The organism is Pseudomonas sp. P5_B3, assembly GCF_056400405.1.
In genome coordinates, this window is the sequence record NZ_JBFULI010000044.1 from 1 (window position 1) to 51,691 (window position 51,691).

The following is a 51,691-nucleotide window of genomic DNA, read 5'->3' on the forward strand; positions in this document are numbered from 1 at the left end:
GTGAGTGCTGGGATAACGCCCCGATGGAGCGTTTCTTTGGGAGCCTTAAATCAGAGTGGGTGCCAGAAGATGGCTACAACTCTGAGCATGAAGCCCGCATAGACGTGCAACGCTACGTGATGCGTTACAACAACGTCAGGCTCCATAGCTACAACGGCTATCGTTCACCGGTAGCTATGGAAAAACTGGCGGCATGAAAACCGTAACTGGTGTCCAAAATTAGTTGACCAGTTCAAGCTCGCTCCCACAATGTCCGGGGCTTAACTGACTGGCATTAGGGCAAGCCCGCTCCCACAGGGGGAATGTGTTGTTTTTGATAGACAAAAAAAAGCCCCGCGACCGAATGAGACGCAGGGCTAAGGAACGGGTTGGCTGCGGCCAACCAAAGGAGCATTTCAAAACATCGGGTCAGTTGCTGGCGACCGTCTCCGGCTGCCAGCCACCGCCAAGGGCCTTGTAGATCGCGACGATGCCGCGATACAGATCGACTTCAGCCTGGGCCTGGGTGTCTTCGGCGGCCAGGCGTTCCCGTTGGGCGTCGAGCAGCACAAGGAAATCGGCCGTGCCTTCGCGGTAGCGGATCTCGGCGAGATCGGCTGCGGAACGGCTGGACTCACTCTGACGAATCAGCGAAATCAGACGCTGCTGGCGTTTGCCGTAGTCGCTGAAAGCGTTTTCCGATTCTTCCAGGGCCAGCAACACTTGCTGCTCATAGGTCGCCAGGGCGCCTTCGGCATCGGCGTCGGCACCGCGCAAACGGGCCTTCACACTGCCCAGGTCAAACGCCGCCCAGGTGATGCTCGGGCCGAGCGCCCAGGCGTTGGCCGCCGAGGAGCCGATCTGCGAACCGCGCCCGGCGGTAAAACCGAGGAAGCCGCTGAGGCTGACCCGCGGGAACAGATCGGCCTTGGCCACGCCGATACGCGCCGTGGCCGAGGCCAGTTGGCGTTCGGCACTGCGAATGTCCGGACGGCGTTGCAGCAGTTCCCCCGGATCACCGATCGGCAGGGCCTTGGCAATCGCCGGCAGGTCTTTCGGGCTCAGGTCCACGGTCAGCTTGTCCGGACGTTCACCCAGCAGGGTGGCGATACGGTTTTTCTGCCGAATCTGTTCGGCCTGCAATTGCGGCACGCTGGCTTCGACCGACGCCAGTCGCGCATCGGCCCGTTCCACATCAAGCTGATCGCCGACGCCGGCATCCCGCAGGCTGACGGTGATCTTGCGCGACTCCTGCTGGTTCTCCAGGTTGGCCAGGGCGATTTTCTCCCGCAGTTGCGCACCGCGCAGTTGACCGTAGGAATCCACCAGTTCGGCAATCATGGTGACTTGCAGTTGGTACAGATCGGCCTCGAACGCCTGCTGTTCGGCGTTGGCCGACTCCAGGTTGCGCTGGATGCGGCCGAACAGATCGACCTCCCACGCCATGTCCAGGCCCAGGTCGTAGCGTTCGCTGTTGACCCGGTCGGTGGTCTGGCCGGGAATCTGGCCTTTGCCCAAATCACTGCTGACGCGGCTGGTGATGGTCGGCATGGCGTCGTTGCTGACGTCATCGCGGATCGCCCGTGCGGCTTTCCAGCGGGCGAAAGCGACGCGTAAATCGCGGTTGCCTTGCAGGGATTGCGTCACCAACTGGTTGAGGGTCGGGTCTTCGAACTGTTGCCACCAGATGCCTTCGAAACGGGAACGGTCAAAATTCTTCTGGCCGGCGGCGCCATCGGTGGCGGCCGTGATGTTGGCCGCCTCGGTGGTTGGCGTCTTGTAGTCCGGGCCCACGGCACAGGCACTCAGGGCCAGTACCAGCAGGCTCGGCAGGAAGGCTTTCAAACTCATCAGTGCGACTCCAGCTTCAGGGCGGCCTTGGCGGCTTTGCGCGCTTGGCCACGCTCGACAAAGTTACGAATCAGTACGTAGAACACCGGCGTCAACAACAGTCCGAAGAAGGTCACCCCAAGCATCCCGGAGAACACAGCTACACCCATGGCATGACGCATCTCGGCACCGGCACCGCTGGAGAACACCAGAGGCACGACACCCATGATGAACGCGAAGGAGGTCATCAGGATCGGCCGCAGACGCAGGCGGCAAGCCTCCAGGACCGCAGCCAGCGGGTTGAGGCCTTCCAGCTGTTTGTCCTTGGCGAACTCGACGATCAGGATCGCGTTCTTACAGGCAAGCCCCACCAATACGATCAAACCGATCTGGGTAAAGATGTTGTTGTCACCGCCAGAGGCGATCACACCGGTAATGGCCGACAGCAGGGTCATCGGTACGATCAGGATCACCGCCAGTGGCAGGCTCCAGCTTTCGTACTGAGCTGCCAGCACCAGGAACGCCAGCAGTACGCAGAGCGGGAACACGAACAGCGCGGTGTTGCCGGACAAGATCTGCTGGTAAGTCAGGTCGGTCCACTCGTAAGTCATGCCGTTGGGCAGTTCTTCCTTGAGCAGTTTCTCGATGGCTTTTTCCGCTTGGCCGGAGCTGTAGCCGGGGGCTGCCGCACCGTTGATTTCGGCGGTGATGAAGCCGTTGTAGTGCATCACGCGATCCGGGCCCGAGGTGTCGCTGACCTTGATGAAGGTCGCCAGCGGGATCATCTCGCCTTTGTTGTTGCGCACTTTCAGCTGACCGATCTGGTCCGACTCGAGGCGGAACTGTTGTTCGGCCTGAACGTTGACCTGATAGGTGCGCCCGAAGCGGTTGAAGTCGTTGGCATACAGCGAACCCAGGTAAATCTGCAGGGTGTCGAAGATGTCGCTGACGGCCACGCCGTGGGTCTTGGCTTTTTCCCGGTCGATGGCAGCATCGACCTGCGGCACGTTCACCGTATAGCTGGTGAACAGGCCGGCCAGTTCCGGCACGTTGTGGCTCTTGGCGATGATGTTCATGGTTTCCTTGTACAGCTCTTCGTAGCCCAGGTTGCCCCGGTCTTCGATCTGCAGGCGGAAACCACCGATGGTGCCCAGGCCTTGTACCGGCGGCGGCGGGAAGATCGCCATGTAGGCTTCCTGGATGTTCGCGTACTGGCCGTTCAAGGCCCCGGCAATTGCTCCGGCGGACATGCTCGGGTCTTTACGCTCGTCGAACGGTTTGAGGGTCACGAACACGATGCCGGCGTTCGGGCTGTTGGTGAAACCGTTGATCGACAGGCCAGGGAAGGCCACCGCACTTTCCACGCCAGGCTGTTTCAGCGCCAGCTCGGACATGCGTTTGATCACGTCTTCGGTACGGTCCAGGCTCGACGCATCCGGCAATTGCGCGAAGGCCACCAGGTATTGCTTGTCCTGGCCGGGTACGAAACCGGTCGGGGTGCTGGAGAAACCGAAGAAGGTCAGGACCATCAGGCCGGCGTACAGCAGCAGGGCGATGCCACTGGAGCGGATCACGCGGGCAACGGTGCCGACATAACCATGGCTGGCTTTCTCGAAGAAGCGGTTGAACGGACGGAACAACCAACCACCGAAAATCTTGTCCAGCACCTTGGAGAACCGGTCTTTCGGTGCGTCGTGGCCTTTGAGCAACACGGCGGCCAGCGCCGGCGACAGGGTCAGGGAGTTGAAGGCCGAGATCACCGTCGAAATCGCAATGGTCAGGGCGAACTGCTTGTAGAACTGGCCCGTCAGACCGGAGATGAACGCCGCCGGAACGAACACCGCACACAGCACCAGTGCCGTGGCAATGATCGGGCCGGTCACTTCACGCATGGCGCGTTTGGTGGCTTCGATCGGGGTCAATCCGAGTTCGATGTTACGTTCGACGTTCTCCACCACCACGATCGCATCGTCCACCACGATACCGATCGCCAGTACCAGGCCGAACAGCGACAAGGCGTTGAGCGAGAAGCCGAACAGATGCATCACGGCAAAGGTACCGATCAGCGATACCGGCACAGCGACCAATGGAATGATCGAGGCGCGCCAGGTCTGCAGGAACAGGATCACCACCAGCACCACGAGGATCAGCGCTTCGAAGAGGGTGTGAACCACCGCCTCGATGGAGCCGCGCACGAAGATCGTCGGGTCATAGACGATGCTGAAGTCCATGCCTTCGGGGAAGCTCTTCTTCAGCTCGGCCATCTTGGCCCGCACTTCGTTGGAGATTTCGATGGCATTGGAGCCAGGGCGCTGGAAGATCGGGATCGCCACCGCCGGCTGGTTGTTCAGCAGCGAACGCAGGGCGTACTGGCTGGAGCCCAGTTCGACGCGGGCGATGTCCTTGAGGCGAGTGATTTCACCGTTGTCGCCAGAGCGAATGACGATGTTCTCGAACTCTTCCTCATTGACCAGACGACCCTGAGTATTGACCGACAACTGGAAGCTTTGGGCATTCGGGGCAGGGGGCGCGCCCAAGGCACCGGCAGCCACTTGACGGTTCTGTTCGCGGATGGCCGTCACAACGTCGGTAGCGGTCAGGTTGCGCGAAGCGGTCTTGTTCGGATCGAGCCAGACGCGCAGCGAGTAATCGCCCATGCCGAACAGTTGCACGTCACCGACACCGCCCAGCCGCGCCAGTTCATCCTTGATGTTCAGGATCGCGTAGTTGGACAGATAGAGCATGTCGTAGCGTTTGTCCGGCGAGGTCAAGTGCACAACCATGGTCAGGTCGGGCGACGCCTTGTCCACGGTGATACCGATGCGCGTCACTTCCTCGGGAAGTTTTGGCTCGGTCCGGGTCACGCGGTTCTGCACCTGCACCTGGGCGTTGTCCAGGTCAGTACCCAGGGCGAAGGTGATGGTCAGGGTGATCTTGCCGTCGGCGGTCGACTGCGAGGACATGTACAGCATGTTCTCGACGCCGGTGATGGCTTGCTCCAGCGGCGCGGCCACGGTTTCACCGATGACCTTGGGGTTGGCCCCCGGGAAGTTGGCGCGGACCACCACGGTCGGCGGCACCACTTCCGGGTATTCGCTGATCGGCAGCTGGAACAGCGAGATCGCACCGGCGATCAGGATCAGCAGCGACAGCACCGCTGCGAAGATCGGCCGCGAAATGAAGAATTGGGAAAAATTCATCGTAAAAATCCCTTAACCGCGTGGGGTCGTGGCAGCCAGTTTCACAGCCGTGCCCGGCGCAACCCTGGCAGGCGCGACTTGGGGCAGGTTGCTGGCTTCCAGCGCTTGACGTTGTTGTGCGAGTGCCGCGAGGGTTTGTTCGCTGGCCATCGGAATCACTTCAGGGGTGACCGGTGAACCAGGACGCACCCGTTGCAGGCCCTTGACGATAATCGTGTCGTCCTTGTTCAGGCCGTTGCGCACGATGCGCAGACCTTCGATCTTCGGACCCAGCTCCACCGCGCGGTAGGCGGTCTTGTTGTCGGCATCCATCACCAGCACGAACTTCTTGCCCAGGTCGGTGCCGACCGCTTCGTCGTTGATCAGCATGGCGCTGTAGGTGCCGCTGCCCACCAGTTTCAGGCGTGCATACAGGCCTGGGGTGTAGCTGCCATCGCTGTTGTCGAACACGGCGCGACCACGGATGGTGCCGGTTTTCGGGTTGACCTGGTTGTCGACGAAGTTCATCACGCCCTGGTGCGGGTTACCGTCCTCGTTGGACAGGCCCATGTAAACCGGGGTGGTGGCGCCGCGCTTGCCCTGGCGAGCGAGCTCGGTGTACTTGAGGAACACACGCTCGTCTGCATCGAAGTAGGCGTACACCTTGTCGGTGGAGACCACGCTGGTCAGCGGGGTGGTGTCGGCGGTCACCAGGTTGCCGGCGGTGATTTCCGCACGGCTGACGCGGCCGCTGATGGGGGCGGTGACGCGGGTGAAGCTCAGGTTCAGCTTGGCCAGGTCCAGTTGCGCTTGCAGGGCGCCGACGGCGGCGCGGGCTTCCTGGGCGGCGCTGGTACGCGAATCGGCCAGTTCGGCGGAAATGGCGTTACTGGTGCGCAGGCGTTCACCGCGCTGGGCTTCGTTTTCGCTGCGGGTAGCATTGGCGCGCGATTGTGCAACCAGGGCTTCGAGGCGGCGGACCTCAGCCTGGAACGGACGCGGGTCGATCTGGAACAGCAGGTCGCCTTTCTTGACCAGGGCGCCTTCTGTGAACGCCACTTCATCGATCTGGCCGGAGACCCGCGGACGGATCTCCACGGTTTCCGGCGCTTCGAGGCGCCCGGTGAATTCGTCCCACTCGTTGACCGGTTGCTCCAGCACCTTGGCCACGCTGACCTTGGCCGCTGGCATGCTGGCGGCGGTCTCCGGGGCCTTGCCGCAAGCGCTGATCACCACTACGGCCAACAAAGCCAACGGGAAGCGCAAATGTTTGAATGACTGTTCCATGGATGCATCCGCCAATGTGTTGAGATTGGCGAATGATGCGCGGCGGGCTTGTATCTCACGAATCGAATGGGGCGAAGGTAACTATCATTCGGAATGATATGAGAGGCCAAATCAGCTCTCTAGCCTGCGCCTTACGCAGAGGTCTATCAATCAGGTCGATGGCAATTCTGTGTTGCCGAAAAAGCATCAATCAGTCTTGAAACAGAGGTGTGGCCTTCGCGAGCAGGCTCGCTCCCACACTGGATCTCATCAGCCATTGGTTTAACGGGGTCCAACGGCCTGCGCTGTGCCAATTTCGTCACCGCCAATGCCCAAACCCGTCAAGCCATAACGCCTCGGATAGACCACTCTGACCGGTCTGTCCAAGGAGATGACCATGATCCGACTGACCCTGATCGAAGCCCGTGAGTTGGCCGAATCGATCTTGTTGCACAACGGTTTTAATCTGGCCCATGCACAAGCGGTGGCGGCGACGGTGCTTGTTGGCGAACGTGATGGCTGTGCCTCCCACGGTTTGTACCGGATTCTGGGGTGTGTCAATTCCCTGCGGGCCGGCAAGGTGTCAGCCGATGCCGAGCCACAGGTGATCGACCAGGCGCCGTCGATCGTGCGGGTGGATGCTGGCGGTGGGTTTTCGCAGTTGGCGTTTCAGGCGGGGTTGCCGTTGCTGGCGCAGAAAACCCGGGCCAACGGCATTGCGGCGTTGGCAATCAACCGCTGTGTACATTTCTCGGCGCTGTGGGTGGAGATCGAGCAACTGACTGCTACCGGTCTGGTGGCACTGGCGTGTAATCCGAGCCACGCCTGGGTGGCGCCGGCTGGAGGACGACTGCCGGTGTTCGGCACCAATCCCATTGCCTTCGGTTGGCCGCGTGCGGGACAAGATCCGTTTGTGTTCGACTTCGCCACCAGCGCGATTGCCCGTGGTGATATCGAACTGCACCGGCGTGCCGGCAAGGCGATTCCCGAAGGTTGGGGCGTCGACGCCCAAGGCCAGCCGAGCACCGACGCCAACGTGGTGCTCGACAGCGGCGCGATGCTGACGTTCGGCGGGCACAAGGGTTCGGCGCTGGCGGCGATGGTGGAGTTGATTGCCGGGCCGCTGATCGGTGACCTGACCAGTGCCGAGTCGTTGGCTTACGACGGGGGCAGCAAGTCGTCGCCGTACCATGGCGAGTTGATCATCGCCCTGGACCCTCGGCGCTTTCTGGGGGACGCCACTGAAGAACATTTGGCCCGGGCCGAAACGTTGTTCCAGGGCATTGAGGGGCAGGGCGCACGCTTGCCGTCGCAACGACGTTACGCGGCGCGGGTACGCAGCCTGGTGGAAGGCGTGCAAATTCCCGAGGCGCTGTACAACGACCTCAAGGCCTTGCTCGCCTGATTGAATCAAAGTGCTCAATCCTGTGGGAGCGAGCCTGCTCGCGATAGCGGTGTGTCAGTCGACGAAAATGTTGAATCTGATGCCCTCATCGCGAGCAGGCTCGCTCCCACAGGAGGTTGTGTTGTTAAACCGGCTCGCGTTGGCTGCTGCCATCCACCAGCCGTGCAATCCCCAGCGGGTTGGCGTTTTTCAAGGCGTCGGGTAGCAAGGCGTCCGGGCAGTTCTGGTAGCACACCGGACGCAGGAAGCGTTCGATGGCCAGGCTGCCGACTGACGTGCCACGGGCGTCGGAGGTTGCAGGGTAAGGCCCGCCATGGACCATGGCATCGCAGACTTCGACCCCGGTGGGGTAACCGTTGAACAGTACCCGGCCGACTTTTTGTTCCAGCAGTATCAGCAGGTCCGCATGGGTCTGAAGATCCGATGCTTCGCCAATCAATGTCGCAGTCAGTTGCCCGTGCAAGCTGTTCAACGCCTGGCGCAGCTCAACCTTGTCCGCCACTTCAACGACAATGGTGGTCGGCCCGAACACTTCTTCCTGTAGCAGCGGATCCCCATTGAGCAGCAGGCTGACGTCGGCCTTGAACAGTTGCGGCCGCGCCTGATTGCCCTGCTGGTCGCGGCCCGCCAGGTGCGTCACGCCCGGATGCTCGAGCAAGGCCCGCAGCCCTTTTTCATAGCTGCCGAGGGTGCTGGCATTGAGCATGGTTTGCGCCGGTTGTGCGGCCATCAGGTGGCTTAGTCGCGCAATGAACGCAGTCCATTCAGGGGCGCGAATACCAATGACCAACCCCGGATTGGTGCAGAACTGCCCGCAACCCTGGACCACCGATGCCACCAGTTCACCGGCGATCTTCTCGCCGCGCGCACGCAAGGCTTCGGGCAATACCAACACTGGATTGATGCTGCTCATCTCGGCGAACACCGGGATGGGTTGTTGGCGTGCGGCGGCCATGTCGCAAAGGGCACGGCCACCTTTGAGCGAGCCGGTGAAACCGACGGCCTGAATCGCCGGGTGCTTGACCAGCGCTTCACCGACACCCGCGCCGTAGATCATGTTGAACACACCCTTGGGCATGTCGGTCTGCTCGGCGGCGCGCAGGATCGCATCGGCCACGCATTCGGCGGTTGCCATGTGCCCGCTGTGGGCCTTGAACACCACCGGGCAACCGGCGGCCAGGGCCGCTGCGGTATCGCCGCCAGCCGTCGAAAAGGCCAACGGAAAATTGCTGGCGCCGAACACTGCCACCGGGCCGACGCCGATCCGGTACTGGCGCAGGTCAACCCGTGGTAGCGGCTGACGCTCCGGCAGGGCACGGTCGATGCGCGCGCTGTAGAAATCGCCCCGACGCAGGACCTCAGCGAACAGACGCATCTGGCCGCTGGTGCGGCCGCGCTCGCCCTGAATCCGGGCGCTGGGCAGGGCGGTCTCACGGGTCACCAGGGCAACGAACTCGTCATCCAGGGCATCCAGTTGCGCGGCGATGGCTTCAAGGAATTGCGCCCGGCGCGTCGCCGGCAAATTACGAAAGGCTGGATAGGCGGCCGCAGCGGCCTGGGCGGCCGCGTCGACTTCTTGCGCGGTGGCTTGCACGAAAGAGTAGGGCAGTGCTTCGCCGGTGCTGGCGTCATGGCTGTTCAGGATGATGCCGCCGACGGCGCTGCGTGTACCGCCGATGTAGTTGTGGCCAAGGATCTCAGACATCAAAAAAGCTCCTGTCGAAAAATGGGGTAGCAACACAAAACCTCTGTGGGATTTACTCAGGCCAGAGAATCGGCCCGGCGTGGGCTGGTCGGGGCTGGGTCCAGCGCAGCAACCCGCGCCGCCGACTCGGCATCCACCTGGCGCAATGACTTGCCACGGGTCTCGCGGGTCAGGCCGACAGCCACCACGGAAATCAGCGCGGCGCCCACCAGATACCAGGCGATCGGAGTCGAGCTGTGGTACTTGTTGAGCAAGGTGATGGCGATCAGCGGTGCAAGGGAGCCGGCGAAGATCGGCGCCACCTGGTAGCACAGGGACAGAGCCGTGTAGCGTACGTGGGTCGGGAACAGTTCAGCCATCAGCGCCGAGTAAGGCGCATAAGTCATCGACTCGATGGCCAGGCCCAGGGTGATGGCGGCCATGATCAGCCAGTTGTTGCCGGTGTCCATCATCGGGAAACCGATAAAACCCCAGAACGCTGTGAGCACCGCGCCGGTCAGGTACACCGGCTTGCGCCCGACGATGTCCGACAGATAGCCCATCAGCGGGATCAGGAAAAAGTGCACCAGGTGCGCGCCGAACATCAGCAGCAGAATTTGCGAAGTGTCCTTGTGCACCACCAGTTTCAGATAGGTAATCGAGAACGTCACCACGGTGTAGTAGAGGATGTTCTCGGCAAAGCGTGCGCCGATTCCCACCAGCACCGAACGCCAGTGATGACGCAGCACTTGCACCACACCGAGCTGTTGCTGTTTGGTCTGTGCCTGACGGGCCTGGGCTTCCTTGAAGATCGGCGCGTCATCGACGCTGGTGCGAATCCAGTAACCGATCAACACGACTACCGCCGAGAACCAGAACGCCACGCGCCAGCCCCAGGCAAGGAACTGTTGCTCTGACAGGTTCGACGACAACAGCAGCAGGGCGACCGTGGCCACCAGGTTGCCGGCCGGCACCCCGGCTTGCGGCCAACTGGCCCAGAAGCCCCGACGATTGTCCGGGCAGTGTTCGGACACCAGCAGAATCGCGCCGCCCCATTCGCCACCGAAAGCGAAGCCCTGGATCAACCGCAACAGCACCAGTAGCACCGGCGCTGCGTAACCGATCTGCTCGAAGCCAGGCAGGCAACCCATCAGGAAGGTGGTGATGCCGACCACTACCAGGCTCAGTTGCAGCAGGCGTTTGCGGCCGAATTTGTCACCGTAGTGACCGAATACCAAACCGCCCAACGGCCGGGCGAGAAAGCCGACCGCGTACAAGGCGAAGGCGGCGATGATGCCGTCGATGGGGCTGTCGGTCTGGCGGAAGAACAGCTTGCCGAAAACTAATGCCGAGGCGGTGCCGTAGAGAAAGAACTCATACCATTCGGCGACGGTGCCAGCCATGGCGGCAGCCACTACGCGTTTGAGTCCCGAGGGTGTGGTTGCGCTTTGCGTGTGTTGAGGATTGGACATGCTGACGTTCCTTGTTGAGGCGCAAAAAACGGGCAGCCGGGCCGGGTCCGCATAGACCCGCCCGGCAATCACTCAGAGACCGACGTCCGGCAGTTCCGGGCGGTTGGCCAAGGCCTTGGCCATGATCTGCTCGACGAACACGCGATCCGCTTCCGGAAGGGCCAGGCGTGGCGGACGGGTCAAGGCGCTGCCGCGACCGGCGATGGCTTCGCACAGCTTGATGCATTGCACCAGGTCGGCGCGGGCATCGAGGTGCAGGATCGGCATCAGCCATTCGTAGATCGGCATGGCTTCGGCGAAACGACCGGCCTTGGCCAGACGGAAGATGGTTTCGCCTTCTTTGGGGAACACGTTGGACATGCCCGAGACCCAACCTTCGGCACCCACGGCAATGCTTTCCAGCACCACGTCGTCGAGACCGGCGAACAGCACGAAACGGTCACCGACTTCGTTGCGCACGTCGATGAAACGACGGGTGTCGCCGGAAGAATCCTTGAAGCACACMACGTTGTCGCAGTCGGCCAGGGAAATCAGGATGTCCGGGGTGACGTCGTTCTTATAGATAGGCGGGTTGTTGTAGACCATCAGCGGCACGTCGGCGTTTTTCGCCACGTAGCGGTAATGCTCGGCGGTCTCGAACGGCTTGGAACCGTAGACCAGCGCCGGCATCAGCATCACGCCATCGACGCCGACCCGGCGTACGGCATTGGCGACCTTGGCCGCTTGTATGCTGGTGAACTCGGCCACGCCGCAAATCACTGGTACGCGACCACGGGCGGCATCGACAGCGACCTCGGTCACGGCGATTTTCTCTTCGGCGGTCAGCGAGGTGTTTTCACCCACCGAGCCGCAGACCACCAGGCCCGACACGCCGTCGCGGATCACGTTGGAAATCACCTGATGGGTTTTTTCCAGGTTGATGGAGAAGTCATCGTTGAATTGAGTGGTCACCGCTGGGAAGACGCCACTCCAGTTAATGCGCTTGCTCATTGTTGCCTCCGGTTCGTTTATTGTATTTCGTATACGATATAAAAAATGACAATGCTCGGCTAGTGCTTTTTTTGGTTTTCAGGGGTTTTTACTGGCCGTTGGTCTGGGGGTTCAGGGGTTGCGTGATCAAGCGCCGGGCCAAGTGTCGGACAGGCGATAGCCTTGTGGCCACGGATCGCTTGGGTCGAGCAGCAATTGATGGGTGCCGGTGATCCACGCCCGGCCGGAAATGCACGGGTAAATCGCGGCGCGGCCGGCGACTTCGGTCAACGAATCAATGCGGCAGTGGAACTCGGAGCCGATAATCGAACGGCCGACAAAGCGCTCGCCAACCTGCATCAAGCCTTTGGCCTGCAACACCGCCATGCGCGCCGAGCAACCAGTGCCGGTGGGGGAGCGGTCGATCTTGCCCGGTTGAATCACTACCGCATTGGCGCCGGTGGCGATGCCGTTCTCATGGACGATGGGCGCGGCGATCTGGCAGAAGGAAATGTGTGACCACTCGGGATTCAGCGGATGCACGAAGCCCAGTTGTTCGTTGGCCGCTCGAGTGATTTTCAGCCCGACCGCCACCAGATCGGCCGCTTCATCCGGGCGGATGGAGAAACCCAGGCCTTTGGCATCGGCAATCACAAAACTGTCGCCACCATAAGCGGTGTCAACCTTCAGCGAGCCGATGCCTTCGACTTCAATCCATGCATCCAGGCGATCAGCGAAGGACGGCACGTTTTTCACTTCCACCCGTTGCACCTTGCCATCCCGGCAGTCGGCCACGGCTTCGATCAGGCCGCCGGGCGCTTCCAGCACCAGGCGGGTTTGCGGCTCGGTCATGGGCAGGATGCCGCTGTCGAGCAATACGGTGGCGACGCACAACGAGTTGGAGCCGGACATCGGCGGGGTGTCCGCCGGTTCCATGATGATCCAGGCCATCTGCGCCCGTGGGTCCTTGGCCGGGACCAGCAGGTTGACGTGACGGAACACGCCGCCGCGGGGTTCGTTGAGGACGAAGTTGCGCAGGGTTTCGTCCCGGGCGATCCAGCGCGACTGTTCCCACACGGTGGCGCCGGGCGGCGGGGCGACACCGCCGACGATCACGTCGCCGACTTCGCCTTCGGCGTGGCAGCTGACTACATGAATGACTTTTGATGAACGCATGGTTTGATCCTTGTTTTGTCTGTGCGGGCCTCATCGCGAGCAGGCTCRCTCCTACACTCTTCGATATGCACCGCTAACCCTGTAGGAGTGAGCCTGCTCGCGATTGGGCCGTTAGTTATTTCACCGATTTGAGAAACGCCGCTGTTTCCGCATGCACCGGATTGCCAATCACCTGATCCGGCGAACCAATCTCATGCACCAGGCCATTGCGGAAGAACGCCACACGGTCGGACACGTCCCGGGCAAAGCGGATTTCGTGGGTCACCAACACCATGGTCATGCCGTCTTCGGCGAGCATGCGCATGGTGTCCAGCACTTCACCGACCAACTGCGGGTCGAGGGCCGAGGTGGCTTCGTCAAACAGCATGTAGTCCGGTGACATGGCCAGGGCGCGGGCGATGGCCATGCGTTGTTGCTGCCCACCGGACAGCTTGCCAGGGAAAGTCTTGAGCTTGTCGCCCAGACCGACGTGGGTCAGTTGCTTCACCGCCAGCTCTTCAGCTTCAACCTTGCTTTTGCCCAGGACCTTGCGCGGCGCGAGCATGACGTTTTCCAGCACCGTCAGGTGCGGGAAGGCATTCCATTGCTGGAACACGATGCCGATTTTCTGCCGCAGGCGATTGAGGTCGGTGGCGCTGTGATGGACCTCGACGCCGTCAACGCGGATGTTGCCTTTCTGGATCGGTTCCAGGCCGTTGATGCACATCAGCAAGGTCGATTTGCCGGAGCCGGAGCCGCCGATGATCGACACCACTTCGCCCTTGTTCACCGTCAGGTTGACGCCCTTGACCACTTCGAGGTTGCCGAAGGATTTATGTACGTTGTCGATCTCAATCATTTTCTTGCCACCTTCTTTCCAGACGAGCGCCCAGGCGTGCGACCACCAGGCTCATGACGTAGTAGATAAGGCCCGCGACGCACAGCACCAGCAACGGTTCCTGGATGCGGGTGACGATGGTTTGCGAGGCGCGCAGCAGTTCGACGATGCCGATCCACATCACCAGCGCGGTGTCTTTCATTACACCGAGCACCAGGTTCAGCCAGCCGGGGAACGCTACTCGGGTGGCCATCGGCAGGACGATCCAGCGCAAGTCCTGCAAGAAGCTCAGCCCCAACGAACGACTGGCCCGACGCACGGTGAACGGTACCGCCAACACGCCGGCGCGCACGATTTCGGTGAAGTACGCCGCGGCATACACCCCCAGCACAATGCAGCCGACGCTGAAGGCACTGATGTTCAAACCGACGATGCTTTTGAGCGAGTTGAACAGCACGAACTGGATCAGCAACGGCACGCTGCGAAACACGTCCAGCACCCACGCCAGCGGCAGGCTGGCCCGAGGCAACAAGGCCCGCAGCAGGCCGAAGAACAACCCGGCCAAGGAGCCGAGAATGATCGACCAGAACGTCAGTTGCATCGTGACCCACGCACCGTTGAGCAGGAACATCAGGTCATTGGAGGAAAAATCGGTGGAAAACATGGACAGCTCCTCAGTAACGGAACAACCGCCAGGCCATCAGCCGGGCTGCCGCAACGATCGCCTTGGCAATCAGGTAATACAGCCCCGCTGCGATGGCGAAGTATTCGAAGGTGCGGAAGGTTTTGACGTTGTATTCCTGGGTCACACCGGTCAGGTCATTGTTTAGCCCGACGATCACCCCCAGCGACGTCATCAATACCGCCCAGACCATCTGATTGGTCAGCGGGTAGAACACGATCCGCAGCAGTTGCGGGACGATGATCATGCGATAGGCCTGGAAGGCACTCATGCCGAGGGAACGCGCCGCACGCACTTGTGTGTGGGGAACCGCTTTGAGGCCGCCGCGAAAGTTCTCCGCCAGATACCCTGCATTGTTGAAGGTGATCCCGGCCAGCAGGGCGAACCATGAACTGACGTGCAGGTTCAGCGAGCCGAGGCCGAAGTAGAGGATGTAGATCTGGAACAGCGACGGGGTGTTGCGGGCAATCGATACCCAACCGTTGCCGAACCCGCGCAGTAATGGGTGTCTGGCCTCACGCATCACCGTCAGGGCCAGGGCGATCAGCACGCCGAAGATCATCGACAGCGCGGCGGTTTCGAAGGTGACGATGGCACCGGCAAGCATGTCCGGCAGGGCGCGCAGGGCGGAACGCCATTGGAAGCTGTAGTCAAACATGCGCAGGGCTCTCCAGTAGGGCAGCAGGTTGTAACCAGGCCGGCAAACGTCCGCTGGCCGTTGCGGTGCAGGCCGCGTCGACGCATTCGGCAAGGCTGGCGAAGTGCACCTTGCGGCCGACCAGGCCCGGTGCGTAGTGGGCGTATTTGCCCGAGTTGGTCATCAGGGTTTTAGCCGCCAGGGGGATGACGGGTTCGCCGAGCATGCACCAGCAAGTATCGGTGACCAGGGTCGCGCCAAACGCCTGGATCACGGCGATGTGCCCGGCCTTGCGGGCCTGCTCCAGCACGGCACGGCCGCAGGTGATGGCAAGCACCACATCCGGGTGTCTTTGTCGTCCCCGGCACAGTCGCGCCAGGTGAGCGAACTCGCTGAGGGAGAAGTGCGGGTTACCCAGCGACACCACATCCACCCGGTTATCGCCAGCACTGTTGAGTTCGCGCCAACTCGACAGCAGGTCCTTCAGGCGGATTTTTTCCACGGCAATGGAAGTGTCCGCATCCAGCACCTGCGCCGGGTCAATGGCCTCCGGGGTGACCCCGGCGATGTGGAACAGTGGCGCCGCGGAGGTGGTGGCGAAGGCCGCGCCAAAGGCTTTGAGGTCGTCCAGGCTCGGCTTGCGTTTTTCCAGCCCCAGCACCAGCGGCACGCGACTGCCGGCCAGGGCACCAATGTGGTAACCCAGCAGCGGGTAGAAGGCATCGTCCAGTTCGCCGAGGGCAGGCAACTCGATCTGCAACCGGGCCTTGCGTTGCGCGTCCAGGTGGCAGCCGATCAGGGGCGCGCGACCGGTGAGGGCGATGCTGATGTCCAGGTAATCCGGGTATTTCAGGGTGCGTGCACCGAGCACGCTGTTGGCGTAGACCACTGCGTTGGATTCCGCCCAGACGATTTGCTCGCCAGCCTTCGGTGCCGTGTCGAGCAGGTACGGCGCGCAGGTGAAACTGAGCTGTGCGCCCATCGCCATATAGGCATCGCCCAAGGCACTGGCCGGTTCCCCCAGTGCCGGGTCGATACCCAGTTCGCGCCAACGGCGCTGGTCGACGGAAATTGAATTGAGGGTGGTGGGCACTCGCACTTTTGCTCCCCATTGCACCAGTTGCTCGGCAAAGCGCAGGCTCGCAGGTCCGGTGTAAATGCAGCCGTCGATGTGTGCTTGAGTGACATCCACCAAGTGATCGGCACCCTGCAGTTCGGCCATACGCAGGACGATCTGCATGGCCATTTGCGCGGCCTTGCCATGCCGGCCATCGAGCAGCGCCCGATCGTGCTCGGTGAGCCTGATCGAGGCGGTGCTGTCAGAGTTTGGTAATGGGCTGTCGAGCGCCTGCCAGGCGTCGCCCGGCAGGTGGTCGAACAGGCTCAGCGTTGTATTTTCGACCCGGGCGAAGGCCTGGCCGCGCAAGGCGGCGAAGGCCTCCGGACCGATGCACAGCACCGGCAGGGAACGGGCAAAAATGGTCTGCGCCACCAGCACGCCCAAGGTCAGGATCTCGTCGGCTTCGGCCAGCACCAATGCCGCCGGTGCATGGCCGTTGCTGATCAGTTCCATCAACACACTGCTGCCGGTGCACGAGCCGCGACCACTGGGAATCGCCAGCACGCGGCCGGCCAGGTGTTGGCCGCTGAGCGGGTGATGGCGGTCGATGACTTCCCCCGTGCCGGGATCGACGCCGCCCCAGAAACTCAAGCCGACATCGGCGAACAGCAGGGCGCCTTGCGCGGCACCCGTCACCAGGCTGCGCCCGGTCAGAGACATTGGCCTAGGCATGCCGGACATCTCAGTAGTAGACCTGAGGCACGGTCAGGTTGGTCGGCGGGATCTCGGTGCCGACCCATTTAACGAACAGCTCCTTGTAGCGACCGGTGCGCACCTGTTGGTTGACGAACAGGTTGAGGTAGTTGAGCAGGCCGAACTCGCTGCGCTTGGCACCCAGGGACACGTAGTCGATGACGTACGGGGCGTTACCGGCGACTTTCAGGTTTTTGTATTTGCCCGACTTGAGGGTGGCGGCGGCCACGGTGTTGGTGACCACAGTGGCATCGATGTGGCCTTGGGCGACGGCTAGCAGGGTATCGCTCTGCGACTGGTAGGCTCGGAAACTGCCCGAGCCCCAGTTCTTCACGTCTTTCTCCAGGGCGATGGCCTCATAGGTGCCGCTGGTGTTGCCCACTGCTTTGCCCTTGAGGTCGTCGAAGCCGTTGATGCCGGTGTCGTCGCGGGTCAGCACCACCATCTGGAAGGCAAAGTAGGGCACGGTGAGGCCAACGGTCTTGGCGCGTTCGAGGGTGTCGGAGGTGGACGCGACGATCACGTCAGCCCGCCCGGAGACCAGTGCCGGAATGCGATCCGGGAACGGCGTTTCCACCACTTCGGCCTCGACCCCGAGGATCTTCGCCAGGTCGCGGCAATAGTCCACATCGAAGCCGGCCGGCGAGTTGCTGGCATCGCGAAAGCCCATGGGCGGGAAGTCCAGGGTCACGGCGCAGCGCAGCTTGCCCGAACCGATGATGTCGTCGAGCTTGTCGGCCTGGGCAGTGGCGATGAAGGAGGTACTGAGGACAGCGCTGAGGGCTACGGCAAATGCGGGGTTTTTCATAGAGGCCTCGTTGATGTGAAGTGCTGTTGAATATCGTATTGGGGATTTCGTATACGATATTAACAATAGCAATCAACGTGCCTATTTCCAGTCCAAGGGGTGAATTAGTTGTCAGGCCTTGGCGTAGAGGTTTTGTAGCGGTACAACCCGAGGCACGGTGACTCCAAGGTATCGGGGGCAGGTGTTACATATGGGAGCAATGGTTGCGCGGGCGCCCCTTTAAGGAACACTGGTCAATGCTGTGTGCGGCCTTGAACCAACGATGTCAGAACGATCGCTGAAGATCAGAAGATCGCAGGCTTCGCCAGCTCCTACACCGACCGCGTACAGCTGCTATTAACGGACATACGTCAATTCCTGCGGAAGAAACACGACGATGATTGCGATCAGGCCGGCCGGTAGGCCGCCTCGCTTTTGCTGTTGTGGTACACGCCCCATCGAGAGGCCGAGAGGAGGTTCTGCGTAGTGGGCAACCCGGCATGGATGCCGGGTTAGCCGCCCCCGGCCATGGATGGCCGATGGCGGCGGGCCCACGAAGCAGGACCGGAGCGAGGGCATGCCGAGCCTAAGCGAGGTACCGAACGTCAGGGGCAAAAGCCCTTGGTTACTTGGGGCTCTTCCAAGTGACCCGCTGTAAAAGCGGAACCGTAAGTGGCCGTTACCGCAGCAACGGATATGCCCCCAAACCTAACGCTGATTATCGCGATACTGACTCGGCGACAAACTGGTCAGCGCCCGAAACTGCCGGCTGAAGGCACTGTGGTCGGTGTAACCACAGCGCAAGGCAATCTCGGTAATCGGCAACTCGGTGTGCAGTAACAACCGCGAACCTTCTTCCAGGCGCGCCTTGTGAATCATTTGCCGTGGGGTGAGCTGGAACACCCGTTTGCAGTGCCGCTCCAATTGCGCCACGGAATAGCCAGCGATGGCGGTCAGTTCGGCGAGGCTGATGGAGCGGGCGAAGTGGCGGCGGATATGGGCATCCACGGCGGCGAGTTTCTGGAACGCCGGATGGTTCGACTGCGGCGATTGCAGGTCGCGGGAGATACCGGCCAGGCCCACGATTCGACCCTGTTCATCCTTCAAGGCGAGTTTGTGGGTCAGGCACCAGATCGGCTGATTGCCATAATACAAATGCAGCTCCAGCTGATCGGCCAGTTCACGACCGCTGGACAGCACTCGCCGATCCTGCTCGGTGTACAGCGGACCGAAGCGTTCCGGGAAGACCATTTCGGCGGTGCGCCCCAGCAGCTCGTCCCTGTGTTTGAAGCCACAACGCCGGGCCAGGGTCTGGTTGACGAAGGCGTAGCGGGCCTCGCAGTCCTTGATGAAAAACACCACGTCCGACAGGGTATCGAGCAACGGCGCGATGGGCTGAAGGCTGTTCAGCAGCGTCGGCAGATCGCAAGGATTAAAGGTGGTGAGCGAGGGATACATGGCGCCGGGGGTCTGAGGGTGACCCCCGGGATCATAGAGACTCGGCAGCGTGGCCGAAACCCCTGGCGTGGTCAACACGCTGGCGGGGTATCGTCCAKGGACATCAAGGTTTCGATCCGCGCCGGGCTGAAGGGTGGGCGCGGTGCCGGGGGCTGCCAACCAAACAAATGCTGCACTGCGCCGCCACACACCCGGCCCTGGCAGGCGCCCATGCCGCAGCGACTGGCGAGTTTGGCTTCGCGCCAGTCAGAGTGACCGGTCAATGCCGCGTAGGGCACGTCTTCGCAGCGGCATACCAGGGTGTCGGGTTGGGCCAGGGACTTGAGTCGTGGGTCGAGGGCAAACGCGCTGTTCAGCGCCTTGGCGAAACCCTGCCAGCGCGCCCGGCGCGGCCACAATTGCCTGGCGGCTTGCAGATTGCCGACCGCTGCGTGGCCGGCAATCGCACCTTCCACCAAGGCCAGCTCACTGCCGCCGAACCCTGTGCATTCGCCCGCCGCATAATGATCGGCGCGGTTGCTGGCCTGCCAGGCATCCACCGCGATGGCTTGATCTTCGATGGCGCAACCCAGTGCCTGACCCAACTGGATATTCGCAATCAACCCGAATCCACAGGCCAGCCGATCACATTCCAGTTCGACGATGTTGCCTTGTTGTTGCAGGCGCACGCCTTCCACTCGGTCGGTGCCAAGCGCCGCCAATACGTGGGTGGCGGTGCGGTAGTGGTGGTCGAACAGGCTGAACGATTGCAGCCATTTGCCGGGCCAGCGCGGCAGTTGCGCGGCGAAACCGGCGACAGCGCTGCGGCTGGCTTGTTCGGCGATGCGTTGCACTTGCGCGCCATGCTGTTTGGCGGTGGCGGCACTGGCCAGTAACAGCGGGCCGCTGCCGGCGATCACCACGCGCTCGTTCTGCACCGGCAAACCGGCCTTGATCAGCGCCTGCAAACCACCCGCACCGCTGACACCCGGCAGGGTCCAGCCGGGGAAGGGCAGCAGCAATTCACGGGCGCCGGTGCACAGAATCAGTTTGTCGTAGCTGATCAACCAGCCATGGTCGTCATCTTCCACCAGCAGTTGTTTCGCGCCGGGGGCGGCGATCACCCGAGTACAGGCGTGATGGCGGATGTTGTTGCACGACGCCAGACGCTCGCGCAGGCGCCGGGCCGGACCTGGCACGTTGGCTTGAGGTCCGTCGCGCCAGATTTGTCCGCCCGGCAGCGGGTTGTCGTCGAGCATGACGATGCGGGCGCCGCTGGGGGCGGCGGCAAGGGCGGCGCTCATCCCGGCAGGGCCAGCGCCAATGATCAACAGATCAGCGTATTCATTCATGGGCGAGTCTCCACCTGCATGCCGTCACGGCACAGGGTCTGGCAAGCCAGGCGACGCCGGCCATCGATGGTCACCCGGCATTCCTGGCAAATGCCCATGCCGCACAGCGGCGCACGGCGCTGACCGCTGACCGAGGTGCGTGTGCAGCCGTCACTGGCCAACGCCAGGGCAGCGGCGACGCTGGTGCCTTCGGCGACTTTCAGGATGTGGCCGTCCAGCAACAATTCAGGCATAGACCGGTTCTCCGAGAAAACGCTGGGGCAGATAAGGTTGTGCGGCCAGTGGCGGGGTTTCGTTGAACAGTTGCGCCACCAGTAGATCGGCGGTGCCAGGGGCCGTGGTTACGCCCAGTCCTTCGTGACCGACTGCCAGCCACAAGCCTTGCCGTTGTGGATGTTTGCCCACCAGCGGCAAGCCGTCGGGGCTGGCGGCGCGAAAACCGGTCCAGGCACGGATGCCGTTGAGCCGGGCCAGCCCCGGCATGTACTCGGCGGCACGCTTGAGCATTTTCGCGAGCATCCAGCCTTCGACCTGCGGGTCGGTGGTGCCGAATTGCCGTGAGGCGCCAATGAACAGTTGCCCGGTGGGGCGCGGCTGGATATTGCAGGCGGTCGACGGCCCCGTGGCGTTGTGGGCACTGGTGACGTAACCCAGTTCCACCAGCGTGTGGGTGACGCTGCCGGGGTAGCGGTCAGTGATCAGCAAGTGGCCTTTTTTCGGCTCGATGGGCAATTCCGGGCACAGCTCGTTGGCTTGAATACCGTTGGCCAACACCACGGCATCGGCACTCAACCAGTGACCATCATCGAGGCAGACGCGGTTGCCATCGACCGCACTGACCCGTGCCCGGCGCTGGCGGATGTTCGGTGTTTCGAGCATCCATCCGGCCGTCGCCGGGGCGTATAGAATGCCATCGCCATTGATCAGCAAGCCGCCTTCCAGTCCTTCGCTCAGTTCCGGTTCGCGCTGGCGCAGGGCACTGGCGCCGATCAGTTCGCAAGCCACGCCCCGGGCTTGCAGGTTCAGGAATTTGCTGTGGGCCACCGCCATTTCTTCGGCATTCGCCGCCAGCCACAGCGTGCCGTTGCAGCGGTAGGCACAGCTGTCGGGCAGGTCCGCGCCCAGTTCGCGCCAGCGCTGCAACGAATATTGACTCAGGGCCAGTTCGGCGGGGTTGTCGTCGAGTACCAGCAAGTGGCCCATGCCGGCGGCCGTGGCGCCGTGCAGGCCGGCGTCCAGCACCAGCACCTGCAAGCCGCGACGGGCCAGCGCCTGGGCACAGGCGGCGCCGATAATGCCGGCGCCGATCACGATCACATCAGCCACCTGGCCCTCGTTCATGGACGAATGCCCCAGGCGAACGGGTCGTCCTGTTCGATGATCAGGCTCGCCTCGGCACTGATGAACGCACGACCACGAATGGTCGGCACGATGCGCTCACCCTGCAGTTCGTAGGAACCCTCGAACTCGCTGCCGATGACGCTGGCCTGGCGCCAGACCTGCCCCGGTTGCAACTTGTCGTCGGCCGCCAGGCATGCCAGTTTGGCACTGGTGCCGGTGCCGCAGGGCGAACGGTCGTAGGCTTTGCCGGGGCAGAGCACGAAGTTGCGGCTGTCGGCGTGATCGTCATCGGCGAACAACTCGACGTGATCGATCAAGCCGCCGTCTTCACCGCGAATGCCTTGGGCTTCCAGTGCTTGCTGCACGGCGAAGGTGTAAGCGGTCAGCGCGTCGAGGTTGTCGCCAGCCACCCGCAGGCCATGCTCGGCGATCAGGAAAAACCAGTTGCCGCCCCAAGCGATATCACCGACCACTTGGCCGATGCCCGGCACCTGCACCGCCAGCGCCTTGCGATAACGGTAGGCCGGCACGTTGCGTACGCTCACCGAATGGTCTTCGTGCAGGGTTGCCTGCACCGTGCCCACCGGCGTTTCGATGCTGTGCACGCCGGGGCCGATCTTGCCCAGGTGCGCCAACGACGCCACCAGGCCGATGGTGCCGTGGCCGCACATACCCAGATAACCGGTGTTGTTGAAGAAAATCACCCCGGCACAGGCGCCAGGGTCCACCGGCGTGCAGAGCAGGGCGCCCACCAGTACGTCGCTGCCCCGGGGTTCCAGCACACAGGCGGCGCGCCATTGATCATGCTGTTCGGCTAATACCTTGCGCCGTTCGGCCATGCTGCCGGTGCCCAGGTCAGGAAAGCCGGCGGTCACCAGGCGGGTCGGTTCGCCGCCGGTGTGGGAGTCGATCACAGAGATGCGTTTCATGGGAGGGCCACGTCCATTCGGTTGAGTGAACGCAAGAGTGGCCCGTGCGGCGGGGTGTCGGCTTGATGGATTTAGTCTGTGTCGATGACGAAATCGGCACAGCATCCGCAGCTGTCAGCGGGTGTGGGGCAGGTGCTCGAACAGGGTCGTGCAGACGCCGGCAATGTGCTCGTCCAGAAGCTTCACCGCCAGGTCCACATCCCCGGCGCGGCAGGCCGCCAGGATCTCGCGGTGTTCGTGATCGGCCCGTTCCTTACCGGCCGACAAGCTCATCTGCATGCGTAGATAACGCTCCAGCTTGTCGTTGACCGAACGGATCAGACTCACCAGAAACGGTCGCTGCGCCGGCTCGTACAGGCAGGAATGCAGCTCCCAGTTGAGCTCGGCCCAGCGCCCCACGTCGTCCTCGCCGATGAACTCCTGACAGATGCGCTCGGCACGGGCGAAGGTCTCTTCGGTCATGTTCGGAATGGCCAGGCGCAGAATCTTGTCCTCCAGCAACATCCGCACTTCGAACATCTGCGCCAGTTCCGCATCGGAAACCCGCGTGACCATCGCCCCGCGATTGCGCTGGAACATCACCAACCCTTCGGCCTCCAGCCGCTTGAGGGCTTCGCGCACCGGGATCTTGCTGACATTGAACTGGCGGGCGATGTCGTCCTGGCGGATCGGCTCATCCTCGGCAAAATGCCCGGCGACAATCGCATCCCGCAGATGGCGGGTGATGATTTCCGAAGTCGAAGGCGTGTTACCAAGGTCGGGGGCGTTGAGTTTGGTCAGGTTCACGGCGGCGGTCATTTGGAGTGAGATAGTGCTAGGGTATACGAAATTCTTTTGCTGATCTTCCCCGGTTCGACGTCGATGCACCCGATGTCGGTCATGCAACCCGCTACTCAATGACTTCAGGTGGAAAACTGTAGAATCAGTACCACCATCGTGAACACCGGGTGCTCCGGGGTGATCATTCAAGCCATCAAACAATATCGTCAATCACGATATGCCGTTGCCCACGACTGCACTGCTCAATCCGAGCCTCAACCTTATAAACGCTACGCAGCATCGATTCGGTAATCACCTCGTGACTCGGGCCGCTGCCTTGCGTGGTGCCGTCGGCAATCACCAGAACCTGATCGGCGAAACGCAGTGCCTGATTCAGGTCGTGGATGGCGATGAACACAATGACCTCGCGTTTTCGGGCCAGGCTGCGCATGAAGTTCAGCACCTGAACCTGCCGATGCATGTCGAGGGCGCTAGTCGGTTCATCCATCAGCAGTATTTCCGGTTCGCGCACCAGGGTTTGTGCGATGGACACCAACTGTTGCTGACCGCCGCTGAGTTCACCGAGGTTGCGAAAGGACAATTCGGTGATGCCCAGCGCCGCGAGAATCTCATCGACCAGTTTCAATTCATCATCGTGAACGACCCAGCCCGGCGTCAGTTGCTTGCGCGCCAGCAGCACCGACTCGTACACCGTCAACCGGGCGCTGGCATTCAGACCCTGGGGCATGTAGCTGATGCCCGTCGGGCCTCTTTTCGACTCTTGCAAGATCACCTGTCCGGGGCCGTCGATCAGTCCGGCCATGCGCTTGAACAGAGTCGATTTGCCGGCAGCGTTGGGCCCGACTACGGCGACCACCTGACCGCCGAAAAACGTCGCCGTCGAGACATCACGAATGATCTCGCGCTGGCCGTAGCGGGCACCGAGATTCTCCAGCTGCAGCTTCACCATGAGTTTTTCTTCCCGCCGAGAATCAGAGATATGAAGAACGGTACGCCGATCAGCGACGTGACCACGCCGATGGGGAATATCGCGCCGGGGATCAGGGTTTTGCTGACCACGGAGCTGGCCGACAGAATCAACGAGCCGGTCAGCAAGGAGGCTGGCAGGAAAAACCGCTGGTCCTCGCCGATCAGCATACGGGCGATGTGCGGACCGACTAGCCCGATGAAACCGATTGTGCCGACAAACGCCACGGGAAACGAGGCGAGCAGGCTGACCATGATCAGCGTCTGAAAGCGCAGGCTGCGTACGTTGATGCCGAAACTGGCGGCCTTGTCGTCGCCCAGGCGCAGGGCGGTCAGGGCCCAGGCGCGTTTGGCGAATATCGGCAGGGTGATCAGGATCACCAGACAGATAATGCCGAGTTTCGGCCACGTCGCTTTGGTCAGGCTGCCCATGGTCCAGAACACCACGGCGGCCACGGCTTGTTCAGTGGCGAAGAACTGCACCAGCGCCAACAGCGCATTGAAGGTGAACACCAGCGCGATACCGAGCAACACGATGGTTTCGGCGGTGACGCCGCGACGCATGCTCAGAAAGTGAATCAGCAGCGCCGACAGCATGGCCATGATGAACGCGTTCAGCGGCACCATGAATTGCGCCGCCAGCGGGAACAGCGCCACGCCGAATGCCAAACCCAACGCCGCGCCGAAGCTGGCGGCGGCGGAAATACCCAGGGTGAACGGGCTGGCCAACGGGTTGTTGAGGATCGTCTGCATCTGCGCGCCGGCCAGCGACAACGCCGCGCCAACGGCAACGGCCATTAACGCCACCGGCAAGCGGATATCCCACATCACCACGCGCACCTGCGGTGAAGCGCTGTCCGGCGAAAACAGTGCGCCGAGCACTTCGCTGAGGCTGTAGCTCGCCGGGCCCAGGGCCAGATCGAGCAGCACGCTGCACATCAACAGAATTACCAGCCCGGAAAGAATCAGGCGTTTACGCAGCACCAGACGACGGTAGGTTTCACGCTGCACAACCACGGCGTCGGTCAATGAGCTCATGGCTTGACCTCGGGTTGGCGCAGGCTGACAAAGTAGCCTGACTCATACGGTACCGGCAGGAAGCGCTCATGCAGTTCACGGAATGACGCGTCCGGATCGAGATCGGCAAACAGCTCCGGATGGAACCATTTCGCCAATTGCGCAATGGCGACGAATTGGTAAGGACTGTTGTAGAACTGATGCCAGATGGCATGGAAGGCTTGATTGCCCTGGGCCTTGATGCCAGCGTAGGCCGGACGCTGGGTGTACCACGCGAGTTTTTTCCTGGCTTGTGTCATGTCCGCGCCCGGACCGACGCCGACCCAGTGGCCGCCGGGGGCAAAAGCTTCCCAGTTGGCGGTGGTGACCACTACGTGCGCAGGATTGGCAACGACGATTTGCTCGGGGTTCAACTGGCCGAACGTGGACGGAATGATGCGGCGGGCAATGTTGTCGCCACCGGCCATATCGACGAACAGGCCAAAGTTCTCGTTGCCGAAACTCAGGCAGCAATCATCGGTGTAGCCGCCGATGCGCTCAATGAATACGCTGGGGCGGGGCGGGTGTTGTTTCTCGATGATGTCGGTGACGCGATGAATCTGCTGGTTACGGAAATCGATGAAGGCTTCGGCTCGTTGTTCCTTGCCGAACAGTTGGCCGAACAGGCGCATGGTCGGCTCGGTGTTCTGGATCGGATTGTTGCGAAAATCGACGTACACCACCGGGATGTCCAGGGCGTCGAGCTTTTCGATGTAGCGCGCATCTTCGGTGGCGTGCTGCGCCTCGATGTTGAGGATGATCACGTCCGGGCGCTGCGAGATGGCCTGCTCGATGTCGAAAGTGCCGTCCTCAAACCCGCCGAAGGTGGGGATTTTGGCGATGCCGGGGAATTTGCGCAGGTAGGCGTTGTAGGTGTCCGGGTCCGACTGGATCAGATCCTTGCGCCAGCCGACGATGCGCTCGATCGGGTTTTGTGTGTCGAGGGCGGCGACCAGATACAACTGCCGGCCTTCACCGAGGATGACCCGTCTGACTGGCAAATGAACCTTGACCTTGCGCCCCAGTAAATCGGTCACCTCGGTGCGCGCTGCATCCGCATCCGCTTCGGTGGCGTTGGCACTGCGTGACGCCAGGGAAAACAGGCTCAGCAGTCCTGTCAGTAACAGCGCAGCAAAAGCGTAGCTGCGTCGATCAAAAGTCACCATGGTCAAAGCCTTTGCAAAAGTCAGGTCGGCCAACGGTTCACACCGCCACCGGGCTGAACGTTTCAGAAATCGACAGTCGCCGACAGTAATAAGGTGCGCGGTGAACCTTGGGAGAACGCGCCATAAGAGGCGACGCCCGACCAGTATTCGTGGTCGAACACGTTCTGCACGGTGGCGCGGAACGTGGTCGGTCGTTCATCGATGCGGGTGATGTAACGTGCGCCGACATCGAAACGGGTCCAGTCATCCAGTTTTTGCGTGTTGGCCTGATTCACGTACTGGCTGCCGGTGTGGATAGCGCCACCGGTCAACGTCAGGCCTGCGACCCACGAGGTGTCCCATTCGGCCCAGAGGTTGGCCTGAACTTCGGGTACGCCGACCGGTTTATTGCCACGGTTGGCGGCCACGCCGGTTTTGGTCAGTTCGGCATTGAGCAGGGTCACACCACCGAGCACACGAGTGCCCGGAGTGACTTCGCCGAATACATTCAGCTCGAGCCCGCGATTGCGTTGTTCGCCCTGGACCGAAAACACCCCGCTGGTCAGTTCGCCGCTGGGTTTGGTGATCTGAAACAGGCTGAGGGTGGAGGTGAAGGTGCCATAGTCGGCCTTGACCCCGAGTTCATGCTGGCGGGAAACGTAAGGGGCGAAAATTTCGCCGGCATTGGAAGCGGTGGAGGGCGCGATGTCGCCTTTGCTCAGGCCTTCAATGTAGTTGTAGTAGAACGACACGTGATCCCAGGGCTTGAGCACTGCACCGAACAACGGTGTGGTTCGGCCGTCATCGTAGGACGTGGTGACGACGCCGGACGCATTGTAGTTGTCGGATTTGATGTTCTGTTTGCGCATGCCGAGGATCATCTGTGCACGGTCATCCAGAATCGACAGCGTGTCAGCCAGCGCCACGCCGGTCAGTTCGCTCTCGGACACTTTTGGCGTGTCCGGCTTGGGGATGCAAGGCTTCGGGCGATCCACCGGATGGTAAATATTGGAGAGGATCGGCGCGCCGGAAATGATCCCGCGAGACAACACGTCGCGGTAACGACTGACCTGCAAAGCCGTGCGATGACTGATCGGCCCGGTGTCGAAACGCAGGCGCGCACCGGCGTCGACGGTGTAACGCTCGACTTCGAACTTGTAGTAACCGGGGATCGACGAGGTGTCGCCAGCGGCGTTGATAATGGTCGGGGTCTGGTCGGACATCCGCGCAACATCCGATTTGCCGCCGCCCGCGTGGGCAAACACGGTCAGGGTGTCGCTGAGGTCGTATTCGCCGCTGAGCAACGCCGATTTGTCACGGGTTGTCGACCAACCCCAATCCTGACTGACATTGGTCCGGCCGTTGGCGGCCGAGGGAATGTCCACGCCCGAAGCGATCAGAAACGGTCGTGAGGCAGCGTCGAAGCTTTCTTTCTGGTTGAGCCAATCAAAGGTGGTGCGCAGGCGTTCGCCCTGATAATCGAGGGAAATGGCGCCGATATCGACATGGCGCGATTGATCGTCGATCACCGTATCTCCCAGTTGTGTGCTGCCGTTGATGCGCACGCCGAGGCGGCGTTCTTCACCGAAACGCCGACTGACATCGAGGTGTCCACCGAGCTGCGAGTCCATGACGTAACTGGTGGTGAAACGGGTCAGGTCTTCATCGAGGGAGCGCTTGGGCACCACGTTGATGACGCCGCCGACCGCGTTGTTGGGTGACATGCCATAGAGCAGGGCACCGGGGCCTTTGACCAGTTCGATACGCTCGGCGTATTCGGTGAACACCCGGTAGTTGGGCGCCACACCGTACACGCCGTCGAATGCCAGTTCSCCCARATTGCCTTCGCCGACGGGAAAGCCACGGATGAAGAACGAGTCGACAATCCCCCCGGTCTGGCCAGTGGAACGTACCGATGAATCGCGCTCCAGCACGTCGCCGACGGTGACTGCCTGTTGATCCTTGATCAGTGCCGAAGTGTAGGTGCTGACGCTGAAAGGCGCGTCCATCACATCGGTATTGCCCAGAATGCCCAATCGTCCGCCATTGGCCACCTGGCCGCCGGCATACACCTGCGGCAAAGATTCGGCGCGCTTTTCAGTGCCGATGACGGCCGTTTCATCCAGTGTCACCCGGCGCGGGACCAGTGTGTAGCTGCCGTCGCTGCGTAAAACCATGTCCAGGCCACTGCCTTCCAGCAAACGATTGGCCGCCTCCTGGGTAGAGAAATTGCCGATCAGCGCAGGACTGGTCAGGCCTTCGGGCAACGATGGCTGGAACGACAGAGCAATGCCGGCGTCCACCGCGAAGCTCGACAGAGTGGCACCCAGTGGCCCGGCGGGGATGTTGTAGGCGCGGACCGCGACAGAGTCCAGTTGCACCGGCACGACGGCCAAGGCAAACGGGCAAACGGCACCGATCAGGACAAGCCTTAGCAACGCACTGCGAACAACTGGTTTGAACTGACGATCCGGGCGCAGGAGGCGTGCAGCAAGCATGGATGAATGAGCCTATGAACAGGACGCAAAAGTGCTTCTCCCCTGTAGCCAGTCGAGATCAAAAAAAGTATCACCGGCTCGGTAAATATTTTTTTGACTCAGGCCGGGGAGAGCATGACCCAGTAGCCATTCAAATGGCCGCTGACGAGAATCGGGTAGGTTTGCGCCAGCATGTTCAACGTGCGCTGGCTGTCGCTGATGGGGTAGGCGCCGGAAATGCGCAGATCGGCAAGCGCCGGATCGAGACGCACGAAGCCACGGCGATAGCGCGTCAGTTCGGCGACGAAATCGGCCAGGCGCATTTTGTCCGCCATCAGCATGCCTTGGGTCCAGGCGCCGACGTAGTGGTCGGCGACGCTGAGCTGGCCAAGCGTGTGGGAAGAAAAGTCGGTGCGTTGACCGGCATTGACGATCAGGGGTGTGCTTTGGCGATTTTCCGCGAGTTCGACTTTCACCGCGCCTTCCAGCACGGCAAGGTGAGTGCGAGGTTGCAGCTCTCGAACGGTAAACCGCGTCCCTAATGCCTGCATGCGGCCCTGACGGGTGCTGACCAGAAAGGGGCGGGCGATCGGGGAAATGTCCGGTGCGGTTTGCACCAGTATTTCGCCTTCGCGCAGGTGGATGAGGCGTTGATTGGCGTCGAACAGCACGTCGATGGCGGTGTCGGTGTTCAAGGTGATTTTCGAGCCATCGGCCAGAGTCAGTTCGCGCTGCTGACCGACGGCCGTGTGATAGTCGGCGGACCACTGCTGCGATTCGGCCAGTTTCCAGCTGCCCCAACCGGCTGGCAGGATCGCCAGAATCATCGCCAGTTTGCCCAGCGCCGCGCGCCGTTCCGAGCTGCTTGGGCGATCGAGTGCCGACATGGCCAGCGACGGTGGCAAACCGCCGAGTTTGGTTTGCAACAACTGCGCGCGCGACCAGGCTCTGCTGCGTTCGGGCGTGCTGACTTTCCAGCACTCCCATTCGGCACGTTCGGTGTCACTGAGTTCGCTTTCACTCATGCGGATCAACCAGTCGGCCGCTTCTTCAAGGGCCTGGTGGTCGAGGTGCGGTTCATTGCGCCGTGCGAGCATTCATTCCACCAGCAACAGGCACTGCACGAAGGCTTGCTTCATGTAGCGTTTGACGGTGATCAGCGAAACGCCCAATTGCTCGGCGATGTCGTCGTATTTCAGGCCGCTGATCTGCGACAGCAGGAATGCGCGTTTGACCAGCGGTGGCAGGGCGTCGAGCATCGCGTCGATTTCGTGCAGGGTCTCCAGCACCATGAAACGCAGTTCCGGCGAAGGCACTTGCGGCGCGGGCACATGAGCGAGGGCATCGAGGTAGGCGCGTTCCAGTGCCTTGCGCTGATACCAGTTGACCAGAATGCCTTTGGCCACGCAGCTCAGGTACGCGCGAGGTTGCTCGATGACGGTGACCCGGGACGCGAGGATGCGGGTGAAAGTGTCCTGCGCCAGATCCGCCGCATCCATGGCGTTACCCAGTTTTTTCCTCAGCGTCGCGTACAGCCAGCCGTGATGGCCGCTGTACAGGGCTTCGATCGCGCGCAGGTGATTGTCATTATTCGCGGGAAGGGTTTCGCTCATGGCTGCAGATTTTTTATGCAATTGAGAAGTATTCCCAATGCTAGTTTACAAACCCGCTGCGACGCAAGCGCCGATTGTTGTCCTGTTCAGACTCGCGGCTGACGACGCAGCGCAGTAATCATCGTGTCGATTTCCGCCTCGGTGTTGTACGCATGCAGCGMCGCGCGGCTGACCTCCGGCAAGTTCCTGTGCTACATGTCGAGCAGGGTTGAGCGGAACGTCGAGGTGGTGACGTTGATGCGTTTTTCCTGACTGGCCAGCCACTGCTGAACCTGCGCGGCGCTGCTATTGCAATGAGTGAAGGTAACGATGCCGGATTTGACCGCCCCCAGGTCTCGCGGCGTCACGCCCGGGATATCTGCCAGTCGCTGGCGCAGATAATCCGCCAGATGCTGAATCCGCAGCCACATCGGTTCGATGCCTTGGGCCAGTGCGTATTCCACCGCTGCCCCGAGGCCCAGTTTGGCGGCGACATTACACTCCCAGTTTTCGAAACGCCGTGCGTCGGGGCGGATTTTGAACGCGTCCGCGGTTTGCAAAGACGCCGCATGCAGGTCGAGAAACGCTGGCACCAGCTTCTGGCACAGCGATCTTTCGACATACAAAAATCCCATCCCTCGCGGCCCGCGCAAGTATTTGCGGCTGGTAGCGGCGAGCATGTGGCAACCGATTTTCTGCACATCGATCGGCATCTGCCCAACCCCCTGGCAAGCATCGAGCAAAAACAGCACACCCGCCGTGCGGGCGAGGGCGCCGATCTGCTCGATGGGTTGCACCGGCCCGCCGTTGGTGGCGATCACGGGCAGGGAGATCAGCGCAACCCGATCGTCGTCGAGCATATCCTTGAGCGCCGATAACGAGACCTGGCCGTGCTCATCGTTGGGAATGACGCGAATCTCGATGCCGCACTGCTGCTTCAATTGCAGATAAGGAATGTAGTTGCCGGCGTACTCGGTAGTCGACGTCAGCACCACATCGCCGGGTTGCAGCGGCAATGAGTAGAACGCCATGTCCCAGGCGCGCGTCGCGTTTTCGATCACCGCGATTTCATCGAGTTGCGCGTTGATCAGGCGCGCGATGGCGCCATAGACATTGTCCACTTCGGCCGATTGCTGCCCGGCCGCTTCATACCCGCCGAGACTCGCTTCAAGCTGAATGTGGCGGGTCATGGTTTCGATCACCGGCGCGGGCATCAGCGCCGCGCCGGCATTGTTGAAGTGGATCAGTTGCGCGACGGCGGGTGTGTCGGCACGCAGTTGTTCAATGTTCAAAAGCTGGCTCCTTGATCAATCCCCGGGCGGGGCAGGACTCGGTTGCATCACCGCAGGCCAGTAACGCAGCGCAACAATCGGGATCAGCGCCACGACGTAGGCCAGGCAAACGAACAGATAGGTGTACTGCAAACCGTAGACCTGACTGAGCAGACCGCCGGCTGAGATCCCTGCAATCGAGGCAAATTGCGCGGTGCCCTGTGCGATTCCCAGCACATGGCCCTGCTGCGAGCTGTCGGCGGTTTTCGATATCAGCGCCATCAACACCGGCGTGGTCGCACCCAGCAATACGCCCCAGATAAAGTAGGCGATGACGAACACCACCGGATTACGGGTGATGCCCGCCACGGCGGTGAGGACGATGCAACCGATGACGACGTAGGTCATGCGCTGCAAAGTGTCTTGCTGGCCACGGTGTTCGAAATAACGCGACCACGAAGTGGCCGACAGAATGAAACCCAGCGCCAGCAAGCCGTAGCACAGGCCGACCACTGAATTGCTGACCTCGAATACCGAGCTGACATACAGCGAGAACGACGTCTGTGGCAGCATCCGCGCCAGCAACAGAATGCCCATCACGCCGAGCAGCGACAGCAACGGCGAACCTTGCCAGAGGTTGCCGGAACGGCTGGCCGGCACGGTCTTGTCCGCGACCACTGCTTTCTTCACCGGCGGCACATCCGGCAAGGTCACGGCGGCGATCACGGTGCACACCGCACACAACGCCGAGGCGATGATGTTGATCCAGAAGAACGTCGCGTAATCGAGGATCAAACCACCGACTACCGCACCCAGCAGTGAGCCGACGTTGGTCGAGATTTGCAGAATGGCGAACAGCCGCGCCCGTCGCGAAGGCGCTTCAATGCTGACGCCATACGCCTGCGCCGGAGCGATGTAGCCGGCGAACGCGCCTTGCAGGAAACGCAGGATCAGAATGACCCAGATGTCAGTGAACAGGGCCAGCCCAAGCTGGGTCAAAGACAAACCGGCGAGGGCGCGGATCATCATCAACTTGTGGCCGTAGCGATCACCGATACGGCCCCAGAATGCACTGGTCAGAATAATGCCCAGCATCGGCCCGACGTACACGGCGATGCTGGCGAAGCTGAAAACCGACTCCGAAGTCGTCAGCCCACGCAGGTGGACAGGCCAGAACGGCCCGCTCATTTCCATCGCCCCCATCGACACCAACTGGATCGCAAATAGAAGATAAATCAGGATTCGTACTCTTGAACCCTGGATGACACCTGCATGGGACATGAGTCAGCCTCGGTTAAGCGCTAGCGAGCGGGTTGGTCAGGGTGTGTTGCAAACGATAGTTGCTGTACTGCATCAAGTGCATGCGCAACAACGATCGGGTCGGCCATGGATCTTCGACGAACGCCTTGTGCTCGGTTTCCCACACTGCAGGCGAGACACGATCGCGCACGGCCTCGAAGGCAAGGTCGGTTTCCTCGCGCAAGACTTGCCACAGCCGCGTGTTGTTCAAGCCGTACTCCTTGGTCAGCCACAGGGCGATCTCGTGCAGATGCGTGAGGAACGCCGCGTCCAGCACAAACATGCGCACCGGCTCGATATCACCGCAGAACACCGTCGGCAGAATACCCGGCTGAACATGCGGTTGCAGGCTGTAGCCACGTTCTTCCAGCCATGGCGCGTAGGTGCGGCCATCGCCGAAATCGCGGATCAGCAGACTACGTGCTTTGCCGTCGGGGGAAAACAGCACCATGGTGTTTTGCTGGTGGGCTTCGAGGCCGATGCCGTACATCAAATAGRTCGCCACCACCGGGTGGGTGACCACTTTGGCGTACTCGCGGAACCAGCTCTCGACCTGTGCTGCATTGGCCCGCACGCCATCACGCTCGATCAGATCGGTGAACAACGGCCGACCACTGCCGGGCAAACGAGTGAACAGCGAGGCCACGGTAATCGGCAGGCAATCGTCATTGCGTTCGAACGCTGGCGCGCTGGCGCGATAGACCACGGACAAATGACGGCCCGGATGATCGTCCTGGGTGACCGCGTTTTTGTAACGCACACCGATTTCTTCCGGGAAGATTTCCAGGCGCTGATCGAAGCCGTTTTCGACCTCCAGAATCCTGGTGATCACCGTGCTGATGCGCGGCCCCATGTGAATCGATTTGGCTTGCAGGCTGCGCAGCTCGCTGGTCATCCATACGGCGATTGGCAATTTGATCAGCGGCGCACATTCGTCCAGCACCGGCATCATCGTGCGGTAGGACATGGTCGGCAGGGTCGGGATGTCCGGGCCGTCGGTGATCAGGATGCCTTCTTCGATTTGCGCCGCGAAGGTCTTCAGCACATAGGCCTGCAAGTGCCAGGCGTGAATCGGCAACGGCAGCCACTCGGTTTCGTCCAGGCCCTTGCTGTTGAGCGAGGCTTTCCATTGTTCCCATTGCGCCGCAAAGTTGCCAGCGAACCAGTCGTGGTAACTGGTCACGTGAGGCATGCTTTCACTTTTTGCGTTGTCGGCGCGCAACGCGGCGATGCGCAGCGGCACGTGCGCGTTGAACTCGGGCGACAGTTGCTCGACTTCCTCATCGGTCAGGCCCGGTCGGGCTTTCCACGTAGGGTAGTACGGATGGCCTTCCAGTGAACCCCACTGGTCGAGCAGGATCGCGGCGTCCTTGTTCTTGGCGTGCTGGCGCAGGTAGTCAGTGAAGCTGTTGAGCCCTTTATCCTTGGCGGCCTGTTGCAGTCGGGCGTTCCATTGCTGGCGATGCCGACGCGCGTGAGCGTCGTTGGTCAGGCTGTTTTCCATGTCGGATTTAAGCCCGGCCACGCCTTCGTCAGTCGGTTCGAAGTCGAAGCTGTCGCGCAGCACATCCAGCATGTCCTGATGGCTGGTGATGACCTGGCGCACACCTTCGTCGGTCACCAGCACCACGTCACCGTCATTGACCACCGTGTCGGCCGGGCCTTTGGCAATGTCGGAGAAAGCCAGGTGGGCGCGGCCGCCCTTGAGCGGGTAAGTGGCCTGGTTGCCCTCGACGGAAAAGCTCAGGGCCGAACGGTCGAGGATGTTTTCCGCAAAAAGGCAGCGAACCAAGCGGCGCATGGCGTTTTTGCGGGAGTAGGCGATCAGTGTCTTGAAGTCATCCATATCAGCGGTCTGCTCATCGAAAATTGAATAAAGAGATCAAGCGGCGGCGCTTGTCGTGTGTGGCCAGTGGCTCGGGAAGTAATCGAGCGCCGAGTCGCGCAGGCCTTGCATGTAGGCCACGCTCCACTGAAGGACTTCCTCGATATACGGCACCTTGAGGTCGAAACGTTTGGCCATTTCCACCAGCAGCACCAGGCCGTAGGCGACGTCTTCGTTGAAGGCCCGGCTCTCGCGCTCGATCACGTAACCGGCGCGGTTGCCGGCGGCTGGCACCATCGGCGCGAGGATGTCGTTGTAGGCCTGATTGGTGCGCAGGATCGACAGCATGCTGCTCTGGTCGCGGATCTGCTCGCCGTAGGCCTCGACGATTTCCTGTTTCAGGGATTTCACCGAGGACAGGTCGATGCCCAGTCGTTGGCTGATCACTGCGCACAAGTCCTGACTTTCCTGATCCATGCGTTCGAGGAAGTAAGCGCCCAGTTCCGGGCACTCGGTCCACCAGCACATGGGTTGCGGGAAGATCTTGCGATGCCACTGGCCGTACGGGCCGATGAGGCCGTAGATCACCGAGCTGTGCATGATCGGGTTACCCGGCGTCAGGGTGATCTCCAGATAGTGGTCGAGCATCGTCACGCACGGGCCGTACAACCGCGTCAGGATTTCCTCCAGTTGCTGACTGGACGCCCGCGACTCGCGGGCATGGGTTGCCACATACAGCTGGCTTTTGCCGCCGCCCATTTTGATCGAGCGCCCCGGTGTCAGCTCGAACGCAGTATGCGGAACATCCTTCATGCCCCAGATCACTACATTCGGCCGATCGGGCAGGGTAGCTTCAGCCAGCCAGTCGAAACCACAAAACCCCGGAATCGCGCCGACGTAAACCGGTTTGCTCGCGCTCAGATGCGGCGCAATGGCCTTCAGCGTTTGTGGTCGGGCATGGGCGGGCACGGTGATGATGACGATGTCGGCATCTTCCACCGCCGCTTTTGCATCGCTGGTTACCCGATCCAGCCGGGCACTCAGGGTCGAGCCATCGGGCAGCAAGGCCTGCATCGGCGTGTGACGGGCGTGCTGTTCGATGACCTGCGGATTATGGGTGTGCATCGAAACCTGAACGTTGGGCAGTTGCTTGAACAGGATGGCGTTGAGATGGCCGGTCCTGCCGCCACCACAGATGGCGACTTTCAACAGATTCATCGAGAGGCGTTCCTGTGTGATGGTTGAGTCATGCGACGCTCAGTTGCAGCGGCGCGGAAACGGATTCCAGCCATTGGGTCTTGCCCAGCCAGGCATCCAGTTGCGGTGCGATGCCCGGGTCGATCAGGTCGCGCTCTTGCAGCCATTTATCGTCGAACACGGTGTGCAGGTATTTCTCGCCGCCGTCGGCAATCGGCACAACTACGCTGCCGGTCAGTACGCCCTTGTGGATCAGCTCCAGCGCCTTGAAAATTGCACCACCGGTCGAGCCGCCGACCAGCAGGGCGAAGTTGCGCGCGATGTAGCGGGCCGTTTCGAACGCCTGAGAGTCGGTGACCTGCACACCCAGATCGATGCAGCTGTAGTCGAGCACCAGGCCGACAGTGTCACCGGCCGGCGTACCGGTGCCGGATTGGTAGTAGGGATAGCCGGGGTGGCCGAAGACGATCGAACCGGCGGGTTCCACCGCGACGGTCACGGTGTCCGGGTTGTGCACTTTCAAGCCACGTGCGATGCCGGTCATCGAACCGCCGGTGCCGACACAACCAACGTAAGCGCCGACAACGCCTTCAGCCTGAGCAATGGTTTCGCGGACGAAATCACTGTAGCCGCCGGCATTGGCTGCGTTGTCGGACTGGTTCATGAACACTGCCCCGGGGATCTCGGCCGCCAGTTCGGCTGCCATACGCTGGCGCTCGACCACCGCGACTTCATCTTCGCGATACGTACCTTTGACGAAACGAATGTCGGCCCCCAGAGCCTTCATCACCGCGATCTTGTCTTGCGCCGCGTGATGGTCGACCACAGCGATAAAGTGCAGGCCGAACTCGACCGCTGCCATGGCCAAGCCAATCCCGGTGTTGCCGGAGGACGACTCGACGACCACGCCGCCGGGTTTCAATCGACCGGACTTGAGCGCAGCCAATACCATGTTGCGTGCCATACGGTCTTTGATACTGCCGCCGGGATTGTTTTTTTCAATTTTCAACAATAAACGGGCGTTGGTGTCCGGAACATCGATGCCCAACATCGGCGTATTACCGATAAGGTCGGATACTTTATTCAAGATCATTTAAATTGTTTCCTTTAGTAGTCAGGTGAAAACGCAAAGTTACCTTCCGTACAACAGGTCGCCGTCAACCGCCGGGGCAGGGGGTGGCGATGAAACTCGTTCTCCAGCAAGTCCATCTGATAACCGGCGGTATTGATGTAAATCAATAAGTCGCCGGCTTGAGGCACAGTCGCGAAGTTGATCAGGCGATGAGTGATGACGTCATCGTCCAGGCAGCTATGGCCCGCTATATACGCTTGGGTCGGTGTGTCGGGCAGTTCTTTTGTGCTGATGAGTATTGGATCAACCAGGTATTCAGAAGCGAACCAGGTTTCGCAGGCGCTGAAACTGCTGCCCTCAACAAAAATTACGGTTTTGTTGTCGGCCAGTTTTTTTGTGCGTGTGACGCGGAATATTGAAATGGCCGCCTGGTCCACCAGACTCCGACCGGGTTCCAGTGCCAGGGTTATATTCTGTCGGTTCAAATAGTTTGCGATGGAGAGGCCTTTTGAGTGTTCGGCCTCGAGTAATAACGTCAACCATTGCGGCGCTGTCAGGTCGCTGCCGTAAGGGTAATAGGCAGCGGGAACTTTCAGGTTATGATAATGGCTGGGGTTATTGTCGTTTTGCAGGAACCGAGCATAGTCCTGGGGCTCGACATAACGAATCGGCAAGCCGCCGCCAATATCAATCATCCGCGGATTCAAGCCCATTTCCCTGGCCGCCTCGACGAACCCGGTGACCTCACGAAAGGCTTGTGCACGGGGTTCAAATCCATAGCCGCCGAGATGGAAATGGAAACCCTCGAAGTGAAAAGACTCAGCGTATTTCGTCAACCGTTGAAGGCCTTCGAGCAAGTCTTCCGAGCCCATTCCAAATCGACTCCCTGGACTGCTCCTAGGTCTGTAGCGCAGTAAAACCTTGGCTTTGGCAAGGCTTGGCTGTGCGTTGATCACGCTTTTCAGGTGATCGAACTCTTCCAGCGAGTCCACGCAAATCAATGAACCGGCGCTGATCAGTGCTTGATGAAACGCGGCAGTTTTGGCCGGTCCCGTGGCACAGATTTTTTCTGCTGGCGTGCCGGCTCGCAGCGCTGCATGCAACTCGTGGATGCTCGACACATCAACGCCGATCCCCGAATTTGCCGCTGCACTGAGCATGCTCTGGGACTTGTTGGCCTTGGCCCCGTAGAAAAGGGCATGAGGCACGTCGTACTGCTTCAACACCGCCAGCAAGGCATGTGTGTTTAATTCAAAGGCATGGGGCCAGACCAGATTCAATGGTGAGCCGTGTTGTTTGACCAAGTCTTTAAGTGTGCCCGGAAAGTCATTGATGAGCGTGGAAATAAGCGGGTCGGTCAGCGGCTTTAACATCTCCGGATGATGAACTTTATTTCGTTGCTCAACAGCGGGTGTATTTGTTGTAGGCATAGTTAACCCCTGGCCCCGTAAATGACGTCGCTATTGATGTTTCGATAACTAAGCGTTATCGATTCATGTAGTCTTTTTACTCGTCAGATACGAGGTCTAAACAATTTGGAGGCGGATGCCAGGCGAAATCCGGGTCTGGGTTCGAAGCGCTGATCGTAATAAATGGTTCGCAAAACAATTGCATGAGAATCCCATTCCATAATGGTTTGTACGGACGTGTTAATTGGCCACTCGTTGAGGGCCAATCCCCTGTAAATACCCGTAACTGACATTCAAATGGCATCACTGACAGGTACTTCCCGAGATACTGATGATTTGCTTTGAAGCGAGGATAGTTCCTCTTGGCGGCGTGAACAATATTGCGAACGAGAACGATTATCAAGTAAGGTTTTCAAATATTTTTGAATAAAGACCTGCTCAAGGCGAACGCATGAACGTGTTTTTACACGCTCAAGGTCTCGTTCGCCCCGAGATAAAAAGTCCCTTAAATCCTTGAACAATAAGGCGTTAAGGGCTGTTGCGAGAAACCCCGGAACAGCATGCAAATCCGCCGCTGAAGGGGCCTGAAAATTTTCAGAAATCACGACTGGTTCACGCCAAGGAGCAACACCATGCAATCCGATCGACTCAGCAGCAAAACCCCACTCGCGATCAGCTACCTGTTCGTGCCGGGCAACCGTCCCGAGCGGTTTTCCAAAGCCGTCGAAGCAGGGCCGGACGCGATCATCCTCGATCTCGAAGACGCCGTTCATCCGGACAGCAAAGCCGCCGCACGCGCCGCCATCTGGGCCTGGCAAGAGGCGACGCCGAGCGGCGCCTGCGAACGTTACATCCGCCTGAACAGCGTGAGCAGTTCGCTGTTGCGCCAGGACCTGACCTGGCTCAGCGACATGCGCTACCCCGAGCGTTGCAGCGGGATTTTCCTGCCCAAGGCCGAATGCCCCGAGGCGCTGACGCGGGTGGTCGAGTGCCTGCTGGAGTGGCAACCGGAACTGAAGATCGTTGCCATCATCGAGACTGCCAAAGGCCTGCAACAGGTCGAATCTATTGCCGCGATTGCGGGGCTGACGCGGCTGGCGTTCGGCTCGTTGGATTTCTCCCTGGACATCAACTGCAGCCAGATTCCCGAGGCGTTTGTGTTCGCCCGCAACCGTATCGTGCTGGCTTCGCGCACGGCGGATTTGCCGTCGCCGATCGACGGCGTCACCCCGGCGATCAGCGATTTGGCGGTGGTCGCCAAGGACTCGCATTACGCGCGATCGCTGGGCTTTGGCGCCAAGCTGTGCATCCACCCATCGCAACTGGCCACAGTGCAACGCGCCTTCCTGCCGGATTCGCGTCAACTGGCGTGGGCCGATCGGGTGATGAGAGCGGTTGCGACCGGTAGCCACGCGGTGCAAGTGGATGGCGAGATGGTCGACTTGCCGCTGATCGAGCACGCCCGGCGCCTGCTCGATGTGGCCAGCCAATACGCGCCGATTGTTCGCGCAGATGCCTGCTGAATCCCCGGCGAATCAGGAGATCAACCATGGAACACGGTTATCAGATTGCGCTGCGGCCGCTTTGCGAAGTKCTGCAATCGGAGCAGGTCGACCCGGCCAACGTGACGATGCTGCGCGAGTCGATTATCCGGGCCGGGCATTGGCTGGAACCGATCATCGTCGAGCGCTCGCGAGGCATCGTGATGGACGGCAATCATCGCTTCAACGCGGCGTTGCAGTTGGGCTTGAAGCGAGTGCCGTGCATCCAGCTCGATTACACCGATCCGCGGGTGTGTGTGCGGCATTGGCAGACCGGGCAGGCGTTCGAAGTAGCGCGGATTTTCACCACCATCGCCCGCGGCGAGATCTTTCCGTACAAGACCACCCGGCACGCGTTTGACCCAGCGTTGCCAGTGGTCGCGATACCGCTGGAGCACCTGTATGCCTGACCTTGGCCGCACAGAAGCAAAAAAACTTTACCGAGGGTGATACTTTTTCGCAGATCGACTGGCAATGGGAGTGATTACCATTTTCCCTTGATGAATAGGATCCTCACGTCATGCCTGTTGTCAGTCGTCCTTGCGGTGAGCGCGTGTTAACACTCGCCATTCGTACCGCCATGCTGAATTTTGTTTTGGTCGCAGGAAGCGCCAACGCCTGGGCCGCCAGCCCTGAGCAACAAGCCGTTGCCGCCGACAAGACCTCGAACATTTCGGCTGCGACGCCGACCGATGACGGCACGGATACGCTGACCCTCGGCACCACCAACATCAACGCCCGTTACAACGGCGCGACCTCATTGCCGCAAGCGTTCGCCGGTGGCCAGGTTGCGCGCGGAGCTCGCCTGGGCATGCTGGGCAACAAGGACGTGATGGACACCCCGTTCAGCGTGACCAGTTACACCGCCAAGACCTTGGCCGACCTGCAAACGGTAACCGTGGCCGATGCACTGGAACGTGATCCATCGGTGCGTTCMACCGGTCAGACGGGCGGCATCGTCGACTCGTTTTTCATCCGTGGCTTTCCGGTCGGTGAAGGCAATCTGGGCGAACTGGCGTTCGATGGCGTGTATGGCGTAGCGCCGAACTACCGCGTATTCACCGAGTACGCCGAGCGCGTTGAAGTGCTCAAGGGACCGGGCGCGCTGATGTACGGCATCTCGCCCAACAGTGGCGTCGGTGGCGTGATCAACATCGTTCCCAAGCGCCCGCTGGATGAAGACCTGACCCGTTTCACCGGCACTTACGCCTCGGATTCCCAGGTTGGCGGTCATCTGGATCTCAGTCGTCGCTTCGGTTCGGAAAACCAGTTTGGCGTGCGCTTCAACGGCAACCTGCAGGGCGGCGACACGGCCATTGATGATCAGCACCGCGACCTGGGCATCGGTGCCATCGCCCTAGATTATCGCGGCGAGCGCTTGCGCTTGAACCTTGATTACATCAGTCAGAAAGAGAGCTTCGATGCACCGTCGAGGCCATTCACCGTCGCGCCTGGTATTGATGTCCCGTCCGCGCCCAATGGTCGTACCAACCTGCCGCAAGACTGGGGCTGGTCGGACACCAAAGAGCAGTCGGCCTTGCTGGGGGGCGAATATGACCTGACTGACGCGGTTACCGTGTTTGCCCATGCCGGTGGCGGCAAATCGGACGTCAAGCGGTTGTCTGACCAGGTGCCGAGAATCCTCAATGAGGCAGGCGATACCAGCAACATTCCGGGTTACTACAAATTCAACGTCGATCGTTCGACGGCCGATGTCGGCATCCGCGGCGTGTTCGCTACAGGGCCGATCACTCACACGACCACGCTGATGGCGACCCAGTACCAGGATGAACTGTCCCGAGGGATCAACAACGGCACCGAAATCCGTTCGAACATTTACCACCCGATCGATGTGCCCAAGCAATTCATCAACTCGCCGAAGGTGCTGCGCATTTCCGAATCGGATCTGTCCGGCGTCGCGGCGACCGACACGTTGTCCATGCTCGATGACCGCTTTCAGTTGACCCTCGGTGTACGTCGCCAGTATATCGAATCACGCAACTACAACGCCGCAGGTTCGGTCAGCTCGAAATACAACGACAGTGCCACGACTCCACTGGTCGGCGTGGTGGTCAAGCCTTGGGAAGATGTCTCGCTCTATTACAATTATGTTGAAGGCTTGAGCAAAGGAGACATCGCACCAGGCACGGCGGCCAACGCCGGTGAGAGTTTCGCCCCGTACACATCGAAGCAGCATGAACTCGGCGTCAAATATGAGTTCGGTACGTTCATGACCACGCTGGCGTTGTTCCAGATCGAGAAGCCAAGTGGTGAAATCGGTGCCGGCAACGTGTTCTCGGTGCAGGCTGAACAACGCAACCGCGGCATCGAGTTGAGCATGTTCGGCGAAGTCGCGCCGGGCACGCGCTTGATGGGGGGCGTGACTGTGCTTGACGGCGAGTTGACCGATTCGGCGACAGCAGCCAACCGCGGCAACAAACCGGTGGGTGTGCCGGACGTGCAAGCCAACTTCTGGGCCGAATGGGATACACCATGGCTTGAAGGCTTCACTCTGACCGGTGGTGCCATTTACACCGACAGCCAATTCGTCAATCAGGCCAATACGCAGGAGCTGGACGCCTGGACCCGTTTCGATGCCGGCGCGCGTTATGCCACCAGGATCGAAGGCCGGCCAACGACATTCCGCGCCACCGTGCAGAACGTGTTTGATCGTGAGTACTGGTCGGGCGTTGCTTCGTACGGCGCATTCTCCCCGGGTTATCCGCGGACCTTGCAGCTGTCGGCCACCGTCGACTTCTGACGAAGACGGGAAGGGTTGCTACGGCAGACGTAGCAACCCCATCTGAACATTTCGCAAAGGGAGTATTCGCGTGTTGAACAACTCAGGCTCAGCGGCTGAAAGCGCACCTTCACCGTTTCGGACAGCGACCAATCAGCTGGCGTTCGTATGCGATCGCAGCCTGAATGCACACATCCGTGAATTGCTTCGTTTCTATGGACTGCGCGCGAGTCTGATCCGCTTCAAGGTCCTCAATGCGCTGGTCGCCGCCACTTTGGATGGGCGTGCCGTCGGTGTCCGTGGGGTACATGCCTATCTGGCGTCGCTGTCTGCCGGGATGACATTTGTCAGTGTGCGCGAAGTGCTTAAACGCCTGTGCGACGAGGACGTGATCCTGCTTCAGGCCGACAAGAGCTACCGTATCACCGACGAAGCCTGGGCGATGCTCAAGCAGCATCTGGATGGCTGAAAGGTGTTTTCGATTGGCTGTTTTCGTCGCGGCCCTCGAACCCATGAAAGTGATATACCGTCCTCTTTAAAGACTCTCAGGATCCCCGAAAAACATTTTGACTGGGCTCTAGGGCGGTGGTTACAGGGCCAAAAATTTTGACGTTGCCCCCAATCTTGCCCCCGCTCGTACCCGCTACACGAGTGATTGCGAACGGGGATTCTGACTGAAATTCAGTATGGTACTTGGTGGTTTTGGGTGGAACGCTCATTTAAATTTAGCTGGGCGGCTTGTTCCATTGGTTGGCTACTGATGCATCTCCGTAACGGACATAGTGAAAACCAGCTTGGATCTGCCAGCGTTGGAATAAGAGTGAAGAACATCGGTTTTCGCCACTGCTGAGCTTCCAGCAGGGATGACCAATTCTGTTTCCCCTACCACACACTTCAGCGTCCCTTTCTCCACATGAAACAGTTCAAGCGTGCCCTGAGGGTGTCCCTGTGATGTGAAGGATTCTCCTGGAAACATTTCCCAGCGCCATAGTTCGATCATGTTGGGGCCTGTGGTGCCCGCAAGAAGCCGCGCTGTCCCTCCGAGGTCTCCAGTCCAGAGAGTGGGGATGTCTTGACTGTCGATAATATGGGCAGAAGGCGCTTCGGTCACATTGACGATGTCTGCAACTGACAGGCCTAGCGCAGCAGCGATTTTGCAAAGGATGCCAATGCTGGGATTCGCCGTACATTTCTCTATTTCAACGACCATTCCCTTGCTCACCCCAGAGCGACGGGAAAGCTCGTCCAGAGTAATTTTCTGCGCCTTTCGTGCTTGTTTAAGCGTGCGTGCGACGGCCAGGCTCACGGTCTGAGCGTCAGCGCCAGGGGCGGTCGATATACCGGTATTTATGGTCATTGGTAATGATCATGAGGAAAAAATGTGCAGGGATTCTCGGCTGTTGACGATAGTCTCGTCAATCAACTCGGTGGTTACAGCAGGTCAGCATGGTCGATATATTGACTTTTTTGGTCGGCAATGACTAGCATAAAGTGACATGTGGATCACTGGAGGTTTTTGATGCTGTCTGTACTGCCGTTAATCGACCAAACCATTGCAGAGCTGGCTCCGGGCTTCAGGGCTCTGAGCATTGTGGTGGAAGCTGCGCCTCTGACCCACCCTGATGTTGCTCAGGCGGCTTTGGACCGTGCTTGCAAGGCGGTATTGTCGGGCGACCCAGTCTGGGGAGAAGCCCATCTGGCAGCATGGGCAGATACCTTTCGAAAGTTTGGGGCTAAGCCGCAACGGACTCCTAGCTCAGCCGAAGCGTTGCGTAAGCGGGTTTTACGTGACGGCAGCTTGCCGAGCCTGGATCCCATCGTCGACCTCTACAATGCCATCAGTATTGAGTATGCGATCCCGGTCGGCGGGGAAAACATAGAAGCCTATGTTGGCTCTCCGCAGCTCGTTGCCGCTGACGGCACCGAGCCTTTTGACACCATGAAAGAAGGTGCTCCTGCTTACGAGTATCCAGACGCTGGTGAGGTGGTATGGCGCGACGATACAGGCGTGACATGCCGTCGCTGGAATTGGCGGCAAGGTGTCAGAACCCGGCTGAGTGCTGAGGCAAAACACATGTGGTTCATTCTGGAAAGTTTGCCGGCAATGCCGCTTGAAGCCCTGACTGAAGCTGGCGACAAGCTGATTGAAGGCCTGCAGAGGATGATGCCAGGCGTCAAGATAGAGAGTTCGCTGATTGGTCCTGGAGCCAATGAGTCGATCGGCGAATGCATGGAGTGATGAACGATGTTTACCGGTCTTAGCGCATTTCCTTTGACGCCCATGAATGAGCAGGGAGTGGACGAAAATGCGTTCACTCGCCTTGTGCAGCAACTGGTGACGGCGAAAGTAGATTCCATTGGTGCTCTCGGGTCTACAGGAAGCTATGCGTATCTTTCTCGGGCTGAGCGCTCTCGAGTTGCGCAGTTGGCGGTAGAGGCGGCGGGGGATGTGCCTGTCATGGTCAGTATTGGATCGCTACGCACCCGCGACGTGTTGTTGCTAGCTGAGGATGCACAGAGGGTGGGGGTCAAAGCCTTGTTGCTGCCACCCGTTTCCTATCAGAAATTGTCTCAGGACGATGTATTTTCGCTGTATGAAACGGTTACGGCCAATATCTCAGTCCCGCTATGTGTCTATGACAATCCTGGCACCACCCATTTCGAATTTACTGACGAACTGCATGGGCGCATTGCCGAGCTACCCAATGTGAGCTCAATCAAAATCCCGGGCGTTCCCGAAGCCCCCTACCTGGCCAAGGCACGCGTGGATGGTCTTCGAAAGCTGATTCCGAACCACGTTACGATCGGAGTAAGTGGTGATGCGTTTGCTGCTGTCGGCATGAATGCTGGCTGCGACGCTTGGTACTCCGTCATGGGAGGGCTGTTCCCCAACACTGCACTTGCAATCACGCGAGCGGCATTGTCAGGTGATGCCTGCGAGGCTACACGCCTTTCTGAGTCATTAAAGCCGTTCTGGACATTGTTCAGGCAATTCGGAGGAAGCTTGCGCGTGGTAGCTACAGCAGCGGAGCTTCGTGGTTTTACCCACTCTCCGAGCTTGCCACTGCCGCTCAGAACGATAACTGGGGAAGGGCGTAAGCGAATTGCCGCGGTGATCGATGAGCTTGAACTGAGCTGAATATCGGCTGGGACATCGAAAGAGAAAGCCTCCCCCATCCTCCTTGATGAGGCAGGAAAACGGGTGCCTAGAGTTTCAAAAACGTTGTGAAATGGTCCTTGTGATCCTGCAGGATTTCCCGTGGCAGGATCGTGCCGATACCCCCTCGATGCTGTAGACCATGGGAAAGTACATGGGCAAGGATTTGCTCCTTGGTCATGTTGCCTGGTTTTCCGTCCTTGAAATTAAATGCCACTGGATCAGACAGCTCCATTGCCGTGACTGATTTCGTGTAGTTAACAAACCATTGATTTGCTCTCGAAAAATCCTCCTTCAACTGACTGATGTCTTGCCGTTGTTCGGTGACGACGTCATCAAACTCGTCGGGTTTTCCTTGCAGTCGGGCGATGAACAGTTGATCAACAATATTGATGTGGCTGAGCCAATAGCAGGCCTTCTCCATTTCTACTGGAAAGGACGTTGCCGCAGGTGCTTTCAGGCACTTGAATAGCGCCTCCTCAGACCATGCCTTGTACTGATAAAGCGAGTGCAGCAAGTCCCTGGTACACATGGTGTTCTCCCGATTTTCTAAGCGTTAGTGTCCCTGGCCCGTTGGAAACGGTAAGCGACAGGGCGCCTTCCTGCAGCGGCGCCGGATGCCGTTGGACAGATTAAATAGTCACTATATTGACTTTTATAGTCAATGGTCTGAAGCTGGTAGCAGGCGGTGAAAGTCGCCGCACTGAATTTCAGCAGAGCATCGCCTTGCGGGTGGCAGCTCGTAGATGGCGAGAGGGTGTCTAAGATCATGAAGTACGTCAGCACACGGACGCCTGGTAAAACATTCGAATTCAGCGAGGTACTGATGAGCTCGTACGCGCCGGATGGAGGTTTGTTCGTGCCGTGCAAGGTTCCCCGCTTCCAAAGTGATGAACTCTCCAGGTTGGAATGGCTGCCCTTTCATGAGCTGGCCCGCCATGTGATCGAGCCTTTTCTGGGGGGGTGGGTCCCGCAAGATCAGCTGTCTCAGATTCTCGAGGAGACGTTTGACTGCTTCAAAAGCAAAGCGGTTGCGCCGCTTTATCAGACGGCAAGTAATGAGTGGATATTAGAGTTGTTTCATGGACCAGCAGGCGTCTATCAAGACTTTGGCCTCCAATTGATGTCTCGCCTGGTTGAGTACTCTTTACTGAAGTCGGGAAAGAAAGCGTTTGTTGTGGGTTGCACGGGCGGAGACACGGGCGCTGCTGCGATTACAGCGTTTTCAGGGATCCAGGGCGTCACCGTAATTGTATTGCATCCTTCCAGAGGAATAACGGAAGAGCATCGACGTCGCTTATTGAGTACTGATGAAGAGAATATTGTAAACGTTGCAGTGGATGGGGATTATTCTGATTGCCATCGGCTATGCGAACAGTTCTTTGGGTGTAACAACAAAACGCAGCAGCATCTCATATCGTTCAATTCAGTGAATTGGGTCCGGGTGCTTGCACATCTATCCTTCTATTTTTATTCCGCCCTTCAGCTCGGGGCGCCTAAGAGAGAAGTTGCCTTCAGTGTGCCAACCGGGAATTTTGGTGCGCTGTATGCAGGTTATATTGCCAGGGAGATGGGGTTGCCTATCCGGCAATTGATCGTCGCCACCAATGCCAATGCTGGCCTACATAATTTTCTCCAGTCTAATCTCTACAGTCGCAATCAGATTCGCCTTACCAATACGCCTAGTATGAACGTTTCACTGGCTTCGAATTTTGAACGCTTGCAATGGAGCATTCTTAATCGGTGCGGAGATAAAGTAGCCCGGAATATGGAGCTGTTAGAAGGCGAGGGAGCTATTCAGTTAGAGCAAGATGAATGGTTGGAGGCGCGAAAACTTTTCGACTCGCTGGCCGTGGAAGACTCGGATGCGTTCAGCAGTGTTCATGAGGTATTTGTGCAGAGTGGTTATCGGGTCAGTGCCAATACCGCGATTGGCTTGCGAGCCGCTCGTGTCTGCAGGCGCAGCTTGCTTATTCCCATGATCTGCTTAGCGACAACACACCCATCAAAGCCTGCTGCAGCGATCGATGAATTGGACGCGTTCGGTACCATAAAAGGCATAGGCGCTCCTCGGCCTGCAGATAAGTGTATTTCAATCCCTAATGATATTGGCGCACTGATGCAGCTCATCGGGACGTTGTCCACAGACACGGAGTATCGCTCGTTATAAGTTTGGAGTCAGAGATGAAACGTGTTTTAGATAAGGTTGATGAGAAAATATTGGAAGAACTTACCCGTAATGCGCGGCTTGCTCACAATGACATTGCAATGAAAGTAAACTTGTCCAGGAATGCCGTCAGACTCCGGATTGAACGATTGGAGCGCGATGGATACGTCAGGGGGTATACGATCATTAAAGGGATGCCCTCCACGGATGCCGGGCCCATCAACGCGTTAATCTTCGTTTATCGTAAAGACAGGATGCGTGATGCTGAGGTTGTCCGTTCTGTTGCAGCTATGCCTGAAGTCATTTCATGCAATGTGATGAGTGGTGATCTTGATATTGTATTGACTGTTGAGGCTATGAACTCAGATCGTATTCATAGGGTCTGGAGTGAAATTTCAGCGTTGCCAGGGGTTCTAAATACTGTAACGTCTTTTGTTTTATCCAGCACCAAGTAGCACGGGCGAAAGCAGAGTGCGCTGTTGTACGAGCATTTTGCTCGCAACAATGTTCTGTTTGCCATATTCGTTAAAGCAAGTTAACGGATTACTATTTCAGCACCAAAACATAACAATGAGAATTTTGTCGTGACTGAGTATAAAATTGCTCTACTTGGCTTCGGCGGTGTCAATCGCGCCCTAACTCAGCTTATTGCCGATAAGAACTCGCGCTGGGCAGATGAGTTGGGTTTCAAGCTGAAGATTGTCGGCGTCAGCGACCTTTACCTTGGCTCAATTATCAATAAAGACGGTCTGGATGCTCGTGAGTTGGCTGCAGTGCCTGCCGCAAAAGGGGGCTTCAGAACCTTGCCAGGCGGCAGTGCTGAACCCGCTAACGAAACGGTCATCCGCTTCTCGGGTGCCGATATCATCGCTGAAGCAACGTTCACCAACCCTGTGGACGGTGAGCCAGCCACTACCTTCTGCCGCTGGGCTCTGGAGAAGGGCGTTAGCGTTGTGACCACCAACAAAGGGCCGGTGGCGCTGCATGCTGAAAGTTTGAAAGCGCTGGCTGAAAGCACCGGTGCCCGGTTCGAGTTTGAAGGTTCTGTGATGAGCGGAACGCCCGTTATCCGTTTGGCCAAGGAGTCGCTTGCGGGTTCGGAAATCAGCGGCTTCAAAGGGATTCTCAACGGTACATCCAACTTTGTCCTCTCCAGCATGGAGACGGGTCTGGACTTCTCCAACGCTGTCGCAAAGGCCCAGGAGTTGGGTTATGCCGAAGCCGATCCAACAGCGGATGTGGAAGGGCACGATGTCCGTCTTAAGGTCGTCATTCTGGCGAATGAACTGCTGGGTGCAAAGCTCAAGCCTAGCGATGTTCTGTGCAAGGGCATCTCTGAAATTACCGCCAAAGATATTGCTGAGGCAACGAAAGCCAATGCCCGGTGGAAGCTTATCGGCAGTGCAGAGAAGCTGAGTGATGGCTCGATCTCTGCCTCGGTTAGTCCTCAGTTACTGCCATCCAATGACGCGCTTTGCGGTGTGAGTGGAGCAACCAACGCAATCACCTTTAATACCGCCATTCTCGGCCCTGTCACTGTCGTGGGTGCGGGTGCCGGTCGCTTTGAAACCGCCTTTGCCTTGCTCGCCGATATCGTGAGCATCCACAAGATTAAAACCCAGTCAGGTAAGTAATCATGAATAGCTTGAGTCTCTCACTCGCTGCTGATTATAAGGCCATTACGGTGCTTAGCCCGTTTGACGGTAGCAAGGTGGGTGAGGTGGCAGACATGCCTGCTTCATCGGCCACCACGATAGTCGACACGGCTAGTTTGGGTGCCTTGATTGCCAAGGACCTGCCGCGACATGAACGGGCACGCATATTGGAAAAGGCGGCGTTCTCGGTTGAGGGTGATAAGGACGCCTTTGCCAAACTGATTGTGGCGGAGTCGGGTAAAACGCTGAAGCAAGCGAGAAAAGAGGTGTTGCGCTGCGTCAATACGTTGAAGTTGTCGGCCGAGGAGGCCAAGCGTAATGCCGGTGAAGTGATTCCTTTCGATGCTTATGTCGGATCCGAATCTCGCCAGGGATGGTTCACTCGCGAGCCCCTGGGTGTAATTGTCGCGATCACACCTTACAACGACCCCCTAAATCTGGTCGCACATAAATTGGGACCTGCCATTGCGGGGGGGAATGCAATTGTTCTCAAGCCGTCTGAGCTCACACCTCTATCAGCGATCAAACTGGTGGATTGTCTTATCGACGCAGGCCTGCCTCCAGTTGTTGTGACAGTCGCCACAGGAGGTGCTGCTCTGGGCAAGGCCTTGGTCGCGCACCGGGCGGTACGCATGGTTTCGTTCACGGGCGGCTTCGTCACGGGTGAGCAAATCTCGCGTACAGCCGGGCTCAAGAAACTGGCGATGGACCTCGGCGGAAATGCCCCGGTTATCGTAATGGCYGATTGCGATCTGAATGAAACAGTCGATTCGTGTGTGTCGGGTGCTTTTTGGGCTGCCGGACAGAATTGCATTGGCACCCAGCGGATTTTAATCGAGGCGCCACTCTACGAAGCATTCAAAACACGCTTCATTGAGAAAACCAGCCAGTTGATCGTGGGTAATCCAGCGGATGAGCAGACGGATGTCGGCCCGATGATTACTCAGGCGTCAGCCAAGCGTACCGAGGAGGTGGTGAATGACGCCATCGCTAAAGGCGCAACCTTGTTGTTTGGCAATACACGCAACGGTTCGCTTTATTCGCCCACCGTTCTGGAAAGCGTCGACCGCCACTGCAAGCTGTGGTGCGAGGAAGTGTTCAGCCCTGTCGTGATACTCCAGAGCGTAGGTTCCCTGGATGAGGCCCTGACGCTCGCCAACGAACCAGACTACAGCCTGCATGCGGGGATCTTCACCAGTAATTTGAATGTTGCGCTGAAGGCAGCCAAGCGGCTTGAGGCTGGCGGCGTCATGATCAACGACTCCTCGGACTATCGATTCGACGCAATGCCTTTCGGTGGTTTCAAGTACGGGAGCATGGGGCGTGAAGGTGTGCGTTTCGCCTACGAAGATATGACGCAACCCAAGGTTATTTGCATTAACGGTGTGAGTGGAAGCTAAACAAATCGTTCGAGTTCACGACGAATGACACAACAATAAAATCAGAGGAATCGACATGCGTCCCGATAAGCACAACCTATCAACATTATCTGCAGCGACGCTGGCAGTTCATGGCGGGAATGTCGCGGATGTCACCAGCGGTGCCGTCCGTACTCCATTGGTAATGGCTAACTCCTATCTCTTGCCC

The 51,691-nt window shown here is 59.6% G+C and carries 45 protein-coding genes; 12 read left to right on the top strand and 33 right to left on the bottom strand.

The window, feature by feature from the left end; translation table 11 throughout:
* A partial coding sequence (locus AC1DRN_RS22350) for an integrase core domain-containing protein (protein WP_457265921.1) occupies nt 1-197 on the top strand: 197 nt, incomplete at its 5' end.
* 211 nt (nt 198-408) lie between these two features.
* On the opposite strand, the gene AC1DRN_RS22355 is transcribed toward AC1DRN_RS22350, so the two are convergent.
* The 3 genes from AC1DRN_RS22355 to mexE are packed head-to-tail and all read right to left on the bottom strand — an operon-like array spanning nt 409 to nt 6,275.
* Nucleotides 409-1,830 (bottom strand): efflux transporter outer membrane subunit, encoded by a 1,422-nt coding sequence (locus AC1DRN_RS22355; protein ID WP_457265920.1) that lies wholly within the window; start codon nt 1,828-1,830, stop codon nt 409-411.
* Nucleotides 1,830-5,009, bottom strand: a complete 3,180-nt coding sequence (locus AC1DRN_RS22360; RefSeq protein ID WP_457265919.1) for an efflux RND transporter permease subunit — start codon at nt 5,007-5,009, stop codon at nt 1,830-1,832. Before AC1DRN_RS22360 ends, AC1DRN_RS22355 begins: the two co-directional genes overlap by 1 nt.
* A gap of 12 nt (nt 5,010-5,021) precedes the next feature.
* Nucleotides 5,022-6,275: a multidrug efflux RND transporter periplasmic adaptor subunit MexE gene (gene mexE / locus AC1DRN_RS22365; protein ID WP_218427956.1), complete on the bottom strand. Its 1,254-nt coding sequence runs from the start codon at nt 6,273-6,275 to the stop codon at nt 5,022-5,024.
* Between the two features lie 376 nt (nt 6,276-6,651).
* Here mexE and AC1DRN_RS22370 point away from each other — a divergent pair, with 376 nt between their 5' ends.
* Nucleotides 6,652-7,659: an Ldh family oxidoreductase gene (locus AC1DRN_RS22370; protein WP_223458085.1), complete on the top strand. Its 1,008-nt coding sequence runs from the start codon at nt 6,652-6,654 to the stop codon at nt 7,657-7,659.
* Nucleotides 7,660-7,783: 124 nt separating this feature from the next.
* Here the strand turns inward: AC1DRN_RS22370 and AC1DRN_RS22375 are convergent, their stop codons facing one another.
* The 28 genes from AC1DRN_RS22375 to AC1DRN_RS22510 form a co-directional block, all read right to left on the bottom strand.
* Nucleotides 7,784-9,364 (bottom strand): aldehyde dehydrogenase (NADP(+)), encoded by a 1,581-nt coding sequence (locus AC1DRN_RS22375; protein ID WP_457265918.1) that lies wholly within the window; start codon nt 9,362-9,364, stop codon nt 7,784-7,786.
* A gap of 56 nt (nt 9,365-9,420) precedes the next feature.
* A complete protein-coding gene (gene abaF, locus AC1DRN_RS22380) occupies nt 9,421-10,815 on the bottom strand; it encodes a fosfomycin efflux MFS transporter AbaF (RefSeq protein ID WP_223458081.1) in 1,395 nt (464 codons plus the stop codon).
* 72 nt (nt 10,816-10,887) lie between these two features.
* On the bottom strand, nt 10,888-11,805 hold the full coding sequence (locus AC1DRN_RS22385) for a dihydrodipicolinate synthase family protein (protein WP_007997732.1): 918 nt from the start codon (nt 11,803-11,805) through the stop codon (nt 10,888-10,890).
* 126 nt (nt 11,806-11,931) lie between these two features.
* Entirely contained in the window at nt 11,932-12,960 is a 1,029-nt protein-coding gene (locus tag AC1DRN_RS22390; protein WP_008018645.1) for a trans-3-hydroxy-L-proline dehydratase, read from the bottom strand.
* Between the two features lie 115 nt (nt 12,961-13,075).
* Entirely contained in the window at nt 13,076-13,798 is a 723-nt protein-coding gene (locus AC1DRN_RS22395) for an amino acid ABC transporter ATP-binding protein (protein ID WP_457265917.1), read from the bottom strand.
* A complete protein-coding gene (locus tag AC1DRN_RS22400) occupies nt 13,791-14,441 on the bottom strand; it encodes an amino acid ABC transporter permease (protein ID WP_223458077.1) in 651 nt (216 codons plus the stop codon). Before AC1DRN_RS22400 ends, AC1DRN_RS22395 begins: the two co-directional genes overlap by 8 nt.
* Before the next feature lie 10 nt (nt 14,442-14,451).
* Nucleotides 14,452-15,117, bottom strand: a complete 666-nt coding sequence (locus AC1DRN_RS22405; RefSeq protein ID WP_223458074.1) for an amino acid ABC transporter permease — start codon at nt 15,115-15,117, stop codon at nt 14,452-14,454.
* Nucleotides 15,110-16,888 carry a cis-3-hydroxy-L-proline dehydratase gene (lhpI, locus tag AC1DRN_RS22410; RefSeq protein WP_457265916.1) on the bottom strand — a complete coding sequence of 593 codons (1,779 nt, stop codon included), beginning with the start codon at nt 16,886-16,888 and terminating at the stop codon, nt 15,110-15,112. Before lhpI ends, AC1DRN_RS22405 begins: the two co-directional genes overlap by 8 nt.
* A gap of 10 nt (nt 16,889-16,898) precedes the next feature.
* On the bottom strand, nt 16,899-17,717 hold the full coding sequence (locus tag AC1DRN_RS22415; RefSeq protein ID WP_046042020.1) for an ABC transporter substrate-binding protein: 819 nt from the start codon (nt 17,715-17,717) through the stop codon (nt 16,899-16,901).
* A 687-nt stretch (nt 17,718-18,404) separates the two neighbouring features.
* Nucleotides 18,405-19,154: an AraC family transcriptional regulator gene (locus tag AC1DRN_RS22420; protein ID WP_223458070.1), complete on the bottom strand. Its 750-nt coding sequence runs from the start codon at nt 19,152-19,154 to the stop codon at nt 18,405-18,407.
* Nucleotides 19,155-19,225: 71 nt separating this feature from the next.
* Complete coding sequence (locus AC1DRN_RS22425; protein WP_477786801.1) at nt 19,226-20,485, bottom strand: FAD-dependent oxidoreductase; 1,260 nt, start codon at nt 20,483-20,485, stop codon at nt 19,226-19,228.
* Entirely contained in the window at nt 20,482-20,718 is a 237-nt protein-coding gene (locus AC1DRN_RS22430; protein ID WP_223458065.1) for a 2Fe-2S iron-sulfur cluster-binding protein, read from the bottom strand. The genes AC1DRN_RS22425 and AC1DRN_RS22430 overlap by 4 nt, the downstream gene beginning before the upstream one ends.
* Nucleotides 20,711-21,826: an NAD(P)/FAD-dependent oxidoreductase gene (locus AC1DRN_RS22435; RefSeq protein WP_223458063.1), complete on the bottom strand. Its 1,116-nt coding sequence runs from the start codon at nt 21,824-21,826 to the stop codon at nt 20,711-20,713. The genes AC1DRN_RS22430 and AC1DRN_RS22435 overlap by 8 nt, the downstream gene beginning before the upstream one ends.
* Nucleotides 21,823-22,755: a 4-hydroxyproline epimerase gene (locus tag AC1DRN_RS22440; protein WP_223458061.1), complete on the bottom strand. Its 933-nt coding sequence runs from the start codon at nt 22,753-22,755 to the stop codon at nt 21,823-21,825. The genes AC1DRN_RS22435 and AC1DRN_RS22440 overlap by 4 nt, the downstream gene beginning before the upstream one ends.
* Nucleotides 22,756-22,869: 114 nt before the next feature.
* Nucleotides 22,870-23,541 carry a GntR family transcriptional regulator gene (locus tag AC1DRN_RS22445; protein WP_458237590.1) on the bottom strand — a complete coding sequence of 224 codons (672 nt, stop codon included), beginning with the start codon at nt 23,539-23,541 and terminating at the stop codon, nt 22,870-22,872.
* Between the two features lie 187 nt (nt 23,542-23,728).
* On the bottom strand, nt 23,729-24,484 hold the full coding sequence (locus AC1DRN_RS22450; protein WP_457265913.1) for an ABC transporter ATP-binding protein: 756 nt from the start codon (nt 24,482-24,484) through the stop codon (nt 23,729-23,731).
* Entirely contained in the window at nt 24,478-25,539 is a 1,062-nt protein-coding gene (locus tag AC1DRN_RS22455) for a FecCD family ABC transporter permease (protein ID WP_095129830.1), read from the bottom strand. Before AC1DRN_RS22455 ends, AC1DRN_RS22450 begins: the two co-directional genes overlap by 7 nt.
* Nucleotides 25,536-26,723 (bottom strand): ABC transporter substrate-binding protein, encoded by a 1,188-nt coding sequence (locus AC1DRN_RS22460; RefSeq protein ID WP_457265912.1) that lies wholly within the window; start codon nt 26,721-26,723, stop codon nt 25,536-25,538. The genes AC1DRN_RS22455 and AC1DRN_RS22460 overlap by 4 nt, the downstream gene beginning before the upstream one ends.
* Before the next feature lie 62 nt (nt 26,724-26,785).
* Nucleotides 26,786-29,200: a TonB-dependent siderophore receptor gene (locus AC1DRN_RS22465; RefSeq protein ID WP_457265911.1), complete on the bottom strand. Its 2,415-nt coding sequence runs from the start codon at nt 29,198-29,200 to the stop codon at nt 26,786-26,788.
* A 98-nt stretch (nt 29,201-29,298) separates the two neighbouring features.
* A complete protein-coding gene (locus AC1DRN_RS22470) occupies nt 29,299-30,276 on the bottom strand; it encodes a FecR domain-containing protein (protein ID WP_457265910.1) in 978 nt (325 codons plus the stop codon).
* Nucleotides 30,277-30,792 carry a sigma-70 family RNA polymerase sigma factor gene (locus tag AC1DRN_RS22475; protein WP_223458047.1) on the bottom strand — a complete coding sequence of 172 codons (516 nt, stop codon included), beginning with the start codon at nt 30,790-30,792 and terminating at the stop codon, nt 30,277-30,279.
* Nucleotides 30,793-30,983: 191 nt separating this feature from the next.
* Complete coding sequence (locus AC1DRN_RS22480) at nt 30,984-32,063, bottom strand: aminotransferase class V-fold PLP-dependent enzyme (protein WP_457265909.1); 1,080 nt, start codon at nt 32,061-32,063, stop codon at nt 30,984-30,986.
* A 15-nt stretch (nt 32,064-32,078) separates the two neighbouring features.
* Nucleotides 32,079-33,323, bottom strand: coding sequence for an MFS transporter (locus AC1DRN_RS22485; RefSeq protein WP_223458042.1), 1,245 nt, complete (start codon nt 33,321-33,323; stop codon nt 32,079-32,081).
* Between the two features lie 13 nt (nt 33,324-33,336).
* Nucleotides 33,337-35,187, bottom strand: coding sequence for an IucA/IucC family protein (locus tag AC1DRN_RS22490; protein ID WP_477786802.1), 1,851 nt, complete (start codon nt 35,185-35,187; stop codon nt 33,337-33,339).
* 36 nt (nt 35,188-35,223) lie between these two features.
* A complete protein-coding gene (locus tag AC1DRN_RS22495; protein WP_223458038.1) occupies nt 35,224-36,384 on the bottom strand; it encodes an NAD/NADP-dependent octopine/nopaline dehydrogenase family protein in 1,161 nt (386 codons plus the stop codon).
* 28 nt (nt 36,385-36,412) lie between these two features.
* On the bottom strand, nt 36,413-37,456 hold the full coding sequence (locus tag AC1DRN_RS22500; RefSeq protein ID WP_223458035.1) for a PLP-dependent cysteine synthase family protein: 1,044 nt from the start codon (nt 37,454-37,456) through the stop codon (nt 36,413-36,415).
* 14 nt (nt 37,457-37,470) lie between these two features.
* On the bottom strand, nt 37,471-38,865 hold the full coding sequence (locus AC1DRN_RS22505; RefSeq protein WP_457265908.1) for a Y4yA family PLP-dependent enzyme: 1,395 nt from the start codon (nt 38,863-38,865) through the stop codon (nt 37,471-37,473).
* A gap of 272 nt (nt 38,866-39,137) precedes the next feature.
* Entirely contained in the window at nt 39,138-39,449 is a 312-nt protein-coding gene (locus AC1DRN_RS22510; RefSeq protein WP_223458031.1) for a hypothetical protein, read from the bottom strand.
* 27 nt (nt 39,450-39,476) lie between these two features.
* Between AC1DRN_RS22510 and AC1DRN_RS22515 the strand changes: the two genes are divergently transcribed.
* From AC1DRN_RS22515 to AC1DRN_RS22530, 4 genes are all read left to right on the top strand, one after another.
* A complete protein-coding gene (locus AC1DRN_RS22515) occupies nt 39,477-40,367 on the top strand; it encodes an HpcH/HpaI aldolase/citrate lyase family protein (protein WP_223458029.1) in 891 nt (296 codons plus the stop codon).
* A gap of 26 nt (nt 40,368-40,393) precedes the next feature.
* Nucleotides 40,394-40,795 (top strand): ParB N-terminal domain-containing protein, encoded by a 402-nt coding sequence (locus AC1DRN_RS22520; protein WP_457265907.1) that lies wholly within the window; start codon nt 40,394-40,396, stop codon nt 40,793-40,795.
* 110 nt (nt 40,796-40,905) lie between these two features.
* The gene (locus AC1DRN_RS22525) at nt 40,906-43,146 is read left to right on the top strand and encodes a TonB-dependent receptor (RefSeq protein WP_457265906.1); all 2,241 of its coding nucleotides are present in this window, start codon (nt 40,906-40,908) and stop codon (nt 43,144-43,146) included.
* A 70-nt stretch (nt 43,147-43,216) separates the two neighbouring features.
* The gene (locus tag AC1DRN_RS22530) at nt 43,217-43,594 is read left to right on the top strand and encodes a fe2+ zn2+ uptake regulation protein (protein ID WP_411740695.1); all 378 of its coding nucleotides are present in this window, start codon (nt 43,217-43,219) and stop codon (nt 43,592-43,594) included.
* 285 nt (nt 43,595-43,879) lie between these two features.
* Here AC1DRN_RS22530 and AC1DRN_RS22535 read toward each other — a convergent pair whose 3' ends face one another.
* On the bottom strand, nt 43,880-44,431 hold the full coding sequence (locus AC1DRN_RS22535; protein ID WP_457265905.1) for a helix-turn-helix domain-containing protein: 552 nt from the start codon (nt 44,429-44,431) through the stop codon (nt 43,880-43,882).
* 213 nt (nt 44,432-44,644) lie between these two features.
* Between AC1DRN_RS22535 and AC1DRN_RS22540 the strand changes: the two genes are divergently transcribed.
* Both AC1DRN_RS22540 and AC1DRN_RS22545 read left to right on the top strand, forming a co-directional pair.
* A complete protein-coding gene (locus tag AC1DRN_RS22540) occupies nt 44,645-45,364 on the top strand; it encodes a B3/B4 domain-containing protein (RefSeq protein WP_115948026.1) in 720 nt (239 codons plus the stop codon).
* A gap of 6 nt (nt 45,365-45,370) precedes the next feature.
* Nucleotides 45,371-46,264, top strand: a complete 894-nt coding sequence (locus AC1DRN_RS22545) for a dihydrodipicolinate synthase family protein (RefSeq protein ID WP_115948025.1) — start codon at nt 45,371-45,373, stop codon at nt 46,262-46,264.
* Between the two features lie 67 nt (nt 46,265-46,331).
* Here AC1DRN_RS22545 and AC1DRN_RS22550 read toward each other — a convergent pair whose 3' ends face one another.
* A complete protein-coding gene (locus AC1DRN_RS22550; RefSeq protein ID WP_115948024.1) occupies nt 46,332-46,814 on the bottom strand; it encodes a DinB family protein in 483 nt (160 codons plus the stop codon).
* Nucleotides 46,815-47,051: 237 nt separating this feature from the next.
* Here AC1DRN_RS22550 and thrC point away from each other — a divergent pair, with 237 nt between their 5' ends.
* From thrC to AC1DRN_RS22570, 4 genes are all read left to right on the top strand, one after another.
* Nucleotides 47,052-48,452, top strand: coding sequence for a threonine synthase (gene thrC, locus AC1DRN_RS22555; RefSeq protein WP_223458023.1), 1,401 nt, complete (start codon nt 47,052-47,054; stop codon nt 48,450-48,452).
* Nucleotides 48,453-48,466: 14 nt separating this feature from the next.
* Nucleotides 48,467-48,904, top strand: a complete 438-nt coding sequence (locus AC1DRN_RS22560; RefSeq protein ID WP_115948023.1) for an Lrp/AsnC family transcriptional regulator — start codon at nt 48,467-48,469, stop codon at nt 48,902-48,904.
* A 129-nt stretch (nt 48,905-49,033) separates the two neighbouring features.
* Nucleotides 49,034-50,083: a homoserine dehydrogenase gene (locus tag AC1DRN_RS22565; RefSeq protein WP_223458021.1), complete on the top strand. Its 1,050-nt coding sequence runs from the start codon at nt 49,034-49,036 to the stop codon at nt 50,081-50,083.
* A gap of 2 nt (nt 50,084-50,085) precedes the next feature.
* Nucleotides 50,086-51,504, top strand: coding sequence for an aldehyde dehydrogenase family protein (locus AC1DRN_RS22570; protein ID WP_115948021.1), 1,419 nt, complete (start codon nt 50,086-50,088; stop codon nt 51,502-51,504).
* The last annotated feature ends 187 nt before the right edge of the window (nt 51,505-51,691 follow it).

Excerpts from the sequence above, each read along its gene's own strand:
- AC1DRN_RS22355 (WP_457265920.1), bottom strand. The coding sequence starts at position 1,830 with ATGAGTTTGAAAGCCTTCCTGCCGAGCCTGCTGGTACTGGCCCTGAGT.
- AC1DRN_RS22360 (WP_457265919.1), bottom strand. The coding sequence starts at position 5,009 with ATGAATTTTTCCCAATTCTTCATTTCGCGGCCGATCTTCGCAGCGGTG.
- mexE (WP_218427956.1), bottom strand. The coding sequence starts at position 6,275 with ATGGAACAGTCATTCAAACATTTGCGCTTCCCGTTGGCTTTGTTGGCC.
- AC1DRN_RS22370 (WP_223458085.1), top strand. The coding sequence starts at position 6,652 with ATGATCCGACTGACCCTGATCGAAGCCCGTGAGTTGGCCGAATCGATC.
- AC1DRN_RS22375 (WP_457265918.1), bottom strand. The coding sequence starts at position 9,364 with ATGTCTGAGATCCTTGGCCACAACTACATCGGCGGTACACGCAGCGCC.
- abaF (WP_223458081.1), bottom strand. The coding sequence starts at position 10,815 with ATGTCCAATCCTCAACACACGCAAAGCGCAACCACACCCTCGGGACTC.
- AC1DRN_RS22390 (WP_008018645.1), bottom strand. The coding sequence starts at position 12,960 with ATGCGTTCATCAAAAGTCATTCATGTAGTCAGCTGCCACGCCGAAGGC.
- AC1DRN_RS22395 (WP_457265917.1), bottom strand. The coding sequence starts at position 13,798 with ATGATTGAGATCGACAACGTACATAAATCCTTCGGCAACCTCGAAGTG.
- AC1DRN_RS22400 (WP_223458077.1), bottom strand. The coding sequence starts at position 14,441 with ATGTTTTCCACCGATTTTTCCTCCAATGACCTGATGTTCCTGCTCAAC.
- AC1DRN_RS22405 (WP_223458074.1), bottom strand. The coding sequence starts at position 15,117 with ATGTTTGACTACAGCTTCCAATGGCGTTCCGCCCTGCGCGCCCTGCCG.
- lhpI (WP_457265916.1), bottom strand. The coding sequence starts at position 16,888 with ATGCCTAGGCCAATGTCTCTGACCGGGCGCAGCCTGGTGACGGGTGCC.
- AC1DRN_RS22415 (WP_046042020.1), bottom strand. The coding sequence starts at position 17,717 with ATGAAAAACCCCGCATTTGCCGTAGCCCTCAGCGCTGTCCTCAGTACC.
- AC1DRN_RS22420 (WP_223458070.1), bottom strand. The coding sequence starts at position 19,154 with ATGTATCCCTCGCTCACCACCTTTAATCCTTGCGATCTGCCGACGCTG.
- AC1DRN_RS22430 (WP_223458065.1), bottom strand. The coding sequence starts at position 20,718 with ATGCCTGAATTGTTGCTGGACGGCCACATCCTGAAAGTCGCCGAAGGC.
- AC1DRN_RS22435 (WP_223458063.1), bottom strand. The coding sequence starts at position 21,826 with ATGAACGAGGGCCAGGTGGCTGATGTGATCGTGATCGGCGCCGGCATT.
- AC1DRN_RS22440 (WP_223458061.1), bottom strand. The coding sequence starts at position 22,755 with ATGAAACGCATCTCTGTGATCGACTCCCACACCGGCGGCGAACCGACC.
- AC1DRN_RS22450 (WP_457265913.1), bottom strand. The coding sequence starts at position 24,484 with ATGGTGAAGCTGCAGCTGGAGAATCTCGGTGCCCGCTACGGCCAGCGC.
- AC1DRN_RS22455 (WP_095129830.1), bottom strand. The coding sequence starts at position 25,539 with ATGAGCTCATTGACCGACGCCGTGGTTGTGCAGCGTGAAACCTACCGT.
- AC1DRN_RS22460 (WP_457265912.1), bottom strand. The coding sequence starts at position 26,723 with ATGGTGACTTTTGATCGACGCAGCTACGCTTTTGCTGCGCTGTTACTG.
- AC1DRN_RS22470 (WP_457265910.1), bottom strand. The coding sequence starts at position 30,276 with ATGCTCGCACGGCGCAATGAACCGCACCTCGACCACCAGGCCCTTGAA.
- AC1DRN_RS22475 (WP_223458047.1), bottom strand. The coding sequence starts at position 30,792 with ATGAGCGAAACCCTTCCCGCGAATAATGACAATCACCTGCGCGCGATC.
- AC1DRN_RS22485 (WP_223458042.1), bottom strand. The coding sequence starts at position 33,323 with ATGTCCCATGCAGGTGTCATCCAGGGTTCAAGAGTACGAATCCTGATT.
- AC1DRN_RS22495 (WP_223458038.1), bottom strand. The coding sequence starts at position 36,384 with ATGAATCTGTTGAAAGTCGCCATCTGTGGTGGCGGCAGGACCGGCCAT.
- AC1DRN_RS22500 (WP_223458035.1), bottom strand. The coding sequence starts at position 37,456 with ATGATCTTGAATAAAGTATCCGACCTTATCGGTAATACGCCGATGTTG.
- AC1DRN_RS22505 (WP_457265908.1), bottom strand. The coding sequence starts at position 38,865 with ATGCCTACAACAAATACACCCGCTGTTGAGCAACGAAATAAAGTTCAT.
- AC1DRN_RS22515 (WP_223458029.1), top strand. The coding sequence starts at position 39,477 with ATGCAATCCGATCGACTCAGCAGCAAAACCCCACTCGCGATCAGCTAC.
- AC1DRN_RS22540 (WP_115948026.1), top strand. The coding sequence starts at position 44,645 with ATGCTGTCTGTACTGCCGTTAATCGACCAAACCATTGCAGAGCTGGCT.
- AC1DRN_RS22545 (WP_115948025.1), top strand. The coding sequence starts at position 45,371 with ATGTTTACCGGTCTTAGCGCATTTCCTTTGACGCCCATGAATGAGCAG.
- AC1DRN_RS22550 (WP_115948024.1), bottom strand. The coding sequence starts at position 46,814 with ATGTGTACCAGGGACTTGCTGCACTCGCTTTATCAGTACAAGGCATGG.
- thrC (WP_223458023.1), top strand. The coding sequence starts at position 47,052 with ATGAAGTACGTCAGCACACGGACGCCTGGTAAAACATTCGAATTCAGC.
- AC1DRN_RS22560 (WP_115948023.1), top strand. The coding sequence starts at position 48,467 with ATGAAACGTGTTTTAGATAAGGTTGATGAGAAAATATTGGAAGAACTT.